This is a genomic window from Mesobacterium hydrothermale, assembly GCF_035818635.1.
In the GTDB taxonomy this organism is placed as follows: domain Bacteria; phylum Pseudomonadota; class Alphaproteobacteria; order Rhodobacterales; family Rhodobacteraceae; genus Mesobacterium_A; species Mesobacterium_A hydrothermale.
In genome coordinates this window covers 113,181-167,748 of record NZ_JAYLLH010000003.1, presented here as the reverse complement: position 1 = coordinate 167,748, position 54,568 = coordinate 113,181, and the positions used below count along the sequence as shown (strand labels likewise).

Annotated in this window: 62 protein-coding genes, 1 tRNA gene and 1 riboswitch (2 of these 64 only partly in view); of the genes, 48 read left to right on the top strand and 15 right to left on the bottom strand. The window is 63.7% G+C overall.

Translation table 11 applies throughout. The annotated features are described in order from the left end of the window. The 6 genes from VK792_RS03680 to VK792_RS03655 all read left to right on the top strand — a co-directional run. Positions 1-173, top strand: partial view of an MATE family efflux transporter gene (locus VK792_RS03680; protein WP_326295995.1) — the 3' end only. The gene continues 1,201 nt to the left of window position 1, outside the view; 173 of the gene's 1,374 nt are visible here — the last part of the coding sequence; its start codon lies off the left edge, out of view; the stop codon is at positions 171-173. A gap of 67 nt (positions 174-240) precedes the next feature. Beyond that, positions 241-807, top strand: coding sequence for a choline-binding transcriptional repressor BetI (gene betI, locus VK792_RS03675; RefSeq protein ID WP_326295994.1), 567 nt, complete (start codon positions 241-243; stop codon positions 805-807). A gap of 3 nt (positions 808-810) precedes the next feature. After that, positions 811-2,319, top strand: coding sequence for a choline-sulfatase (gene betC / locus VK792_RS03670; RefSeq protein WP_326295993.1), 1,509 nt, complete (start codon positions 811-813; stop codon positions 2,317-2,319). A gap of 140 nt (positions 2,320-2,459) precedes the next feature. After that, positions 2,460-4,091: a choline dehydrogenase gene (gene betA, locus VK792_RS03665; protein WP_326295992.1), complete on the top strand. Its 1,632-nt coding sequence runs from the start codon at positions 2,460-2,462 to the stop codon at positions 4,089-4,091. A 104-nt stretch (positions 4,092-4,195) separates the two neighbouring features. Continuing rightward, the gene (locus VK792_RS03660) at positions 4,196-4,831 is read left to right on the top strand and encodes a thermonuclease family protein (RefSeq protein WP_326295991.1); all 636 of its coding nucleotides are present in this window, start codon (positions 4,196-4,198) and stop codon (positions 4,829-4,831) included. 100 nt (positions 4,832-4,931) lie between these two features. Beyond that, on the top strand, positions 4,932-5,168 hold the full coding sequence (locus VK792_RS03655; RefSeq protein WP_326295990.1) for an HP1242/YdcH family protein: 237 nt from the start codon (positions 4,932-4,934) through the stop codon (positions 5,166-5,168). Between the two features lie 60 nt (positions 5,169-5,228). Here the strand turns inward: VK792_RS03655 and VK792_RS03650 are convergent, their stop codons facing one another. From VK792_RS03650 to VK792_RS03640, 3 genes are read right to left on the bottom strand one after another with little or no spacing between them, the layout of a single operon-like run. Then, complete coding sequence (locus VK792_RS03650) at positions 5,229-6,626, bottom strand: helix-turn-helix domain-containing protein (RefSeq protein ID WP_326295989.1); 1,398 nt, start codon at positions 6,624-6,626, stop codon at positions 5,229-5,231. A gap of 49 nt (positions 6,627-6,675) precedes the next feature. Further along, complete coding sequence (locus VK792_RS03645) at positions 6,676-7,896, bottom strand: multidrug effflux MFS transporter (RefSeq protein ID WP_326295988.1); 1,221 nt, start codon at positions 7,894-7,896, stop codon at positions 6,676-6,678. Between the two features lie 10 nt (positions 7,897-7,906). Then, on the bottom strand, positions 7,907-8,074 hold the full coding sequence (locus VK792_RS03640; RefSeq protein WP_326295987.1) for a hypothetical protein: 168 nt from the start codon (positions 8,072-8,074) through the stop codon (positions 7,907-7,909). Between VK792_RS03640 and VK792_RS03635 the strand changes: the two genes are divergently transcribed. The 7 genes from VK792_RS03635 to VK792_RS03605 all read left to right on the top strand — a co-directional run bounded on the left by VK792_RS03635 (position 8,073) and on the right by VK792_RS03605 (position 13,958). Then, the gene (locus VK792_RS03635; protein ID WP_326295986.1) at positions 8,073-9,605 is read left to right on the top strand and encodes an acyl-CoA carboxylase subunit beta; all 1,533 of its coding nucleotides are present in this window, start codon (positions 8,073-8,075) and stop codon (positions 9,603-9,605) included. The genes VK792_RS03640 and VK792_RS03635 overlap by 2 nt on opposite strands. A 9-nt stretch (positions 9,606-9,614) precedes the next feature. Then, positions 9,615-10,031, top strand: a complete 417-nt coding sequence (locus VK792_RS03630; protein ID WP_326295985.1) for a hypothetical protein — start codon at positions 9,615-9,617, stop codon at positions 10,029-10,031. Then, positions 10,007-10,423: a DUF6497 family protein gene (locus VK792_RS03625; protein WP_326295984.1), complete on the top strand. Its 417-nt coding sequence runs from the start codon at positions 10,007-10,009 to the stop codon at positions 10,421-10,423. The genes VK792_RS03630 and VK792_RS03625 overlap by 25 nt, the downstream gene beginning before the upstream one ends. Positions 10,424-10,637: 214 nt before the next feature. Next, positions 10,638-10,784 (top strand): hypothetical protein, encoded by a 147-nt coding sequence (locus tag VK792_RS03620; RefSeq protein WP_326295983.1) that lies wholly within the window; start codon positions 10,638-10,640, stop codon positions 10,782-10,784. 75 nt (positions 10,785-10,859) lie between these two features. Next, entirely contained in the window at positions 10,860-11,222 is a 363-nt protein-coding gene (locus VK792_RS03615) for a hypothetical protein (protein WP_326295982.1), read from the top strand. A 355-nt stretch (positions 11,223-11,577) separates the two neighbouring features. Then, the gene (locus VK792_RS03610; protein ID WP_326295981.1) at positions 11,578-11,781 is read left to right on the top strand and encodes a hypothetical protein; all 204 of its coding nucleotides are present in this window, start codon (positions 11,578-11,580) and stop codon (positions 11,779-11,781) included. Between the two features lie 131 nt (positions 11,782-11,912). After that, positions 11,913-13,958, top strand: coding sequence for an acetyl/propionyl/methylcrotonyl-CoA carboxylase subunit alpha (locus VK792_RS03605; RefSeq protein ID WP_326295980.1), 2,046 nt, complete (start codon positions 11,913-11,915; stop codon positions 13,956-13,958). A gap of 81 nt (positions 13,959-14,039) precedes the next feature. Here the strand turns inward: VK792_RS03605 and VK792_RS03600 are convergent, their stop codons facing one another. After that, positions 14,040-14,495: a DUF4174 domain-containing protein gene (locus VK792_RS03600; RefSeq protein ID WP_326295979.1), complete on the bottom strand. Its 456-nt coding sequence runs from the start codon at positions 14,493-14,495 to the stop codon at positions 14,040-14,042. A gap of 122 nt (positions 14,496-14,617) precedes the next feature. Here VK792_RS03600 and scpA point away from each other — a divergent pair, with 122 nt between their 5' ends. Beyond that, entirely contained in the window at positions 14,618-16,747 is a 2,130-nt protein-coding gene (scpA, locus tag VK792_RS03595; RefSeq protein WP_326295978.1) for a methylmalonyl-CoA mutase, read from the top strand. Positions 16,748-16,945: 198 nt separating this feature from the next. Here the strand turns inward: scpA and hisA are convergent, their stop codons facing one another. Next, a complete protein-coding gene (gene hisA, locus VK792_RS03590) occupies positions 16,946-17,671 on the bottom strand; it encodes a 1-(5-phosphoribosyl)-5-[(5-phosphoribosylamino)methylideneamino]imidazole-4-carboxamide isomerase (protein ID WP_326295977.1) in 726 nt (241 codons plus the stop codon). Between the two features lie 136 nt (positions 17,672-17,807). Here hisA and VK792_RS03585 point away from each other — a divergent pair, with 136 nt between their 5' ends. Continuing rightward, on the top strand, positions 17,808-18,194 hold the full coding sequence (locus tag VK792_RS03585) for a DUF2147 domain-containing protein (protein ID WP_326295976.1): 387 nt from the start codon (positions 17,808-17,810) through the stop codon (positions 18,192-18,194). A gap of 147 nt (positions 18,195-18,341) precedes the next feature. Beyond that, the gene (locus tag VK792_RS03580) at positions 18,342-18,710 is read left to right on the top strand and encodes a DUF2147 domain-containing protein (RefSeq protein ID WP_326295975.1); all 369 of its coding nucleotides are present in this window, start codon (positions 18,342-18,344) and stop codon (positions 18,708-18,710) included. A 78-nt stretch (positions 18,711-18,788) separates the two neighbouring features. Here VK792_RS03580 and VK792_RS03575 read toward each other — a convergent pair whose 3' ends face one another. The 3 genes from VK792_RS03575 to VK792_RS03565 are packed head-to-tail and all read right to left on the bottom strand — an operon-like array spanning position 18,789 to position 20,749. Beyond that, complete coding sequence (locus tag VK792_RS03575; RefSeq protein WP_326295974.1) at positions 18,789-19,460, bottom strand: Dph6-related ATP pyrophosphatase; 672 nt, start codon at positions 19,458-19,460, stop codon at positions 18,789-18,791. Continuing rightward, positions 19,460-20,098: an imidazole glycerol phosphate synthase subunit HisH gene (gene hisH, locus VK792_RS03570; protein ID WP_326295973.1), complete on the bottom strand. Its 639-nt coding sequence runs from the start codon at positions 20,096-20,098 to the stop codon at positions 19,460-19,462. Before hisH ends, VK792_RS03575 begins: the two co-directional genes overlap by 1 nt. Before the next feature lie 57 nt (positions 20,099-20,155). Further along, positions 20,156-20,749 (bottom strand): TetR/AcrR family transcriptional regulator, encoded by a 594-nt coding sequence (locus tag VK792_RS03565; RefSeq protein WP_326295972.1) that lies wholly within the window; start codon positions 20,747-20,749, stop codon positions 20,156-20,158. 111 nt (positions 20,750-20,860) lie between these two features. On the opposite strand from VK792_RS03565, the gene VK792_RS03560 reads away from it, so the two are divergent. Next, entirely contained in the window at positions 20,861-21,448 is a 588-nt protein-coding gene (locus VK792_RS03560; protein ID WP_326295971.1) for a DUF2306 domain-containing protein, read from the top strand. 45 nt (positions 21,449-21,493) lie between these two features. Here VK792_RS03560 and hisB read toward each other — a convergent pair whose 3' ends face one another. Beyond that, positions 21,494-22,081 carry an imidazoleglycerol-phosphate dehydratase HisB gene (hisB, locus tag VK792_RS03555; RefSeq protein WP_326295970.1) on the bottom strand — a complete coding sequence of 196 codons (588 nt, stop codon included), beginning with the start codon at positions 22,079-22,081 and terminating at the stop codon, positions 21,494-21,496. 128 nt (positions 22,082-22,209) lie between these two features. Here hisB and VK792_RS03550 point away from each other — a divergent pair, with 128 nt between their 5' ends. Then, positions 22,210-22,449 (top strand): Lrp/AsnC family transcriptional regulator, encoded by a 240-nt coding sequence (locus tag VK792_RS03550; protein ID WP_326295969.1) that lies wholly within the window; start codon positions 22,210-22,212, stop codon positions 22,447-22,449. A gap of 1 nt (position 22,450) precedes the next feature. After that, positions 22,451-22,792, top strand: coding sequence for a hypothetical protein (locus tag VK792_RS03545; protein WP_326295968.1), 342 nt, complete (start codon positions 22,451-22,453; stop codon positions 22,790-22,792). Between the two features lie 52 nt (positions 22,793-22,844). Here the strand turns inward: VK792_RS03545 and recJ are convergent, their stop codons facing one another. After that, positions 22,845-24,596: a single-stranded-DNA-specific exonuclease RecJ gene (recJ, locus tag VK792_RS03540; RefSeq protein ID WP_326295967.1), complete on the bottom strand. Its 1,752-nt coding sequence runs from the start codon at positions 24,594-24,596 to the stop codon at positions 22,845-22,847. A 185-nt stretch (positions 24,597-24,781) separates the two neighbouring features. On the opposite strand from recJ, the gene VK792_RS03535 reads away from it, so the two are divergent. Continuing rightward, on the top strand, positions 24,782-25,102 hold the full coding sequence (locus tag VK792_RS03535) for a hypothetical protein (RefSeq protein WP_326295966.1): 321 nt from the start codon (positions 24,782-24,784) through the stop codon (positions 25,100-25,102). A 72-nt stretch (positions 25,103-25,174) separates the two neighbouring features. Next, positions 25,175-25,966: an inositol monophosphatase family protein gene (locus tag VK792_RS03530; protein ID WP_326295965.1), complete on the top strand. Its 792-nt coding sequence runs from the start codon at positions 25,175-25,177 to the stop codon at positions 25,964-25,966. Positions 25,967-26,020: 54 nt separating this feature from the next. Here the strand turns inward: VK792_RS03530 and VK792_RS03525 are convergent, their stop codons facing one another. The 3 genes from VK792_RS03525 to putA are packed head-to-tail and all read right to left on the bottom strand — an operon-like array spanning position 26,021 to position 30,588. Beyond that, positions 26,021-26,392 carry a GFA family protein gene (locus VK792_RS03525; RefSeq protein WP_326295964.1) on the bottom strand — a complete coding sequence of 124 codons (372 nt, stop codon included), beginning with the start codon at positions 26,390-26,392 and terminating at the stop codon, positions 26,021-26,023. Beyond that, on the bottom strand, positions 26,389-27,132 hold the full coding sequence (locus VK792_RS03520) for a rhomboid family intramembrane serine protease (RefSeq protein WP_326295963.1): 744 nt from the start codon (positions 27,130-27,132) through the stop codon (positions 26,389-26,391). Before VK792_RS03520 ends, VK792_RS03525 begins: the two co-directional genes overlap by 4 nt. 30 nt (positions 27,133-27,162) lie before the next feature. After that, positions 27,163-30,588, bottom strand: coding sequence for a bifunctional proline dehydrogenase/L-glutamate gamma-semialdehyde dehydrogenase PutA (gene putA, locus VK792_RS03515; protein ID WP_326295962.1), 3,426 nt, complete (start codon positions 30,586-30,588; stop codon positions 27,163-27,165). Positions 30,589-30,693: 105 nt separating this feature from the next. Between putA and VK792_RS03510 the strand changes: the two genes are divergently transcribed. The 3 genes from VK792_RS03510 (at position 30,694) to VK792_RS03500 (ending at position 31,876) form a co-directional block, all read left to right on the top strand. Continuing rightward, the gene (locus tag VK792_RS03510) at positions 30,694-31,170 is read left to right on the top strand and encodes an Lrp/AsnC family transcriptional regulator (protein ID WP_326295961.1); all 477 of its coding nucleotides are present in this window, start codon (positions 30,694-30,696) and stop codon (positions 31,168-31,170) included. A gap of 31 nt (positions 31,171-31,201) precedes the next feature. After that, the gene (locus tag VK792_RS03505) at positions 31,202-31,738 is read left to right on the top strand and encodes a tetratricopeptide repeat protein (protein WP_326295960.1); all 537 of its coding nucleotides are present in this window, start codon (positions 31,202-31,204) and stop codon (positions 31,736-31,738) included. Between the two features lie 52 nt (positions 31,739-31,790). Beyond that, positions 31,791-31,876: transfer RNA gene (locus VK792_RS03500), tRNA-Leu, on the top strand. 36 nt (positions 31,877-31,912) lie between these two features. Here VK792_RS03500 and irrA read toward each other — a convergent pair. After that, on the bottom strand, positions 31,913-32,329 hold the full coding sequence (gene irrA, locus VK792_RS03495) for an iron response transcriptional regulator IrrA (RefSeq protein WP_326296063.1): 417 nt from the start codon (positions 32,327-32,329) through the stop codon (positions 31,913-31,915). 196 nt (positions 32,330-32,525) lie between these two features. Here irrA and fabA point away from each other — a divergent pair, with 196 nt between their 5' ends. The 5 genes from fabA (at position 32,526) to VK792_RS03470 (ending at position 36,216) form a co-directional block, all read left to right on the top strand. After that, the gene (fabA, locus tag VK792_RS03490) at positions 32,526-33,035 is read left to right on the top strand and encodes a bifunctional 3-hydroxydecanoyl-ACP dehydratase/trans-2-decenoyl-ACP isomerase (RefSeq protein ID WP_326295959.1); all 510 of its coding nucleotides are present in this window, start codon (positions 32,526-32,528) and stop codon (positions 33,033-33,035) included. 206 nt (positions 33,036-33,241) lie between these two features. Beyond that, positions 33,242-34,471, top strand: coding sequence for a beta-ketoacyl-ACP synthase I (gene fabB, locus VK792_RS03485; RefSeq protein ID WP_326295958.1), 1,230 nt, complete (start codon positions 33,242-33,244; stop codon positions 34,469-34,471). A gap of 133 nt (positions 34,472-34,604) precedes the next feature. After that, positions 34,605-35,393, top strand: a complete 789-nt coding sequence (locus VK792_RS03480; protein WP_326295957.1) for an enoyl-ACP reductase FabI — start codon at positions 34,605-34,607, stop codon at positions 35,391-35,393. Between the two features lie 59 nt (positions 35,394-35,452). Beyond that, on the top strand, positions 35,453-35,893 hold the full coding sequence (locus tag VK792_RS03475) for a hypothetical protein (RefSeq protein ID WP_326295956.1): 441 nt from the start codon (positions 35,453-35,455) through the stop codon (positions 35,891-35,893). Continuing rightward, positions 35,890-36,216, top strand: coding sequence for a hypothetical protein (locus VK792_RS03470; RefSeq protein WP_326295955.1), 327 nt, complete (start codon positions 35,890-35,892; stop codon positions 36,214-36,216). Before VK792_RS03475 ends, VK792_RS03470 begins: the two co-directional genes overlap by 4 nt. 6 nt (positions 36,217-36,222) lie before the next feature. Here the strand turns inward: VK792_RS03470 and VK792_RS03465 are convergent, their stop codons facing one another. Beyond that, positions 36,223-37,080 (bottom strand): glycosyltransferase family protein, encoded by an 858-nt coding sequence (locus tag VK792_RS03465; RefSeq protein ID WP_326295954.1) that lies wholly within the window; start codon positions 37,078-37,080, stop codon positions 36,223-36,225. Positions 37,081-37,197: 117 nt separating this feature from the next. Between VK792_RS03465 and miaB the strand changes: the two genes are divergently transcribed. The 19 genes from miaB to VK792_RS03370 form a co-directional block, all read left to right on the top strand. Further along, the gene (gene miaB / locus VK792_RS03460; RefSeq protein WP_326295953.1) at positions 37,198-38,517 is read left to right on the top strand and encodes a tRNA (N6-isopentenyl adenosine(37)-C2)-methylthiotransferase MiaB; all 1,320 of its coding nucleotides are present in this window, start codon (positions 37,198-37,200) and stop codon (positions 38,515-38,517) included. Positions 38,518-38,757: 240 nt separating this feature from the next. Further along, entirely contained in the window at positions 38,758-39,375 is a 618-nt protein-coding gene (locus VK792_RS03455) for an OmpA family protein (protein ID WP_326295952.1), read from the top strand. 10 nt (positions 39,376-39,385) lie between these two features. After that, entirely contained in the window at positions 39,386-39,691 is a 306-nt protein-coding gene (locus VK792_RS03450; RefSeq protein ID WP_326295951.1) for a hypothetical protein, read from the top strand. A gap of 113 nt (positions 39,692-39,804) precedes the next feature. Continuing rightward, entirely contained in the window at positions 39,805-40,785 is a 981-nt protein-coding gene (locus VK792_RS03445) for a PhoH family protein (protein WP_326295950.1), read from the top strand. A gap of 60 nt (positions 40,786-40,845) precedes the next feature. Next, positions 40,846-41,361 (top strand): rRNA maturation RNase YbeY, encoded by a 516-nt coding sequence (gene ybeY, locus VK792_RS03440; RefSeq protein ID WP_326295949.1) that lies wholly within the window; start codon positions 40,846-40,848, stop codon positions 41,359-41,361. A gap of 26 nt (positions 41,362-41,387) precedes the next feature. Beyond that, a complete protein-coding gene (locus tag VK792_RS03435; protein ID WP_326295948.1) occupies positions 41,388-42,317 on the top strand; it encodes a hemolysin family protein in 930 nt (309 codons plus the stop codon). Further along, positions 42,310-43,776 carry an apolipoprotein N-acyltransferase gene (lnt, locus tag VK792_RS03430; protein ID WP_326295947.1) on the top strand — a complete coding sequence of 489 codons (1,467 nt, stop codon included), beginning with the start codon at positions 42,310-42,312 and terminating at the stop codon, positions 43,774-43,776. Before VK792_RS03435 ends, lnt begins: the two co-directional genes overlap by 8 nt. Before the next feature lie 38 nt (positions 43,777-43,814). Beyond that, positions 43,815-43,862, top strand: a riboswitch (SAM-SAH riboswitch). A 4-nt stretch (positions 43,863-43,866) separates the two neighbouring features. Continuing rightward, positions 43,867-45,048 carry a methionine adenosyltransferase gene (gene metK / locus VK792_RS03425; RefSeq protein ID WP_326295946.1) on the top strand — a complete coding sequence of 394 codons (1,182 nt, stop codon included), beginning with the start codon at positions 43,867-43,869 and terminating at the stop codon, positions 45,046-45,048. Positions 45,049-45,392: 344 nt separating this feature from the next. Next, on the top strand, positions 45,393-46,106 hold the full coding sequence (gene trmB / locus VK792_RS03420; RefSeq protein ID WP_326295945.1) for a tRNA (guanine(46)-N(7))-methyltransferase TrmB: 714 nt from the start codon (positions 45,393-45,395) through the stop codon (positions 46,104-46,106). 81 nt (positions 46,107-46,187) lie between these two features. Then, positions 46,188-47,540 carry a 3-phosphoshikimate 1-carboxyvinyltransferase gene (gene aroA / locus VK792_RS03415; protein WP_326295944.1) on the top strand — a complete coding sequence of 451 codons (1,353 nt, stop codon included), beginning with the start codon at positions 46,188-46,190 and terminating at the stop codon, positions 47,538-47,540. After that, positions 47,537-48,091 (top strand): hypothetical protein, encoded by a 555-nt coding sequence (locus VK792_RS03410; RefSeq protein WP_326295943.1) that lies wholly within the window; start codon positions 47,537-47,539, stop codon positions 48,089-48,091. The genes aroA and VK792_RS03410 overlap by 4 nt, the downstream gene beginning before the upstream one ends. Then, entirely contained in the window at positions 48,088-48,702 is a 615-nt protein-coding gene (gene cmk, locus VK792_RS03405) for a (d)CMP kinase (RefSeq protein ID WP_326295942.1), read from the top strand. The genes VK792_RS03410 and cmk overlap by 4 nt, the downstream gene beginning before the upstream one ends. A 36-nt stretch (positions 48,703-48,738) precedes the next feature. Beyond that, positions 48,739-49,731, top strand: coding sequence for an aldo/keto reductase (locus VK792_RS03400; RefSeq protein WP_326295941.1), 993 nt, complete (start codon positions 48,739-48,741; stop codon positions 49,729-49,731). After that, positions 49,679-50,827, top strand: a complete 1,149-nt coding sequence (locus tag VK792_RS03395; protein WP_326295940.1) for a hypothetical protein — start codon at positions 49,679-49,681, stop codon at positions 50,825-50,827. The genes VK792_RS03400 and VK792_RS03395 overlap by 53 nt, the downstream gene beginning before the upstream one ends. Positions 50,828-51,199: 372 nt before the next feature. Then, the gene (rpsA, locus tag VK792_RS03390) at positions 51,200-52,876 is read left to right on the top strand and encodes a 30S ribosomal protein S1 (RefSeq protein ID WP_326295939.1); all 1,677 of its coding nucleotides are present in this window, start codon (positions 51,200-51,202) and stop codon (positions 52,874-52,876) included. 287 nt (positions 52,877-53,163) lie between these two features. Next, complete coding sequence (gene ihfB / locus VK792_RS03385; protein ID WP_326295938.1) at positions 53,164-53,448, top strand: integration host factor subunit beta; 285 nt, start codon at positions 53,164-53,166, stop codon at positions 53,446-53,448. Further along, positions 53,448-53,807: a LapA family protein gene (locus tag VK792_RS03380; RefSeq protein ID WP_326295937.1), complete on the top strand. Its 360-nt coding sequence runs from the start codon at positions 53,448-53,450 to the stop codon at positions 53,805-53,807. Before ihfB ends, VK792_RS03380 begins: the two co-directional genes overlap by 1 nt. A 70-nt stretch (positions 53,808-53,877) precedes the next feature. Beyond that, positions 53,878-54,525: a phosphoribosylanthranilate isomerase gene (locus VK792_RS03375; protein ID WP_326295936.1), complete on the top strand. Its 648-nt coding sequence runs from the start codon at positions 53,878-53,880 to the stop codon at positions 54,523-54,525. A gap of 5 nt (positions 54,526-54,530) precedes the next feature. Beyond that, positions 54,531-54,568, top strand: the 5' end (the start) of a protein-coding gene (locus VK792_RS03370) for a CE1 family esterase (protein ID WP_326295935.1). 853 nt of this gene lie beyond the right edge of the window; only the first 38 of its 891 coding nucleotides appear in the window; its start codon is at positions 54,531-54,533; its stop codon lies off the right edge, out of view.

Here is a 54,568-nt window from a genome sequence, read left to right as displayed (position 1 = left end):
ATTGGGGGGTCGGGCTGACCTCAAGCTATGTCTGCGGTTTTGTCTTGGGCTGGGGGGCGGTCGGGATCTGGACCGGGCTTGTTCTGGGCCTGGGGGTCGCCGCGGTGCTTCTGAACCTGCGATTCTGGATGCAGGCGCTTCCGGCGCTGCGAACGCGGACCGATGCGGGATGATCCCGAAGATTTTATTGATTGACGAGTCAATAAAAAACCGGAACCCTTGGCGCAAAGGGGATCCGCAATGCCAAAGCTTGGAATGGAGCCGGTCCGGCGCGCCGCGCTGGTACAGGCCACGGTGGCCGAAATCGGGGCCGCCGGGTCGCTGGACGTGACCGTCAGCCAGATTGCCCGGCGCGCCGGCATGTCTAGCGCGCTGGCGCATCACTATTTCGGCGGCAAGGACCAGATCTTCCTGGCGGCGATGCGCCATATCCTGCGGGAATATTCGGCCGAGGTCCGCAGCGCGCTGACCGCCTGCGCGCGGCCGCAGGACCGGTTGGCGGCCGTCATCCGCGCCAATTTCGCGCCGTCCTGTTTCGAACCGGCGACGGTTTCCGCCTGGCTGAATTTCTACGTTCAGGCCCAATCGGTGCCAGAGGCGGCGCGGCTGCTGAGGATTTACCAGAAACGCTTGCAGTCTAACCTGTGCCATGCCCTGCGCTGGCACGTCACCGATCCTCTGCCGGCGGCGCAGACACTGGGGGCGCTGATCGACGGCGTCTATCTGCGCGCGGTGCTGGGGGACTGCGACATGGAAACCGGGGCGGAACAGGTGCTGACCTGCGCCCGTGCGCTTGCGGGAGAGTGAGCAGTGACCAAACCCAACATCCTGATCATCATGGTCGACCAGTTGAACGGCACGTTGTTCCCCGACGGTCCCGCCGACTGGCTGCATGTGCCGCACCTGCGCGCGCTGGCAGAACGATCCACCCGGTTCGCCAATGCCTATACCGCCTCGCCGCTGTGCGCGCCGGGGCGGGCGGCGTTCATGTCGGGGCAGTTGCCCTCGGCCACCGGGGTCTATGACAACGCCGCCGAATTCGCCTCGTCGATCCCGACCTATGCCCACCACCTGCGGCGAGCGGGCTATTACACCTGCCTGTCCGGGAAAATGCATTTCGTCGGCCCCGACCAGTTGCATGGGTTCGAGGACCGGCTGACCACCGACATCTACCCGCCGGATTTCGGCTGGACCCCGGATTACCGCAAACCGGGCGAGCGGATCGACTGGTGGTATCACAACATGGGGTCGGTGACCGGCGCGGGCGTGGCCGAGATCACCAACCAGATGGAATACGATGACGAGGTCGGCTTTCTTGCCTGCCAGAAACTTTACGATCTGGCGCGTGGCAAGGATGAGCGTCCGTGGTGCCTGACCGTCAGCTTTACCCACCCGCACGATCCTTACGTCGCGCGCCGAAAATACTGGGACCTGTACGAGGATTGCGCCCACCTGATGCCGCAGGTCGGCCCGATCCCTTATGACGAACAGGATGCCCATTCCCGGCGGATCTTCGATGCCAATGACTGGCGGTCCTACAACCTGACCGACGAAATGGTACAGCGCGCCCGCCGCGCCTATTTCGCCAATATCAGCTATCTCGACGACAAGATCGGGGAACTGATGGACGTGCTTGAACGCACCCGGCAAGAGGCGATCATTGTATTTGTCAGCGACCACGGCGACATGCTGGGAGAGCGCGGCCTGTGGTACAAGATGACCTTCTTCGAGGGCTCTGCCCGCGTGCGGCTGATGATCTCGGCCCCGCAGATGGAACCGGGGCTGGTGACCGATCCGGTGTCGACCATCGACGTCTGTCCGACGCTGTGTTCGCTGGCCTCGGTCGATTGGCACGAGGTCGGGCCCTGGACAACGGGCGAGGACATCTCGGGGCTGAGTTTCGGACAGGCCCGTGAAACCCCGGTGGCGATGGAATACGCGGCAGAGGCCAGCTATGCCCCGCTGGTGGCGCTGGTGCAGGGCCGGTGGAAATACACCCGTTGCGTATTGGACCCCGAACAGTTCTTTGACCTGCGGGCAGACCCTTTGGAGTTGAACAACCTGGTCGATGATCCGGCGTCGCAAGACTTGCTGGCGGAGTTCCGCAAGATGGCCGATGCCCGCTGGGACCTGGACCGGTTCGATGCCGATGTCCGCCAAAGCCAGGCCCGCCGGTGGGTGGTGTACGAGGCGCTGAGGAACGGCGACTATTTCCCCTGGGACTACCAGCCGCTGCAAAAGGCGTCGGAACGCTACATGCGCAACCATATGGACCTGAACGTGCTGGAGGAAAACCAGCGCTTTCCACGGGGCGAATGAGCGATGCGGGCCGATAAGGAAACACGCACCCGCAGAACGGGCCCCGGCGCGCAGGCGCATCGGTTTGGATGGCCAAGCTTTCGCCGCGGCGATGCCAGGATGGGCAACCCGCGTGCCCGCAGACAAGGAGCGGCGCTCTGATGCAAGCAGATTACGTCATCGTCGGCGCCGGCTCTGCCGGTTGCGCCATGGCTTACCGGCTGTCCGAGGCGGGCAAATCCGTGATCGTCATCGAATATGGCGGCACCGATGCGGGCCCGTTCATCCAGATGCCGGGGGCGCTGTCCTATCCGATGAACATGGCCCGCTATGACTGGGGGTACTGGTCAGAACCCGAGCCGCACATGGGCGGGCGCCGCATGGCCTGTCCGCGCGGCAAGGTGATCGGCGGGTCGTCCAGCATCAACGGCATGGTCTATGTCCGGGGCCACGCCCGCGATTTCGACCATTGGCGCGATCAGGGCTCGGATGGCTGGGGCTATGCGGATGTGCTGCCCTATTTCCGGCGGATGGAAACCTGGGACGGGCAGACCGCGTCGGACTGGCGCGGAACCGACGGCCCGCTGCATGTGCGGCAGGCGCGGGCGGAAAACCCGCTGGTGCAGGCGTTCATCAAGGCGGGTGAACAGGCCGGGTACGGTGTGACCGAGGATTACAACGGCCAGCGGCAGGAAGGCTTTGGCCGGTTCGACATGACGGTGCACAAGGGGCGGCGCTGGTCGGCGGCCAATGCCTACTTGCGGCCGGCGCTGCGCAATGGCGTGCAACTGGTGCGGGGCCTGGCGCAGCACGTGGTGTTCGAAGACGGCCGCGCCGTGGGCGTTGAACTGGCCGACCAGGTGGTGCGCGCGACGCAAGAGGTGATCATCGCCGCTTCGTCCATCAATTCTCCCAAGCTGCTGATGCTGTCGGGGATCGGCCCCGCCGCGCATCTGCGCGACCATGGGATCGAGGTGCGGGCAGACCGGCCCGGCGTGGGGGCGAACCTTCAGGACCACCTGGAACTGTATGTGCAGATGCAGGCGACACAACCGGTCTCGCTTTACACCTACTGGAACCTTCTGGGCAAAGCCTATGTCGGCGCGCGCTGGATGCTGACCCGGACCGGGCCGGGGGCCTCGAACCAATTCGAAAGCTGCGGGTTCATCCGGTCTGCGCCGGGGGTGGATTACCCCGATATCCAGTTCCATTTCCTGCCCATCGCCGTGCGCTATGACGGCAAGGCGGTGGCCGAGGGCCACGGGTTCCAGGCCCATGTCGGCCCGATGCGCAGCCCGTCGCGCGGCGCGGTCACCCTTCGGTCGGCGGCTCCGTCCGATGCACCGGTGATCCGGTTCAACTACATGTCCGAGGAACAGGACTGGATCGACTTCCGCCGCTGTATCCGCCTGACCCGAGAGATTTTTGCGCAGCCGGCGTTCGATGAGTTCCGAGGCAAGGAAATCCAGCCCGGTGCGCACTACCAATCGGACGACGAACTGGATGACGTGATCCGCGAACACGCCGAAAGCGCCTATCACCCCTGCGGCACCTGCCGGATGGGGCGGGCAGATGACCCGATGGCGGTGGTCGATCCGCAGGGCCGTGTGATCGGGGTGGACGGGCTGCGCGTGGCCGACAGCTCGGTCTTTCCGCGCATCACCAACGGCAACCTGAATGCGCCGTCGATCATGGTGGGGGAAAAGGTGTCGGACCACATCCTTGGCCGCAGCCTGCCGCCATCGAATGCCGAACCTTGGGTGCACCCCGACTGGCAGACCCGGCAGCGCTGACCGTTTCGATCCGTCGTTAACCTGTGTGAACGATCCGGGTTGCGAATCCCGGAGCACATCCGTTTATTAACCGGGTGTTAAGAATTTGTTCTCTACTTGTTCTAATGTCGGCGCCGGTCTGGGCCGATGTGTCGGGGCCCATTCGTGTGATCGACGGCGATACGTTGGACGTGGGCGGAACCCGCGTGCGCCTGCACGGGATTGACGCGCCGGAACGCGATCAGATGTGCGGCGGCAACGGTGTCCCGGGCTGGCGCTGTGGCGCCTGGGTGGTTGGTGAGGTCCGCGCGCGGTATCAGGGGCAGTGGGCCGCCTGTGTTCAAACGGACTATGATCAGCGATACGAACGCATTGTCGCCAAGTGTTTCGTGGATGGGCAAGACATCGGGCAACGACTGGTAAGGGATGGGCTGGCCTTTGCCTATCGCAAATATTCGAAGGACTACGACCTGGACGAAAAGGGTGCAGCGGTGAACGATCGCGGGCTGCACGGACAAGGGGTACAAGCCCCGTCTGCGTACCGCACAAACAAACAGCACGCGCGGAGTACAGTGAATTTGCAGACTGCACCCGAGGGCTGCGTGATCAAGGGGAACATCAACTCTGACGATGTGCGTATCTACCACGTTCCGGGCCAGCGGGACTATGAACGTACAACGATCAAAACGGAACAAGGCGAACGCTGGTTCTGTACCGAGGACGAGGCCCTGTCGGCTGGCTGGCGGCGCGCGAAACGCTAGTCGAAAAAAGGCATGTGACGCACCGCTTTTGACACCGATCAAGGTTTTTGGCTGCCACCGGGCATAGACTCGGGCGTAACAAGAAGACAGGAAGGATCGCATGTCCCATACCCCTCATGAACTGCACGAAGAGTTCCCGGAACTCGCGGCAAAGATCACCGAACTCAAGCAGGCCGACAGCCATTTCGCTCGTCTGGCCGATCAGTATCATGACCTTAACCGCCAGGTTCACCGCGCCGAAACCAATGTCGAGCCGATGGACACGTTGGCAGAAACCGATCTGCGCAAGCAGCGCGCCGCGTTGAAAGACGAGATCTACAAGCTTCTTTCCGCCTGACCTTTTCGGTTGCGTCAGGTCTGACTGGGGCGCGGTCCATTGGGCCGCGCCTTTTTTCCATCAACCGACCTCGTAGGGCAGAACGCCACGGTGGTCAGGGTGGATCGACAGCCGCCGCTCCAGCGGCGGGACAGAGCGCTGATGGCATTGTGTGCGCTCGCAGATACGGCAGGAAATGCCGATGGGCTCGAACGCCCCGTCGCGGCCAACGTCCATTCCGTCGGCATACACCAGCGCGGGCGCGTGGCGCACTTCGCATCCCAGCGAAATCGCATAGCGACGCACTGGCGCGCCGTAGTGTCCGCCGCCTTTCGACACGTCCCGCGCCAGCGAGATATAGCGCACCCCGTCCGGCGTTTCCGCCAGTTGCCGCAGGAAGCGGCCGGGCGATTCAAACGCGCGGTGCACGTTCCACAGCGGGCAGGCGCCGCCGAAGCGGGCGAATTGCAGCCGGGTGGCCGAATGCCGCTTGGTGATCGTGCCGGCCTGATCGACCCGGACAAAGAAGAACGGGATTCCCTTGGCGCCGGGCCGTTGCAAGGTCGACAACCGGTGCGCCACCTGTTCGACCGACGCGCCGAAACGGCTGGCCAGCAGCTCCAGATCGTGCCGTGTATCCTGCGCCGCTTCCAGAAACGCGCCGTAGGGCATCAAGGCGGCCCCGGCGAAATAGTTCGCAAGGCCGATCTTGGCGATGGCGCGGGCGGCTTCGGACTGGAACCGGGCCAGGTCCAGCGTCGCCTCGAGCAGCTTGTCCTGCCGCAAGAGCGCAATCTGCAACAGCACCTGGAAGGCACGGGTTTCCGGAGGGGCAAAGGACGACAGCGTCAGGGTGCGGGTTTCGGGATCGAAATGGCGCAGCGTATCGGTCGCGCTGTGATGAACCGTCACGCCATGGGCGCGCAGATCGGCAAGCGCGGCGGCGCGGGGATCGGGGCCGGGCAGCTTTTCGGCAAAGCGTTCGGCGGCGCGGTCCACGGCGTCGATGTAGTTGTCGCAATAGTGGAAGAAATCGCGCACTTCCTCCCACGGGCTGGGCTGAAGCTGTGCGCCTTCGCGGCCCAGGGCCTCGTCCAGACTGGCCAGCCGTTCGTGGGTCTGGCGATAGGCGCGGTGCAGTTCCAGGAAAGCGCGTGCCAGCGCCGGGGCGTTCGACGCGGTCAGACGCAAGTCTGCAAGCGGCGGGGTGTCATCGGAAAACACCGGGTCGGCCAGCGCCTCTCGCATGTCCGTCACAAGCCGCTCGGCGTCGGAATGGCCCAGTTCGGTCACATCCAGCCCGAATTCGCGCGCCAGCGCCAGCACCACGGTGGTGCTGACCGGGCGATTGTTGTTTTCCATCTGGTTGAGATAGGGCAGCGACACGCCCAGCTTGGCGGCAAATTCCTTTTGCGTCAGTCCCAACCGCCCGCGAATGTCACGCAGCTTGGCCCCGGCATAGAGTTTCTGAACCGGCATCTTTGCACCTTTGCATCACCTTGGGACAGGTTTTGCAAATTGGACCGGGTCAGTCCAGCCCCGTCAGCCGCTTGTTGCGGCGCATGACCAGCATGATCGCGATCACCGACCCCGCCGATACGGCCACCATCAGCCACAAAAGCGGCCAGGCGCCGGTGCCCGGTGTCAACAGCGACCCTGCCAGCGCCGACAGGCCGGCGCCGCCGCCGATCATGATCGCTCCGCCAAGGCCCGCCGCGGTGCCTGCCAGTTTCGGGCGCACCGACAGGGTGCCGGTGGTGCCGTTCGGAATCGTCAGGCCGTTGCCAAGGCCTACCAGCGTCATGAAGCCGAAGAAACTGAGGGCAGACCCATAGCCGGCCAGGAACACCAGCATCGACACGCTGAGCCCGACGACGTTCACGATGCCGCCTGCAAGGATCATCCGGTCGATGCCGACACGGGCGGAAAACCGGCCGGACAGGAAATTACCGAAGAAATAGCCGATCGCCGGGGCACCGAAATAAAAGCCCATCTCGGCCGGTTGCAGGCCAAAGACCTCGGTCGCCACGAAGGGGGCACCGCCAAGATAGGCAAAAAACGCCCCCGATGACAGCGCTGCCGCCATGGCATAGCCCCAGAAACGCGGCGATTTCAGCAGCTCTGGATACTCGCGGAACTGCTGCGCCAGGGTCAGCCCGCTTTTCGCGGCGGTTTCGCCCAGGTCGGTCCATGTCAGCCAGAACAGGGCAGCCCCCAGAATGAACAGCAGGACAAAGTTGGCGTGCCAGCCGAACGCCTCGTCCAACAGGCCGCCGATCAGCGGGCCGATCATCGGCACCACGGACATGCCCATGGTGACATACCCGATCATCGATGCCGCCTGGTCGGCGGGGACCATGTCGCGGACCACCGCGCGGGACAGAACCATGGCGGCAACGATCATTGCCTGAAGCATCCGGAACAACAGGAAAACATAGACATTCGTGGCCAGCAGGCAGCCGATCGTGGCCAGGCAGAACCCACCGATCCCGGCAAGGATCACGGGGCGACGGCCGAGCTTGTCCGAAATCGGGCCAATCAGGATTTGCAGCACCGCGTTGACGGCAAGATAGATCGCCACCGACAGCTGCATCAGGTGGTATTCGGTGTCGAAATAGGCCGCCATGTTCGGCAGGGACGGCAGGAAAATGTTCATCGCCAGCGCGGAAATGCCGGCCAGCAGGATGAGCGTCGAAATGTGAGGCGGTGTCGTACGGTCGAGAAAGACGACTCGGGGCGTGTTGTCCATGTCAACATCGCTACGCCTGTTTGCGGGCTTTGTCCAAAGGTGTTTTTGCGCTGGTGGTTTGTTTGCGAATTTGCGATTTGCGGATAAATAGTTTTCCAAGATTTGCAAATTTGCCGGAAAAGTCTTGAGAGGCGGCCGTTCCCTTGTATGTTCGCGCCAAACGGAGGGGACCGCCCATGAAAGATATCCTGCACGAACTCGAATCCCGCCGCGCCGATGCCCGCCTGGGTGGCGGCCAGCGCCGTATCGACGCCCAGCACGCCAAGGGCAAGCTGACCGCCCGCGAGCGGGTTGAGCTGTTGCTCGATGAAGGCAGCTTTGAAGAATACGACATGTTCGTCGCGCACCGCTGCACCGATTTCGGCATGCAGGGCAACAAGCCCGCAGGCGATGGGGTGATCACCGGCTGGGGCACGATCAATGGCCGTATGGTCTATGTGTTCAGCCAGGACTTTACCGTTCTGGGCGGGTCAGTGTCGGCCACCCACGCGCAGAAGATTTGCAAGATCATGGATATGGCCGTTCAGAACGGCGCGCCGGTGATCGGCCTGAACGATTCCGGCGGTGCCCGGATCCAGGAAGGGGTGGACGCGCTGGCGGGCTATGCCGAGATTTTCCAGCGCAACATCATGGCGTCCGGCGTGGTGCCACAGATTTCCGTCATCATGGGCCCCTGCGCGGGCGGCGCGGTCTATTCGCCTGCGATGACCGACTTCATCTTCATGGTGAAGGATTCGTCCTACATGTTCGTGACCGGCCCCGACGTGGTGAAGACCGTCACGAACGAGGTGGTGACGGCCGAGGAACTGGGCGGGGCATCGACCCACACCCGAAAATCCTCGGTCGCCGACGGGGCGTTCGAAAATGACGTAGAGGCGCTGGCAGAGGTGCGTCGCCTTGTCGATTTCCTGCCGCTGAACAACCGCGAAAAGCCCCCCGTGCGTCCGTTCTTTGACGATGTCGCACGGATCGAGGATAGCCTGGATACGCTGATCCCTGAAAACGCCAACACCCCCTATGACATGAAGGAACTGATCCTGAAGGTCGCGGACGAAGGCGATTTCTACGAGATTCAGGAAAACTTCGCCAAGAACATCATCACCGGGTTCATCCGACTGGAAGGTCAGACCGTGGGCATCGTTGCGAACCAGCCGATGGTTCTGGCGGGCTGCCTGGATATCGACAGCAGTCGCAAGGCCGCGCGTTTCGTGCGGTTCTGCGATGCGTTCGAAATCCCGCTCCTGACCTTTGTCGACGTGCCGGGGTTCCTGCCGGGGACCGGCCAGGAATACGGTGGCGTCATCAAGCACGGTGCCAAGCTGCTGTTTGCCTTCGGCGAAGCAACGGTGCCCAAGGTCACGGTCATCACGCGCAAAGCCTATGGCGGAGCCTATGACGTGATGTCGTCCAAGCACCTGCGAGGCGATGTGAACTATGCCTGGCCAACCGCGGAAATCGCGGTGATGGGTGCCAAGGGGGCGACCGAGATCATCCACCGCGCCGATCTGGGAGATGCCGAGAAAATCGCTGCCCACACCAAGGAGTATGAAGACCGGTTTGCCAACCCGTTCGTGGCGGCAGAGCGCGGTTTCATCGACGAGGTGATCCAGCCGCGCTCGACCCGTCGCCGGGTCAGCCGGGCCTTTGCCATGCTGCGCGGCAAGAAATTGACCAACCCGTGGAAGAAGCACGACAACATTCCGCTGTGAGGTCTGTCAATGGCGCTGCCCGGTTCCTGCGTTGATGGCCCCGACGGGTCTGATGCACGGCTCAAGGCCCCCACCGCGCGGTTGCGTGGCGGGTGGTTCGAGTATCGTGACGCGGACTGTTATGTTCTGGCGCGGCGCTGGCCGCCACGGCTTGACATCTGTGCCGAGGCCCGGTTTCCCCGGGTCGCGCGCGGGCGCCTGGCCCGGCAGGTGAGGCAAGATCTTTGGCGCGCGCTGCAAGACCTGCGGGGCTTTGCGCCGGTGATCGATATCCGCACCTGCGGTGGTGGCTTGCGCCTGCTGGCAGGCGGTCAGCTTGCCTGCGGCCGGGGCGGCGCGGGTGCGGGGGACCGCGTCGCGATGGTGCTGAATGACGCGAACAACCGGCGGCGCTGGCTGGCGTGGTCCGGGCGGGGGGCGGCGTGATGCAGCGGGCGGGGCTTGCGATGGCCGTGCTGGTCGCGGGCGGTGTGTCCGCCGCGATCGATGACCCGATCAAGGTGCCCTCTGGCCAGCCGGTGACCTTCCAGGAAATGATCTGGGATGAACCCGGGCAGGGGCTGACCTATCGGTTTCGCTTCGTCGCGCCCGAGATCGGGCAGGCCGGTCGCGGGTTCGAGGACGTGATGGGCGACATGGAATACCTGTGCAACACCTATGCCGTGCCCCGGTTGGCAGCAACCGGCCCGGTGCCGAACCAGATCGTCATATCGCTGTCGAATGCGCCCAGTGAATTCGGGGTCGCAGACCCCGATATCACCATGTTCTTCGAAGCCTACACCTTGCAAGACGGTACCTGTATCTGGGAGATGTTTTGATGACTCCACAACATGTTGCGGATCAAAGCTCATGTAATGACCGGTTTGAGGCTTTGGAGTCACAGGCCGCTTCCATCTGGCGCTGTGGATATCTTTTAAGCCGCTCCTTGGGTATGGTGAGGCACGGTTGCACCCAAGCGACCTGTACCTCGTGGCGCGCGCTGCCGGGGCTTTCGGGCACCGGGGGACGCGCCGAACCTGACAGGAGTAAAAGATGTCCAAGAGCATCATGTTGCTTGCCATGGCTGGTCTCGTTGCAGCGGTCTCCGCTTGCTCGCGTCCGGCTCCGCAGCAAGAGTTCGTCGTTGTCGACCCCGAGCCGATTTCGATCGAACCTGTTTACACCGGTAAATACAAGTAACCGGCACTCGGGACGGGCGCTGTCGCCCGTCCCGCTTTTGCCCCCCGCGGGCGCCCTTCGTCAGGAGGGCCGGGCATGCTGAAGCACCGTGGATTCCCCAGCCGGATGCCCGGCACCGATTTCCAGTTCACAATCCGACGCGCCAACCCCAAGGGCGTCACGCCGCTGATCCGGCGCGAACGATACCGCGACCGAAAATCCGTGGATCGCAAGGCTGATTTGCTGTTCATGACGGCGCTGTGGTGGCAGTTTGGCACCGAACCTTTCGAACGTGGCAACCTTGATGCCGGGCGGCTGTCGTGGCTGTTCGGGCGCGAGGTGCTGCCCTATGACGATCCGTTCGACCCCGAAGACTATGAGGCGATGCTGATCATCGACGAAGAGGCAGCGCGCAAGTCCTTTCCCGAGGCCTTCGAAGAACAGGAGGACTGGGAATGAGCAGACCACCTCGGCGAGAATCCGCGCGCCTTTTGGCCGATTTCCGCGTGTTGAAAAAATTGGGTTTTGCGAAACGTGTTGCCGATGGCACCATTGTCGACGTGCGAGTGGGCGCCGTCGGTTGCATGGCGCCGGACATTCACCGTTACCCTTCCCCTGGCGGGTCCCGTTGCGCATCCTTTGGCAATGGGCCCGCTTTTTTTAGTTTTGAAACAGGTGCGAAGGCCGCGCCTTACCGGCAAAGCCTTGCCGATGGCGATGGCCGCGCGGTTTCCCGCTGGACGCCGGTGCCGTTCCCTTGTTTTGCTGACAGCACCGGGGATCACCCCCGGAGAGGCACACAGGAGTCACCCGTATGGGCAAGTCTAAAACCATCCTGGCCATGCTGGCCTTCGCAAGCCTTTCGGCCTGCGGCGACACGCTGGCCGAACAGGCAATCATCGGGGCAGGCGTCGGCGCCGTTGGCGCAACGGCGGCCGATGGCGATGCGATCACCGGCGCTGCGGTCGGTGCCGCGGCCAACGTCGCCTATTGCCGGAAATACCCGCACCGCTGCTGATCGCAGCGTGATCCCGGTCGTCGGACCGGGTGTTTTTGCAGGGACCATCGGGGCCGCCGCCCCGGTGGTCCTTTTGTTTGCCGACTTCCCGCGGCGGGCGCTGCGGACGACAACACTGAAAGGGACGAGAAATGTTCGATAAGATCCTGATCGCCAACCGTGGCGAGATTGCCTGCCGGGTCATCAAGACCGCCCGCAAGATGGGAATCAAGACGGTCGCCGTTTATTCCGATGCCGACAAAAATGCCCTGCATGTGCAGATGGCGGACGAAGCCATCCACATCGGCCCGCCGCCGGCCAACCAGTCCTATATCGTGATCGACAAGATCATGCAGGCGATCAAGGATACCGGTGCGCAGGCGGTTCATCCGGGCTATGGTTTCCTGTCGGAAAACCCGAAGTTCGCTCAGGCGCTGGAAGCCGCCGGCGTCGAGTTCGTCGGCCCGCCGGTGAAATCCATCGAGGCGATGGGCGACAAGATCACCAGCAAGAAAATCGCGCAAGAGGCCGGCGTGAACACCGTGCCCGGCTACATGGGCCTGATCGAGGACGCTGAAGAGGCGGTGAAGATCAGCCAGGAAATCGGTTATCCGGTGATGATCAAGGCGTCCGCCGGCGGCGGCGGCAAGGGCATGCGGATCGCGTGGACCGACGAGGAGGCGCGCGAAGGCTTTCAGTCCTCCAAGAACGAGGCCGCCAACAGCTTTGGCGACGACCGGATTTTCATCGAGAAATTCGTGACCCAGCCGCGTCACATCGAAATTCAGGTGCTGTGCGACAAGCACGGCAACGGTGTCTACCTGCACGAGCGCGAATGCTCGATCCAGCGTCGCAACCAGAAAGTTGTCGAAGAAGCGCCGTCGCCGTTCCTTGACGAAGACACGCGCAAGGCGATGGGCGAACAGTCGGTCGCGCTGGCCAAGGCCGTGGGCTATGCCAGCGCCGGGACGGTCGAATTTATCGTCGATGGTGATCGCAATTTCTATTTCCTGGAAATGAACACCCGTCTTCAAGTGGAACACCCGGTGACCGAGCTGATCTCGGGTGTGGACCTTGTGGAACAGATGATCCGCGTCGCGGCAGGCGAGCCGCTGCCGTTCAAGCAGGAGGATCTGAAGATTCACGGCTGGGCGATCGAAAACCGCCTGTACGCCGAAGACCCCTATCGCGGGTTCCTGCCGTCGATCGGTCGCCTGACCCGCTATCGCCCGCCGGTTGAGGTGGCGGCGGGTCCGATGGCCGAAATGGGCACCTGGCATGGTGATGCAGACACTGGCGTGACGGCCGTGCGGAACGATACCGGCGTCTATGAAGGCGGCGAAATCAGCATGTATTACGACCCGATGATCGCCAAGCTCTGCACTTGGGGCGCCACCCGGGCCGACGCGATCGAGGCGATGCGCAATGCCTTGGACCGGTTCGAGGTCGAAGGCATCGGCCACAACCTGCCCTTCGTCGCCGCGGTGATGGATCACCCGAAATTCATCTCGGGTGACATGACCACCGCCTTTATCGCCGAGGAATATCCCGAAGGCTTCGATGGCGTGACGCTGGACGCAAAGGCGCTGCGCCACATAGCGGCGGCCTGCGCCGCGATGCACCGGGTCGCCGAAATTCGCCGCGCGCGGATCTCGGGCCGTCTGGACAACCATGAACGCCATGTCGGCGAGGACTGGAACATTGCACTTCAGGGCATGAATTTCGACGTCAGCATCAGCGCCGATCACGCAGGCTCCACCGTCAGCTTCTCTGACGGCCATACACTGCGCGTCGAAGGCGACTGGACCCCCGGCGACCAGCTGGCCGACATGAGGGTCGATGGCGCGCCGCTGGTGATGAAGGTGGGCAAGATCACTCAGGGATTCCGCATTCGCAACCGCGGCGCGGACCTGAAGGTGCATGTGCGCACCCCGCGCCAGGCCGAACTGGCGCAGCTGATGCCGGAAAAACTGCCGCCCGATACCTCGAAACTGCTGCTGTGTCCGATGCCGGGCCTGATCGTGAAGGTCAATGTCGCGGTCGGCGACGAAGTGCAGGAAGGCCAGGCGCTGTGCACGGTCGAAGCCATGAAGATGGAAAACATCCTGCGCGCCGAGCGCAAGGGCGTGGTGTCCAAGGTCAACGCGGCGCCGGGCGACAGCCTGGCCGTCGATGACGTCATCATGGAGTTCGAGTGATCCGATGATCTGTTTGCGGCGGCAGGGGAACGGTTCGGGTGCAGCGATGCGCCCCGCCATCCCGTGCCGGCGCGAAACGGATTACCTGCGTTCCTCGCGCAGTTCGTCGATGCGCAGGGGCATGCGGTCTATGGCTTGCGACAGTTCACGCGCATCCCAGGGCACCGGTTTGCGCAGGGCGACCTGTCCGTCCTTTCCGATCAGCACCCACATGAAGCCGCGCGGGCGCAGTTTTTCGCGGACTGCGCTGCGGGCCGCCGGGTCGGTGTCAGTGATGATGACGACGTCACGGTCCAGCAGGCTGTCAAGGTTGTCCATGATCCCTTCCATCTGCTCGACGTACCGGGGATCGAAAGGGCTGTCGGCAAAGACAACCAAAGGCCGTTTCTGCCACACGAAATCCTGCAAGGTGATCGCGTCCGCCGTCACGATCACCACCGTGTCCGGGGCGGTGGCGTCGGTGGCGCGGGCGGGCGAACCGGTCGTGGTGGACAGGGCAAGGCACAGCCCCAGGAGGGCGGGAAAAATCCGTTTCATGCCATTCGATATAGGTCACGACCTGCCGCTTGCGAAGCTTTCTTCGCGGCAGGCGCATGAAATTTTGGTCACTGGCTGCCCCGGGACGGGCGCCGCGACCCCAGACAGAAAAGGAGCGTCGCATGACATCTAAGACGGAACAGTGGAAGGCGCTGGCGGAAAAGGAACTGCGCGGGCGCCCGGTCGAGGACCTGACCTGGAACACGCTGGAAGGTATCCCGGTCAAGCCCCTGTACACAGAGGAAGATCTGGACGGCCTGCCGCACCTTGGCAACGTGCCGGGGATGGAACCGTTCACCCGTGGCGTGAAGGCGACGATGTATGCCGGACGGCCCTGGACCATCCGGCAATACGCCGGGTTTTCCACCGCCGAGGAATCGAACGCGTTTTATCGAAAAGCGCTGGACGCGGGCCAGCAGGGCGTTTCGGTGGCTTTCGACCTGGCCACGCACCGTGGCTATGACAGCGATCACCCGCGGGTGGTGGGCGACGTCGGCAAGGCCGGCGTGGCCATCGACAGCGTCGAGGACATGAAGATCCTGTTCGACGGTATCCCGCTGGACAAGGTCAGCGTGTCGATGACGATGAACGGCGCGGTGATCCCGATCCTGGCCAATTTCATCGTCGTGGGCGAGGAACAGGGCCACGACCGGTCGATCCTGTCGGGCACCATTCAGAATGACATTCTGAAAGAGTTCATGGTGCGCAACACTTATATCTATCCGCCCGAACCGTCGATGCGGATCATTTCGGACATCATCGAATATACCTCGAACGAGATGCCGAAGTTCAACTCGATCTCGATTTCCGGCTATCACATGCAAGAGGCCGGGGCGTCGCTGGTGCAGGAACTGGCCTATACGCTGGCGGACGGCAAGGAATACGTCAAGACCGCCCAGGCGGCGGGGATGGACGTGGACAAGTTCGCCGGTCGCCTGTCGTTCTTCTTTGCCATTGGCAAGAATTTCTTCATGGAAGTGGCCAAACTGCGTGCCGCGCGCCTGCTGTGGGCACGGATCATGACAGACCTTGGGGCAAAGAACCCGCGGTCCAAGATGCTGCGCACCCATTGCCAGACCTCGGGCGTGTCGCTGACCGAGCAGGACCCCTACAACAACGTCATCCGCACCGCCTATGAGGCGATGAGCGCGGTTCTGGGCGGCACCCAGTCGCTGCACACCAACGCGCTTGACGAGGCGATTGCCCTGCCGACCGAATTCTCGGCCCGCATCGCCCGGAACACCCAGCTGATCCTGCAGGAAGAAACCGGCGTGACCAAGGTCGTCGATCCGCTGGCAGGGTCCTATTACGTCGAGAAGCTGACCCACGACCTGGCCGAGGCCGCGTGGAAGTTGATCGAGGAAGTCGACGAAATGGGCGGGATGACCAAGGCCGTGGCCAGCGGCATGCCCAAGCTGCGGATCGAGGAGACCGCGGCCCGGCGCCAGGCCGATATCGACCGCGGCGACGATGTGATCGTCGGGGTCAACAAGTATCGGCTGGCCAAGGAAGCCGAGATCGACATCCTCGATATCGACAACGCCAAGGTGCGCGAGGCGCAGGTGGCCCGGCTGGAGAAGATCCGCGCCACCCGTGACGAAGCCGCCTGCACCGCTGCGCTGACCGAACTGGAACGGCGCGCGGGCGAGGGAGGCAACCTTCTGGAAGCCGCGGTGGAGGCCGCGCGCGCCCGGGCATCGGTCGGAGAGATCAGCATGGCAATGGAAAAGGTATTCGGCCGTCACCGCGCCGAGGTAAAGACGTTGGCCGGCGTTTACGGCGCGGCCTATGAGGGCGACGAAGGCTTTGCCGCGATCCAGAAATCGGTCGAGGATTTCGCCGAAGCCGAAGGCCGCCGCCCGCGGATGCTGGTGGTCAAGATGGGCCAGGACGGCCATGACCGCGGCGCCAAGGTGATCGCCACCGCCTTTGCCGATATCGGGTTCGATGTCGATGTCGGCCCGCTGTTCCAGACCCCGCAAGAGGCGGCGCAGGATGCAGTGGACAACGACGTGCACGTGATCGGGATTTCGTCCCAGGCGGCGGGGCACAAGACGCTGGCGCCGCAACTGGTGCAGGCGCTGAAGGACAAGGGCGCGGGCGATATCCTGGTGATCTGTGGCGGGGTCATTCCGCACCAGGACTACCAGTATCTGTACGATGCGGGTGTGAAGGCGATCTTTGGCCCCGGCACCAACATTCCCGAGGCGGCGCAGGACATCCTGCGGCTGATCCGGGACGCGCGGGGATAAACGGGGTCGGACCGGGCTTGCGCCCGGTCCGACCGGTGCGGCTGCGCCGCGCGAAGCGCGCGCCGCGCGCTTTGGGAGCGCTGCTCCCAAACCCTCGAGGTATTTGGAAAACCAAAGACGTAAGGGGGGGGGGAGCGCGCCCTGCCGCTAGTGACGAAAAGGCCCCTGAGCGGGGCCTTTCTTGTCTGGTTTTGGCGATCAGGTCCTGAGCGCGGCGAGCGCCTGTTTCAGATCGATAGCACCGTCGTAGAGGGCGCGGCCCGAGATCGCGCCGTTCAGGGCGGCACCGCAGTCGCGCAGGGCGATCAGATCGTCCAGCGAGGAGACGCCACCCGAGGCGATCACCGGGATCGACACTGCGTTAGCCAGCGCGGCGGTGGCGGGGATGTTCGGACCCTGCATCGCCCCGTCGCGGTCGATGTCGGTGTAGATGATCGCGGCAACACCGGCATCTTCGAAGGATTTTGCGAGTTCCGTCACCTGGACGTCGGTTTCCTCGGCCCAGCCCTTGGTGGCGACACGACCGTTGCGGGCGTCGATGCCCACGGCGACATGGCCGGGAAAGGTACGAGCCGCTTCGCGCACGAGCGCGGGGTTTTCCACCGCGACGGTGCCCAGGATCACGCGGGCAAGGCCCTTGTCGAGCCAGGTCTCGATCGTGGCCATGTCGCGGATGCCGCCGCCCAGCTGCGCGGGCGTGCCAGGGCAGGCGGCGAGGATCGCCTCGACCGCCGCGGCGTTCACCGGCTCACCCGCGAAGGCGCCGTTCAGATCAACCAGGTGCAACCAGTCGCAGCCCGCGGCCACGAAGTCGGCGGCCTGGGCGGCGGGGTCGTCGTTGAAGACGGTGGATTTGTCCATGTCGCCGCGCAGCAGGCGCACGGCCTGGCCGTCCTTGAGGTCGATGGCGGGGTAAAGGATCATCTGGCGGCGCTCCGGTCTGTTGTGGCCTGCGCTTTGGCATGGAGTTGCGCGGGAATCAACCGGACCCTGCGTCAGGCTTGATCGATCGAGTGATTCCACGTCAGGATCAATCCGACCACATGGGAGGAGACCTGTGATGAAAGCGATGATGGCAATGGTGGCCGGGCTGGTGATGTGTGCCGGAGCGGCGCTGGCGGATCCGGTGGACGGCACCTGGAAGACCCAGGTCGACGATGGGCACTATGCCTATATCAAGATCGGATCCTGCGGACCCAAGATTTGCGGCACGATTGCGAAGGCGTTCGATGCCAACGGGCCGATCCAGTCGGAAAACATCGGCAAGAAACTTGTCTGGGACATGGTGCCGGATGGAAAGGGCAACTACGGCTCTGGCCAGATCTGGCAGCCGTCGACCGGCAAGGTCTACAAGTCCAAGATGTCGTTGTCGGGCGGCAATACGCTGAAAGTGTCCGGCTGCGTGGCGATGTTCTGCAAGAAGCAGACCTGGACGCGCGTCAACTGATCCTGCGACCGGCGCAAGCCTGCGTTGCATTCAACGCAGGTGTTTCGCGCAAAGATCCATGGTATTCCTTTTCATCTGCGCGACGGTGGGCAGCGGGCCTGCCGCGCGTACTTGGGGGATACCGCCGTAAAATTTTTTGCCGCCGTCTTGTCCATTGGGGCGCTGTGCGCCGGGCCGCTTCTGGCCGAGCCGGCGATTGGCCTGTGGCAGACCCAACCTGACCGCAAGAACCTGATCAGCCACATCCAGGTGACCCGCTGTGGCGACAAGCTGTGCGGGATCGTGCTGCGGGCCTTCGACGGCAGCGGCAAGGACGTGGTCACCCGCAATGTCGGCAAGACCCTTTTCTGGGACCTCGAGTCCCTGGGCGGGGGCAAATATGGCAACGGGACGGTCTATGTGCCGTTGCTGGATGTGACGGCCAAGGCCAGCATGGAACTGCGTGGAGACCAGCTGCGCGTGACGGGCTGCAAGGGCAAGATCTGCGACGGCCAGACCTGGACGCGTGTGCGTTGATGGCCAGTGCCGGAAGCGAGGGGTTTCACACCCCTCGCGCTCCCCGTGGGATATTTGCAGCAAGATGATGGGGCAGGGTCAGCCGGCGTCGGGGATGACGTCGGCATAGGCGAAGCCGTCGCGGAGCACGCGCTCGCCAAGGCGATGCGGGATCGGTGCCGCGAATTCCGGGCTGTTGGTGACGGCGGTGTGGAATTCGCCGTTTTCACCACATGGGTCGATGCCGTCGGGCAGATCGGTCAGAAACATTGCGTCGAAGCGGCGCCCGGCAAAGTCTGCGGGCAGTTTCGTGGGGTCGCAGGTGACGATCCGGGCCTCGAGCCCGGTCTCGATCATGTCGTGCGCCAGTTGTGCCGTGTCAGATCCGAACAGCGGGAACAGCGGCGTCAGGCCGGTGCCGTGCAGCTTTTCTTCGCGATAGGCGCGGATGTCTTCGAGGAACAGATCGCCGAACACGATATGGCCGATGCCTTGCGCGACGATGTCGGCGCAGGCGGTCGCCATGCGGGCTTCGTACTGGGCGTTCGAACAGGGCCAGGGCAGCGCGACCTCGATCAGTGGCAGGCCGATGGCGCGGGCCTGCGCCTGCAACAAGGTGCGGCGGGTGCCATGCATGGCAACGCGGTCGACGGCTTCGTTCACTGTGGTCAGCAGCGCCCGGATATCGACGACCGCGTCGCGGCGGCAGACATGCAGGGCGTGGGCGCAATCCTTGCCCGAGGACCACGACAGGACGGCGGGCGGGGCCATCACGGTGCCCAGGTGAGAAAGTTGGCGATCATCCGCAGCCCGGCGCTCGAAGATTTCTCCGGGTGGAACTGGAACCCGATGATCGTATCGCGCGCCACGATGGCAGTGACGTCCCCGCCGTAATCCGCATGTGCAAGGCGCTGATCGGGTTGGTTCATGCGCATCTGGTAGGAATGCACGAAATAGGCGTGGTCCCCGGTCTGGATGCCCGCGAGCACAGGGTGCGGGTGGTCGATCACCAGGTCGTTCCAGCCCATGTGCGGGACTTTCATGGCCGGGTCCGAGGGGCGGATGTGTTCGACTTCGCCGTTGATCCAGCCCAGCCCCCTGGTTTCGCGGTATTCGTGGCCGATCCGCGCCATCAACTGCATGCCGACGCAAATCCCCAGAAACGGGCGGCCTTTCATCACCACGGCCTCAACCATGGCATCGTGAATGCCGCCAGCCCCTTTCAGCGCGTCCATGCAGGCCGGAAAAGCGCCGTCGCCGGGCAGGACCAGCCGGTCGGCTCGGGCGACGACATCGGCATCGGCGGTCACGACGACGTCGCCCGCGTCCACCTCTTTGGCCATTTTCTGAAACGCCTTTTCGGCGGAGTGCAGGTTGCCGGATTCGTAGTCGATGATCGCGGTCAGCATGGCGGGGTCCGTTGTCGTGGCGTGCTGCAAGGGGGGTGACGCGGTTTTGGGCCAGCGTCAAGGGGTGGGATCGGTTCCGACGCGGTCGAGCAAGGCAAGAATGCCATCGTCTGGCGCGCCGGTTTCGTGGAACCGCCCGCTGAACAGCAGCAGGACATAGCCGTGCATCAGCGCCCAGACCTGGGTCTCGATCACCACGGGATCGGTTCCGGGCGGCACGAACGGGGCGCAGGTGTCGCGCAGTACCTGATAGGCCGGGGCGGAGGCAAGTTCCAGCGCGTCGTTCAGCCCCAGCTTTCCACGAAAGCTGAAAATCAGGTCATAGAGCGCCGGTTCGGCACGGGCGAATGCCAGATAGCCGCGCGCGATGGCCTTCAGCTGCGCGCGCGGGGTGGCGGGTGACTGGGCCGCGGCATCGAGCATGGCGGCGCGGAACCGGTCGAAGCCTTCGCAGGCAATGGCGATCCGCAGCCCGTCGACACCGTCGAAATGGTGGGCCGGGGCAGCATGCGACACGCCGGCGCGCGCGGCGCATTTGCGCAGCGTCAGGCCGGGCAGCCCTTCTGAGCCGAGGATGTCGATTCCCGCCTGCACCAATGCCGCCCGCAGGTTGCCGTGGTGGTGCGATTTCCGGGGGGTGTTCGTGGTCATGTCCACCCGACTAAGGTGGGGAGTTGACGCTGTCAAGATTTTGGCTTGACAATGTCAAGTCAAGCGTTGATCTTTACGGTGTAAACTTTTCACTGTCAAGATGAGGGTGCCATGCCGTTCCTTGTGACTTCGCGGGCCGTTCTGTTCTGGGGGCTGTCGATTGCCGTGGCGCTGGTGTCGTGGCGGTTTGTTGTGCTGGGGGTGCCCATGGGCATGCCGTTCATGGCCTATCGCCTGGATGGTCAAGCGCTGACGCTTTATGCCCACATCGGGTTGGCGCCGGTGGCACTGATCGTGTTGCCGGTCCAGTTCAGCCCGCGTCTTCGCAAGGCGCGCCCGGGGCTGCATCGCTGGATGGGGCGGGTCTATGGCGCTGCGGTTGTGGTGTCTGGCTTGGCCGGTCTGGCGCTGGCGATGACGACGCGGGCCGGGCCGGTCGCGGCTTGGGGCTTTGGCGCTCTGGCGGTGCTGTGGCTGGGGGCGACGGTCTGGGCGGTGTGGCTGGCAATGGCAGGGCGGATCGCGGAGCACCGGCGCTGGATGCTGCGGTCCGCCGCGTTGACCTTTGCCGCGGTGACCTTGCGGCTATACCTGCCGATTCTGGCGGCGGTCTTGGGGTTCGACACCGCTTATGCGATGGTGGCGTGGCTGGCCTGGGTGCCGAACATGTTGATCGCAGAAGCGTGGTTGCGCCGCTGACAACCCGTCAGGCCGGGCGGCGCTTTCCCGTGCCGTCACGGAGCGTCAGAGCGCGCCCTTGGTCGACGGAATGGCGTCGGACTTGCGCGGGTCGACTTCGACCGCTTCGCGCAGGGCGCGGGCAACGGATTTAAACGCGGCCTCGGCGATGTGGTGGCTGTTGATCCCGTGTACCTGGTCGATATGCAGGGTGATCCCGCCGTGGGTCGACAGCGCCTGAAAGAATTCGCGCACCAGTTCGGTGTCGAACGTGCCGATCTTTTGCGTCGGCATATCGACGTTCCAGACCAGGAAGGGCCGCGCCGACAGGTCCAGCGCGCAGCGTACCAGCGCATCGTCCATCGGCAGCAGGCAGGACCCGTATCGGCGGATACCCTTCTTGTTGCCAAGCGCCTGTACCAGCGCCTGACCAAGGGAAATGCCGGTGTCTTCGACCGTGTGGTGGTCGTCGATGTGATAGTCGCCCTTGGCCCGGATCGACATGTCGATCAGCGAATGGCGCGCCAGCTGGTCCAGCATGTGGTCGAAGAACCCGACGCCGGTCTGGTTGTCATAAGCGCCGGTGCCGTCGAGGTTCACGGTCACGGTGATCTCGGTCTCGGCTGTGGTGCGGGTGATCGTGGCGCTGCGCATCGGCGTCTCCTGCTGTGGATCGGCTGCCTTATAGGCGGCAGCGGGGCGGGGGCCAAGTCCCTGCGTTTTCGACGTTGCCCCCGCGTGGCAGCTGTGCCAGCCTGCGCCCGAACAGATAAGAGGCTTGCATGACCACCTGTGTCTTCGTCCAGATCCGCTGCAAACCCGGCACCACCTATCGCGTGGCCGAGGAAATCGCGCTGCGCGAAATCCATTCAGAGCTGTATTCGACGTCTGGGGAGTACGATCTGCTGATGAAGCTGTATATTCCGTCCGGCGAGGACGTGGGCAAGTATATCAATGGCCATTTCGTCGATATCGACGGGGTCGAACGCACCCTGACCACCATGACGTTCAAGGCGTTCTGACATGATCCGCGTCGTATTGATCGCGGCGTTGATCGCTGCAAGCGGCGCGGCAACCGCCGGGGAACGCAAAGTCTATGCAGGCGACGAAGCCAAGGCGCTGAAATGCGCTTTCGTGATTTCCGCAACGGCGAACACGTTGGAAACGGCGGGCTTTCTGGGGCGCAACTATGCCCGTGGCGCCAATGTCATCAGCTATGCGATCCTGCAAAAATACGTCAGCGGGACAGAGCGGCAGAAACTGGCTGCGCTCAAGGCCGTGGGGGCGCGACGCGACGTGAATCAGACCTTGACAGAATTCCAGGCCGAGGCGAAAGCCTGTCTGCGGAAATTTCCGATCGATTGAACTCGGTGAGGCGGGCCGGTCTGGTCTTGCCGGTCTGGCCTTCCCGGTCTGCCTATGCCGGTGCGGCGTCTTCCAGCCGCAGTTGGACAGATTGCCGCCCGCCCCATTCGTTGATCTCCAGCCGTCCGGCCAGGTGGAACCGTGCGCCGCCGTGTCCATCCAGCGCCGGGCCAAGCGGGCCGTCGAAGGCCCCGAAACAGATCGCATCCAGCCGCGCGCCCAACCCGTCGCCGAACCCGATTTTCAGGTGGCTGTCGCCGACGCGGCGGGAAAAGGTGATCTGGCAATCGGGAAACACGAAGCGCGGGGCAGGGGCACCGGCGCCGAAAGGGCCCGCCTGTTCCATCTGTTCGATCAGATCGACCTGCGCGGCCCCGGGCATCAGCAGCCCGTCAAGGCGCAAATCCGCTGCCCCACCTTGCCCCGCGCCCTGTTTGGCCAGCAACTCTGACAACCGGGCCATCGCCGGTTCGATCCGGTCGCGCGCAACGGTCAGTCCCGCGGCCATCTTGTGTCCACCGCCCTTGATCAGCAACCCTTCGGATGCCAGCCGCTGGATCGACGCGCCAAGATCGACACCGCTGACCGACCGGCCCGATCCCTTGCCTTCGTCGCCGTCCAGCCCGATCACGATCGCCGGGCGGTTGGTCATCTCTTTCAACCGCGAGGCGACGATGCCGACCACGCCGGGATGCCACCCTTCGCCCGCCGCCCAGACCAGCGGTGCCTCAAGGCCGCGGGCCTCGGCCTGTTCCAGGGCCGCGGCGCGGACCGCCGCCTCGATGTCGCGACGTTCGGTGTTCAACTGGTCCAGCCGTTCGGCCATGGCGCGGGCTTCGTGCGGATTTTCGCAGGCCAGAAGGCGCGCGCCCAGGTCGGCCTGGCCGATCCGACCGCCGGCGTTCACGCGCGGGCCCAGCACGAACCCCAGATGATAGGAACTTGGGGCGCGGTCCAGCCGGGCCACATCCGACAGCGCGACCAGACCGGGACGGCCGCGTTGCGCCATGATTTTCAGTCCTTGTCGCACCAGCGCGCGGTTGACACCCTGCAGCGGCGCAACATCGGCAACGGTGGCCAGCGCCACGAGATCCAGAAAGCCCATCAGGTCCGGGCCCGTGGCGCCGTCTTCGCGGATCTGGCGCCCCGCCTCGACCAGTACCAGGAACACGACGGCAGCGGCGCACAGATGCGCCAGCGCACCATCTTCGTCCTGCCGGTTGGGGTTTACCACCGCCAGAGCGGGGGGCAGGGTTTCGCCACCAAGGTGATGGTCCAGCACCACAACATCCGCGCCGGTCGCCGCAGCGATGGGTTCGTGCGAGAGCGTTCCGCAATCGACGCAGACGATCAGGTCATGGTCGCGTGCAAGCGCCTGCATCGCGGGCACATTGGGGCCATAGCCTTCGTCGATCCTGTCAGGAACATACAACGTGGCGGTCATCCCGAAGTGCCGAAACCAGTCGATCAACAGTGCGGCGGAACTGCCGCCGTCGACGTCGTAATCCGCGAAAATCGCGATGCGCTGGCGATGTTTTACCGCCGCAAGCAGGCGCGCGGCGGCTGTGTCGCAGTCTCGCATCCGGCGCGGATCGGGCAGCAGATCGCGCAGCGTGGGCAGAAGATAGGCTTCGGCCTCGGCCACCGGCACGCCCAGCCGGGCCAGGGTCAGGCACAGGGGCTGGGGCAGCGGGGTCTGCTGGGCCATCGCTTCTGCCAGACGGGTGGTTTCCGCTGTCGGTCCGACCCAGCGCCGCCCGGTCAGCGAATGCTCTACGCCCAGAAATGCCGCTTGTTCCGTCATCTGCCCACCCTGCCAAGACCCGCCGAGATGTGGCAGCGCCTGACGGAAAATGCAAACCCCTGTGTCCTGCGGTGACACCGGGTGCGGAAAAACGGTTTCCGGGGCGCTAAGAAATTGACTTGCCGGACAATGGTGGTAGCGTGAAGCCCAAGGTAAACAAGCATTTGCGCAGCAAGGGGGACACCATGCCATTCCTGAAAGCCATCACCGGCGCGACCGTCGCCGTGGTCCTGAGCGCCGGCGGCGCCCTTGCCTGGGGCGACATGTATATGGGTGACGGCACCAACAATCCGAATTCGGACATGCTGATCTATGCATACCCGGCGGAAAACAATTGCCCGGCCGGTCTTCAGCCGATCACCGTGGGCGGAGTCATCTGCTGCGGCAACCCGAACACCACGGGCACCTATTACAATCGTGCCTCGGCCCCGAAGAAACGGACCTATCAGTCCTATGCCCCGCGCGCCTATGCGCCGGTCGGCGAAAAGGGCGTGCTTTACAAGTAATCCATCACGCCTTGGCAAACTGTCTCGGGCCGCGTATAGCGCGGCCTGATCCATTTTCAGGAGCCGATCGCCATGCAGGGCAGCGCCAATCTTAACATCATGATCAAGGCCGCCCGCAAGGCCGGCCGTTCGCTGGTCAAGGACTTCCGCGAGGTCGAGAACCTGCAAGTGTCGATGAAGGGCGCAGGCGATTTCGTCAGCCGTGCCGATCTGGCAGCCGAAAACATCCTTAAGGAAGAACTGATGGGTGCGCGGCCGACCTATGGCTGGCTGGGCGAGGAAGGCGGCGGAGAAGACGGCAAGGACCCGACCCGTCGCTGGATCGTCGACCCGCTGGACGGTACAACCAACTTCCTGCATGGCTTGCCGCACTGGGCAATTTCCATCGCACTGGAACACAAGGGCCAGATCGTCGCCGGGGTCGTTTTCGACGCTGCCAAGGACGAAATGTTTTATGCCGAGAAGGGCGCTGGCGCCTGGCTGAACGACAGCAAGCGTCTGCGTGTATCGGGCCGGACCCGGATGATCGAGGCGGTGTTCGCCACCGGCGTGCCCTTTGCCGCCAAGCGCACGCTGCCCGCGACGTTGAAGGACCTGGCCCGCCTGATGCCGGAATGCGCCGGTGTGCGCCGCTTCGGCTCTGCCGCGCTGGACCTGGCGTATGTCGCTGCGGGTCGGTACGATGGCTACTGGGAACGCGAATTGAACATCTGGGACATCGCTGCGGGTTACTTGATCGTGCAAGAGGCCGGCGGTCTGGTCGAGGGCGTGCGCAAGGATCAGGATCCGCTGGAAACCGGTTCGATCCTGTGTGCCAACAACGAGATCTTCAGCCACTTTGCCAAGACCATCCGCGACGCCTGATCCGGTCGCGGGCCGCCATCGCCCCCCCGGTCAAGGGGTGGTCTTTCCGGTGCCCTACGTGCGGTCTGACGGGTGGTTGACGCCGTCGCTCCATTTGATCGGTTCGTAATCGGCGGGGTTCACCCCTTCGATTGCGCCCATGTTGACGCCATATTCGTTCGGGTTCGACCGGCGCTGGTGATGGGTGTAGTTGCCGCAGACCGAGCAGAAGTAATGCTTCGCGGTCATCGTGCCCCATTGGTATAGAGTCAGCTTGTCGGCCCCCTTGACCACCTCAACCCCGTCGAGCGGCGCGGACACCGCCGCGGCGCCCCGGCGGCGGCAGAACGAACAGGTGCAGCGCCGCGCGGTGTTCAGGCCGTCGGTCAGCCGGACACGCAGTTCCACCGCGCCGCAATGGCAGGTGACTTTGACGGGATCGGTCATTTGCGTCTCACTTTCGGTATGCGGGATTGGGACAGTTCATAGCGGGCCTCGGGGTGCGGCGGCTTGCCGTGGGTCCGGTCCCAGAAGGCCGTGCCGCCTCGGCGCAGCCAGACCGGGATCGCCAGCAGCAGGCCGGCCACGAAACCGCCTGCGTGCGCCCAATAGGCCACGCCGCCCTGATCGCCAGCAGAGCCCAGCCCACCAAAAACCTGGATTGCGAACCAAAGCGCCAGCATCACCCAGGCCGGGATCGGAAAGACCCGGAAGAACACGATAAGGATCACAAGGATATCGACCCGCGCCTTGGGGAACAGCAACAGATATCCGCCCATCACGCCGGCGATGGCCCCAGATGCGCCAACCGTGGGAACCGGGGAATAGGGCGCGGTGATATACTGCGCCAGCCCGGCGACGACCCCTGTTGACAGGTAGAACACGGTAAACCCGACATGCCCCATCTCATCTTCCAGGTTGTCGCCGAAGATGAACAGGAACAGCATGTTTCCCAGCAGGTGCATCACGCTGCCATGCAGAAACATCGAGGTGACCAGCGACGCGGGATTTTCCCCCATGCTGATCCGCGCGGGGATCATCGCCCAATTGTAAAACAACAGGTTGATCGCCCGCATGTCGCTCATCATTGACCAATAGCTTAGGAAGATCCCGCAGTTCAGCAGGATCAGCGCGTAGGTCACATAGGGCGTACGGCCCGACGGGTTATGGTCACGGATCGGAAACATGCCGCCAGATTGGCGGGTTTTGTGGGGCCGTCAAGCGGCCCCGCCCAGAAGCGCTGCATTTCCGCCCGCTGCGGTGGTGTCGACACAGACGTGCCGCTCGCTCAGCGCGTGGCCCGCGTCCGGTGCGCCGGTGACCAGGGTCAGGATCGGGCCGGGACGCGCGGCAAGCGCCTGGCGATAGGCGCGGGCGGTGTCGACATCGCCCCACCACAGGACCGCGCCGATCCCCTGCACCTGCGCCAGCCAGTTCGCGGGCACATCGCCATCGGCCACCACCGCCACGCCGCCGAAGGCGCGGATCGCGTGGGCCTGCCTCTCAGCTGTCTCAGCCCCCGGACCTAGGCAAAGGACAGGTGCGCGGCTGAAACAGGTCAACACGTTGGATTCGCCGGTCGGCCCCGGCAGTTCGTGGCGCGACACAGGTGTTTCGCTCTGCGCGGCGGCGATGGCCTTGGACAACGCGGTCAGGTCGGCCTTGCCGGTCCAACTGCCGCCCGTGTCGTTGGCCGGTTGGCTGCGGAACCGGGGCAGGTAATGCGGCCCGCCCGCCTTGGGGCCGGTGCCGGACAGGCCTTCGCCACCAAAGGGCTGCGAGCCGACAATGGCGCCGATCTGGTTGCGGTTGACATAAACGTTGCCGGCCTTGATCCGTTCCGACACGTGCTGCACCCGGTCGTCGATCCGGGTCTGCAAGCCGAAGGTCAGGCCATAGCCGGTGGCGTTGATTGCGTCGATCACCGCGTCGATCTGCGATGCCTTGAAGGACGCGACATGCAGGACGGGGCCAAAGACTTCGCGTTCCAGATCGGCGATGCCCGTCACCCGGATCAGCGTCGGCGCGATGAAATGGCCGTTGTCCGGGGTCGAGTAGGTCTTCAGCACCCGGCCTTCGGCCTGCGCCTTGGCGATATGGGCAGCGATGTCTGCACGGGCCTCTGCGTCGATGACCGGGCCGACGTCGGTCGACACATCCCACGGTTCGCCGATCACCAGCGCGTCCATCGCGCCTTGCAGCATGGTCAGCAGGTCGTCGGCGATGTCTTCCTGAACATACAGGCAGCGCAGGGCGGAACAGCGCTGACCCGCCGACTGGAAGGCGGATTCGACAATCGCCGTGACCGCCTGTTCGGGAAGCGCGGTGCTGTCGACGATCATCGCGTTCAGCCCGCCGGTTTCCGCAATCAGCGGCGCGCCGGGGGCCAGGTGTTCGGCCATTGTCTGGTGGATGATCTGCGCGGTCTCGGTCGAGCCGGTGAAGGCCACGCCATCGACATTGGGGTTCGAGGTCAGCGCCGTGCCGACATCGCCTGCGCCGGGCAGCAGTTGCAACGCGCTGACAGGCACCCCGGCCTGATGCAACAGGCTGACCGCGCGATGGGCGATCAGCGGGGTTTGTTCGGCAGGCTTGGCCAGCACGGCGTTGCCGGCGGCCAGCGCCGCGGCGATCTGGCCGGTGAAGATGGCCAGCGGAAAGTTCCACGGGCTGATACAGGCAAAGGTTCCGATGGCCGCGCTGTCATCGGCATGGGCGCCGTAGTAGCGCAGGAAATCCACTGCCTCGCGCAGTTCCGCCACGGCATCGGCCTGGGTCTTGCCGGCCTCGCGCGCCAGCAGGGCGAAGATTTCGCCAAAGTGGTCTTCGTAAAGATCCGCGGCCCGGTTCAGCACGGCGCGGCGTTCGCTGGCCGGTGCCTGCCAGCGGCGGGCGCTCTCGGCCGCGCGGGCCACGGTTTCGGGTGTCGCCCAGGTCACCTGACCCACGGTGTCGGACAGAACCGCCGGGTTGATGACCGCTGCGGTTTCGCCGCCGGGGGCGGCGGTCGCGGTCATCGGGCTGGCCTGCCACAGGTGTCGGGCAAAGGGCGTGCGGGCGGCCTCGACCGCGTCCAGCGTCGGCCGGTGCCGCAAATCGAACCCCCGGGAATTGATCCGCTCGGGCAGGAACAGCTCTGGCCCGGTGGTCAGGGATTGGGCGGGCGCGGCATCGAACGGATCGGCGGCAACCACCTCTGGCGGGACGTCTTCGTCGACGATCTGGTTGACGAAGGAACTGTTGGCACCGTTTTCCAGCAGGCGCCGCACGAGATAGGCCAGAAGGTCGCGATGCGCGCCGACGGGGGCGTAGATCCGGCACCGGGTGCCTTCGCGCCCGTGCAGCAGGTCGTGCAACGATTCCCCCATGCCGTGCAGGCGCTGGAATTCGAAGGCGTCCTTGTCGTCCGCCATTTCAAGAATGGCGGCGGCGGTGTGGGCGTTATGGGTGGCGAATTGCGGGTAAATCCGGTCTGTCATGCCCAAAAGCTTGCGGGCATTGGCGATATAGCTGATGTCGGTCGCGGATTTCGAGGTGAAAACCGGGAACCGTCCCAGCCCTGCCACCTGCGCGCGCTTGATTTCGGTATCCCAGTAGGCGCCCTTGACTAGCCGCACCATGATGCGCCGGTTCAGCCGGGTCGACAGGTCGTAAAGCCAGTCCAGCACCGGGCCCGCGCGCAGCCCGTAGGCCTGCACCACGACGCCGAATCCGTCCCAGCCCTTCAACGAGGGTTCGGACAACACCGCCTCGATCACGTCCAGCGACAGCGACAGGCGGTCGGCCTCTTCCGCGTCGATGTTCAGACCGATCCGGGCGCTGGCGGCCAGTTGCGCCAGCGTGCGCAGCCGCGGCACAAGCTGTTCCATCACCTGCTTTTTCTGGGCGTCCTCGTAGCGCGGAAACAGCGCCGACAGCTTGACCGAGATGCCGGGGTTCCTGCGGATGTCACTGTCCTTCGCCGCCTCGGCGATCGCGCCGATGGCTCGGGAATAGGCCAGGTGATATCGCCGCGCGTCGCCTTCGGTTTTCGCCGCCTCGCCCAGCATGTCGTAGGAATAGGTATAGCCCCTGGCCTCCATCCCCGAGGCGCGCTTCATCGCGGCGGCGATGGTTTCGCCCAGCACGAATTGCGCGCCCATTTCCTTCATCGCGCGGCCCACGGCGGTGCGGATCACCGGCTCGCCCAGCCGCCGGATCGCGCCGCGCAGGTGGCCGACGGGGCCGGGGGCGGCATCGTCCAGCACCTTGCCCGTCAGCATCAGCGCCCAGGTCGACGCATTCACCAAAGGAGATGTCGATTGCCCAAGGTGACGGCCCCAGTCGCTGGGGGCGATCTTGTCCTCGATCAGCGCGTCGATGGTTGTGGCGTCGGGCACGCGCAGCAGCGCTTCGGCCAGACACATCAGCGCGATGCCTTCGTCGGTGGACAGGCCATATTCGGCCAGGAACACTTCCATCAGCCCGGGCCGGGTGGCGCCCCGGATGTCGCGCACCAGTTGCGCCGCCCGGGCGCCAATGGCCTTGCGCGCGGCGTCGGACAGGTTGGCTTCGCCGCGCAGGCGCGCGACGATGGCGGCCTCATCGGCATAGGTTTCGGTGTCAATCAGGGCGCGCAGGTCGGTCATGGTGTCCTTGGGCATGGCTATCTCCGGGTCGATGCCATAGGATATCCGGGAATGTACGGGAAGAATGTCTGTTCATGGGCACTTTGCTGTGCGTTTTGACTTCATTTCGCCGGATCAAAGATGCAAAACGACCAGATCGACCTTGACCCGTTCGACCGCAAGATCATCGCCGCGCTGGGGGGCGATGGCCGTTTGTCGATCACCGACCTTGCGCGCCAGATCGGCCTGTCGAAATCGCCGACGCAGGCGCGGCTGCGACGGCTGGAATCGGCGGGCGTGATCCGGGGCTATCGCGCGATCCTTGACCCGATCCAGCTGGGTCTGGATCACGTCGCCTTTGTCGAGGTGCGGATGACCAGCACCAGTGAACGCGCGTTGGCAGACTTCAACGCCGCCATCACCCGCATTCCTGAGATCGAACAAGCGCACCTGATCGCGGGGAATTTCGACTATCTGCTGAAGGTCCGAACCAGCGATATGCGGGCCTATCGCATGGTTCTGGCCGAGAAGATTTCGACCCTGCCGCATGTGTCGTCGACCTCGACCTATGTGGCGATGCAGGCAGTGAAAGAGGGCGATCTCGGCGACGTGACTTGACGCGCGGCATTTGCGGCGCACCATTACCGCCATGAAACGCGCGTTGATCCCCCTTTTGTTCCTTGCAGGCCGCGCCTTTGCCGAATGCCCTGCGGCGCCCGATCACAAGGCCGAACTGTTTGACCTGATGACACAGGTGCAGGCGGCCAAGAATGATATGGAGGCGCGCAAGATCACCAACCAGATGTGGGAACTGTGGGCCGACGCGCCGGACGAACCGGCGCAAAGCCTGCTGGACGACGGCATGACTGCGCGCTCAAGCTATGATTTCCTGCGGGCGCTGGATCATTTCAACCGGCTGGTCGACTATTGTCCGGACTATGCCGAGGGGTACAACCAGCGCGCGTTCATACATTTCCTGCGCGAGGATTATGCCGCAGCGTTGCCCGATCTTGAGCGTGCGCTGGCACTGAACCCCCATCACATCGCCGCACTGGCGGGCAAGGGGCTGACCCTGCTGGGCCTTGGCCGCAAAGACGAAGGTCACGCGGCGCTTAGGATGGCTCTGGCACTGAACCCATGGTTGCCGGAACGTTTTCTGCTGCCCCCGCCGGGCGAGGAACTTTGACCGCCATTCCGCACTGGTCAAGGCAGGAAATTTGCGGCAAACACCCCCTGTCGCCCGCGTGGTGGAATGGTAGACACAGGGGACTTAAAATCCCTAGGCCTATGTGCCGTGCCGGTTCGAGTCCGGCCGCGGGTACCATCCAAACCTTTGATGTGATAACTGCCTGCGCGCAGATCAGGTGCGGCGCAGGCGGATGACCACGTCAACGCTGGCAATCTCGGCGCCCTCGGGCGCAGAGGGCAAGCGCACGATTTGCAGTTCTTCTGCCGGTGCGTCGGTCAATGTTCCGTCGTCTTCCCAGAAGAAATGCGGGTGATCGTGGGTGTTGGTGTCGAAATAGCTGCGCGAGCCGTCAACTGTCACTTCCTGCATCAGGCCCGCCTCGCAAAACGCGCGCAGCGTGTTGTAAACCGTGGCCAGTGACACCGTATCGCCGGTTTTCTGCGCCGCGTCGTAAAGGCTTTCGGCGGTGACGTGACGGTCTTGACCGTCGCCAATCAGCAAAGCTGCCAGAGCCACGCGCTGCCGCGTCGGGCGCAACCCGGCAGTTGACAGCCATTGGGTGCCGCGTTCCGTTGCCTGAGCGTTCATGGTTGTCATGGTCAGCCTGTCTTGCTTTTGTTACTTGGTATTTAAGGCCACACGCCCCCGTTTTCAAATGAATTCCCCATCTGGGCCTTGGCTGCGGCCGATGTGCGAGGCTTGCAAGCCTTGCGGGCGCGGTGATAGGGGGGGCCAAGAAACAACCGACGTATTGCGCGCCCAAAGACCAAGGAGATGCACAGGCATGGCCGATTTCCCGACCACGTTCGACAAGGAAGACCTGCTGAAATGCGCTCGGGGCGAGCTGTTCGGCCCCGGCAACGCCCAACTTCCTGCGCCGCCGATGCTGATGATGGACCGCATCACCGACATTTCCGGCGACCGCGGCCTGCATGGCAAGGGCCACGTCGTGGCGGAATTCGACATCACCCCGGACCTGTGGTTCTTTGACTGCCATTTCCCCGGCAACCCGATCATGCCGGGCTGCCTGGGTCTGGACGGGCTGTGGCAACTGACCGGCTTCAACCTGGGCTGGCGCGGCTGGCTGGGGCGCGGCTATGCGCTGGGCGTGGGCGAGGTCAAGCTGACCGGCATGGTCCGCCCGGACCGAAAAATGCTGACCTACAAGGTGGATTTCACCAAGGCGATCCAGACCCGCCGCCTGACCATGGGCGTCGCCGACGGCATCGTCGAGGCCGACGGCGAGGTGATCTATGTGGTCAAGGACATGAAGGTGGCGCTGAGCGAGAGCTGATACGCAGCAAGACCGGCACCCTTTGCAAGACCCGTGCGGACCCGGTCTGCGCGGGTCTTTTGCATTGAGCCTTTGGCCCCTGTTGCCCGGGCGACAGGGCACAGGCGTTGAAGCACCCGGTTTCGCGAGGCAACTCTTGACGCCGCACCTTGCACCCAAGGCCCGCCATGGCCTAGTAAGCCAGAAGCAACATGTAAGGAGGCCACATGCGCCGCGTCGTCGTCACGGGTTTGGGGATCGTTTCCAGTATCGGCAACAACACCGAAGAGGTCCTGGCCTCGCTCAAGGCCGGGAAATCCGGGATCACGGCCAACGAGGCGATGAAGGAACATGGGTTCCGCAGCCAGATTGCCGGTGAAATCAAGCTGGACGTCACCCAGCACGTCGACAAACGCACCTTGCGTTTCATGGGGCCGGGGGCGGCCTATGCCTATATCGCGATGGGTCAGGCGATTGCCGATGCGGGGCTGAGCGATGACCAGGTGTCGAACCCGCGCACCGGGCTTGTGGCCGGGTCGGGCGGGCCGTCGACCAGCGCGATGCTGACCGCGCATCAGACCGTACTGAACAGCGGAGCGACCAAACGGATCGGGCCGTTCGCGGTGCCGAAATGCATGTGCTCGACCATCAGCGCCAACCTGTCGACCGCCTACAAGATCAAGGGCATCAACTATTCCATCACCTCGGCCTGCTCGACCAGCCTGCATTGTATCGGCAACGCGGCAGAACAGATCATGCTGGGCAAGCAGGATGTGATGTTTGCCGGTGGTGGCGAAGAACTGGACTGGACGCTGTCGTGCCTGTTCGATGCGATGGGCGCGATGTCTTCGAAGTTCAATGATACGCCGGAAAAGGCGTCGCGCGCGTTCGACAAGGATCGCGACGGCTTCGTGATTTCGGGCGGCGGGGGCATCGTGGTGCTGGAAGACCTTGATCACGCGCTGGCGCGTGGTGCGAAGATCTATGCCGAAGTCACCGGCTACGGCGCGACCTCGGATGGGGCCGACATGGTGGCCCCGTCCGGCGAAGGCGGCGAGCGGGCGATGCGCGTGGCGCTGTCCACCCTGTCCGAAGATCGCAAGGTCAGCTACATCAACGCGCACGGCACGTCGACCCCGGTGGGCGACGTGGGCGAGATCGAGGCGGTGCGCCGCGTCTTTGGCGAGGGCAGCACCCCGCCGGTCAGTTCCACCAAGTCGATGACCGGTCACAGCCAGGGCGCGACGGGTGCGCAAGAGGCGATTTATTGCCTGCTGATGCTGGAACATGACTTTATCGCACCGTCGATCAACGTTGAAACGCTGGATCCGGCGCTGAACCCTGATGAAATCGCCACTGAACTGGTGGAAAACGCCGGGCTGGATACGGTGATGACCAACAGCTTCGGCTTTGGCGGAACCAACGGCTCGATGCTGCTCAGCAAGTATCGCAGCTAAGGCAATCGCAGAACACGGCATCGCGCCCCGGGGGTCCCCCGGGGCCTTTGTTTTCCCTGTGCACCGTGCCGAACCGCTTGCCTCGCGCGGCGCTGTCGCCTAGGGATCAACTCAGGAAAAACGGGGGGCGCTCATGCTGTCTTTGTCGGGAAAACGCGGCCTTGTCATGGGCGTCGCCAATGAACGGTCCATCGCCTGGGGCATCGCCAAGGCCTGTGCCGAGGCCGGGGCCGAGCTGGCCTTCACCTATCAGGGCGAAGCCTTTGGCAAGCGTCTGGCACCGCTCGCTGAAAGCGTCGGCAGCGACTTCATGGTCGACGTGGATGTGACCGACGATGCCAGCCTTGATGCCGCATTCGACGCGTTGTCGCAGCGCTGGGACCGGCTTGATTTTCTGGTGCATGCCATTGCCTATTCCGACAAGAACGAACTGACCGGCCGGTTCCTGAACACCAGCCGGGCCAACTTCAAGAATTCGATGGACATCTCGGTTTATTCCTTCGTCGACGTGGCGCGCCGCGCCTATCCGTTGATGAAGGACAACGGCGGGACGCTGTTGACCATGACCTACATGGGCTCGAACCGGGTGACGCCGAACTACAACGTCATGGGCGTCGCGAAGGCGGCACTGGAATCGGCAACGCGCTATCTGGCCAACGACCTTGGCCCGGACCGCATCCGCGTCAACGCGATTAGCCCGGGCCCGATGAAAACCCTCGCCGGGGCTGCGATCGGCGGGGCGCGCAAGACCTACAAGCACACCGACGAAAACGCGCCGCTCGGCTCGAACGCGACGCTCGAGGCAGTGGGCGGTACCGCGGTCTGGCTGATTTCCGACGCCGGCGCCTGCACCACGGGTGAAATCGTGCGTGTGGACGGTGGGTTCCATATCCTCGGGATGCCACAGGCCGAACACCTGTAACCGCAGATCACCGCGACTTCGTCCCATTTCCGCCAAATCACCGGACTAGTCATCCGGTCATGGCGCATTTCATCCAAGGGTTGCTGGTCAAGCTGGCCGGCTTGCTGATCGTATTGGGATACCTCTGGTGGCAGGGGGTTTCCTTCAGCGTTGCCTCGGTGGAGAGTGCAGAGCCGACCCAACCGGAACTGGTCGATATCGACGCTCATGCCGCAGACGCGGCCAACCGGATAGAAACGCAGTTGGGCCGTCTTGAAGCGCTGGGGAACCGGCCGCCGCCCGATCTTGACCTGACACCGCTGCCGGGCGAGCCCGGCTTTATCGCGCCACCCGGCGCGCCCGAGATCATTGCCCTGCCGGGCGAGGCCGGCTTTGTCCCGTTGCCCGGCGAGGCTGGCTATCGCGGTGACGAGGAACAGACCGACCATGGTGTCACGGTCCGCCGCGGGCTTGGCCGGTCCGAAACCGGCGGACCGCGGCGCGTGCGGGTGCCACGATGAAGCTGCGCCCGAAAAAGCCCCTTTGGGTCCGACTGGCCAGCAAAGCGCTGTCCATGGCTTTGGTGCTGGCGATGTCACAGGCCTTGATCCGCGACCCGCAGGTGATGGCCGCGCTGCAAAACGCCGCGATCCGGGTCGGCGAATTCGTGGCCACGGAAATTGCGTATCGCGAGGCGCAGAAGCAGGGACAGGTGCCGCGCTCGCCGCAGGCAGCCGCGCCACAGCCGCGCGCTGTGGCTGTGGATGTGCCGCCATCCGGAGTTCGGGTGAACCGCCCCGGCACCGGCGAAGGCGGGTTCAAGCGGGTGATCGTCGGTCAGTAGCGTCTCTCAGAACCATTGCCCGGGTTCCATCAGGCCCAGGTCCATCAACTGGCGTGACGACCAGTCGAACCGTACCGATCCGGGCCAGATGAAACTGTCGATCGCCTTGCGTGACATCGGGTTGCACTTCAACGCTTTGGCGGTGCGGAAACTGGCCACGGCGGCGGTCAGGTTGTTGTGCCAGGGGCAGGCATAGGTGTTGCGTTCTTCGTCAGACAGCGTGAAATCGGGCCGCAATTGAAGGCCCTTTTCGGCACGAAATAGGGCGACGCGGTCGATCCGGCGGCGGTTTTCCGGGACGTGCTCTTCGAATCGCCAGCGCAGCCCGCCAAAGAAATCAAGCTGGCGCTCTTTCGGGTGCTTGTTGTCGCCCAACCGCTCCAGCGCGTAATAGCTCGCCTTGTCGAGCCATGCCTCTTGCGGGTTCACCGCGTCGGGGTGGCTGGACAGGTCGGGCGCATAAAGGTCGATCACGAAGCAGACCATGGCATCACGACGTTCCTCGGCGTGGAAAGCCAGCATCTCCGACACCCGACGCGTTTCGCTGAACGGGTAGAACAGGTATTCGGCGTTGAACCCGAAATAGACCCAGTGCCCGGCTGCGGCGTCGTTCACCTGCGTGACGGCTTGCGCCACGGCGTCAGGCCCGGTGGGGGCAAGATCGACCCGCGCGACGCCCGGCATCTCGGGGCAGGGCAGGTCTTTGGGGGCAAAGACGATCACCTGCCCGAACCCCTGTTTCAGGTGGTGGCGCAGCGTGCCGTCCAGTTCGACCTCGTCCTCGGCAAAGATCAGCGCCAACGGACCGCGTTGCAGCAGGCCCGCGCCGTTCTTCACCAAATCCGCCGTGTCGCCAAAGCGCATCGTCCACATTCCGCCCGTTTGCCCGACGCCCAAGGTCGGCTATCTTCCCGGGCATTGCAAGACGGGGGCGTTTCGCGGTATCCGCAGCCCTTGAACGCGCGCGACGGAGTCTGCCCCATGTCCCAGCCCAAGAAACTGTTCATCAAGACTTACGGTTGTCAGATGAACGTCTATGACAGCGAACGCATGGCCGAAGCGCTGGGCGGGCAGGGCTATGTCGAAACCAAGTCGCCCGACGATGCGGACATGATCCTGCTGAATACCTGCCATATCCGTGAAAAGGCGGCGGAAAAGGTCTATTCCGAACTGGGTCGCTACAAAGGGCTGAAGGCAGCCAAGCCAGACCTGAAAATCGGCGTTGCCGGCTGTGTCGCGCAAGCCGAAGGCGAGGAAATCATGCGCCGTCAGCCGATGGTCGATCTTGTCGTCGGTCCGCAAAGCTATCACCGCCTGCCCGAGATGGAGGCAAAGGCGGGGCAGGGGGCAAAGGTGCTGGACACCGATTTCCCCGAGGAAGACAAGTTTGAACACCTGAAATCGCGCCCCAAGGCGAAACGCGGCCCGTCCGCGTTTCTGACCGTGCAGGAAGGCTGCGACAAGTTCTGTGCTTTCTGCGTGGTGCCCTACACCCGCGGCGCCGAAGTCAGCCGCCCCGCCGCCCGTATTCTGGACGAAGCGCGCGATCTGGTGGCGCGTGGCGTGCGCGAAATCACCCTTCTGGGCCAGAATGTGAACGCCTATCACGGGGCCGGCCCCGATGGCGACTGGTCTCTGGCGCGCTTGATCTGGGCGCTGAACGATGTCGATGGGCTGGAACGCATCCGGTTTACCACCAGCCACCCCAACGACATGAGCGATGACCTGATCGACGCCCACGCCGATTGCCCGAAGCTGATGCCTTATCTGCATCTGCCGGTGCAGGCCGGGTCAGACAAGATCCTGAAGCGGATGAATCGTCAGCACACGGCCGAACAATACCTGCGCCTGATCGAACGGTTGCGCGCGGCGCGGCCCGATCTGCACCTGTCGGGCGATTTCATCGTCGGCTTTCCCGAAGAAACCGAGACGGATTTTCAGGATACGCTGTCCCTGATCGAGGCGGTACAATATGGTAGCGCCTTCAGCTTCAAGTATTCCGAACGCCCCGGCACCCCGGCGGCGGAACGCGCCCAGGTGCCCGAGGATGAAAAAGATGACCGCCTGCAACGGCTTCAGGCACTGCTGACTCGGCAACAGCGGGCCTTGCAGGATGCCATGGTCGGTCGCGAGGTCGGTGTCCTGTTCGAACGCCCCGGGCGGCTGGAAGGCCAGATGGTGGGCAAGTCCGACTATCTGCATGCTGTGCATGTCACAGCCGAGGGGATTGCCCCGGGCGACCTGCGCCGCGTCAGGATTGTGGACAGCGGCCCCAATTCGCTGACTGGTCAGCTTTTGTAATCTTTCTGCACCGGTTTAACTGGTGGCCCTAAACGGTTGTGATTCAATCCCTCTTGGGGTTGTCCACAGGCAATGCCCGCCAAGTCTTGCGCTTATGTGCGACAGAAACCGCCATATGTGGTGGTTTTCGCTTCACAGCGTCGTTTTGTTTGCTAAGGTGTTGTTTATAGAAGATTTGGGCCGGGCGGGGCGATTCCCTTCCGGACCTGGGGGAAACAGAACAACAAAGGGACAGAGGCTGTGGCATATTTTTCCAAAGCCGTCCGCGCGGGCATCGGTGCCGCGCTGATCGCCCTGACGGCGGCGCTGCCAGTCGCCGCGCAGGATTTGTCGGGACCCGGCTCTTCTGGTTCAAGCCAGAAGTTCAGTCGAAATACACCTTCTCAGCAGGGTAGAGATCGCGGTCAGTATATCCCGGGAATCGCGCTTACGCCCGATGGCTGTGAGGTTTGGGTTATGGACGATGGGGCTGAAGGTTATGGTGACAATCGGCTTACCAGACAAGGGATGCCGATATGCCACGACGTAGAGCCATGCGGTTTGTTGAATACTGATCAATTTTTCGCTACTGATAGCTATCGGATCAAATCACAGCACCAATCTCGCATCGCGCAGTTTTTCCGCTCCTCGACCGCGTTCGCCTTTGTGGTTGTCGGACATACTGACAGCCGAGCTAGTGACGACTATAACATGCGGCTGAGCTATAACCGAGCTTTGGCGGTTGCAAAGATTGGAAAGTCTGTTGGGGCGAGAATAACTGACGTTCGCGGAATGGGAGAACGATTTCCTGTGGCGACTAATGCAACCAAAGAGGGAATGGCGCGGAACCGCCGGGTCGAGATACTCTGCTTTGAGTGAGGTTTATAAGATGAAAAACTACATTGCGATTGTATCTCTAGTATTGGCGTCGGCATGTACTGATGAAGGTTTGCGTGGTTATCCAGCCGACAAAACCATTGACCGCGGAATTGACTCGCACCCACTGACCGATCTTCAGTGGGGAATCCATATTGACCCCGATGGCTGTGACCACTGGATGGCAGATGACGGCTTCGATGGGTATTATGTCGCGCGTTTGGACAAGTATGGGAAGCCGGTTTGTTCTGGGGTTGCGCCTCCTACCTATACCGCTGGTGACTTTAAGGGAGGAAGCCCAATTCCAGACCCCAACTAAGGAGAATGGCAAAGGAAAATTGGGATTTCGAGCCTTTTTAGCTATTGCGGTGGCAACTTCGGCAGGAATACTTCATTGTATATTGTCAAACTGTTACTTGGCAGGAGACATGCGTGACCACAGGCACCATCACCGAAGCTGTGCTCGAATTTCCCGACAATCGTCTGCTGATCGACCTGTGCGGCGAATATGACCGCAACCTCACGGACATCGAATCCCGGCTTGGGGTGCAGATCTTGCGACGTGGCAACCACCTCGCCATCTTCGGCGAACCCGCCGCCCAGGCCGAAGCGTCCGAGGTGTTGCAGGCGCTCTACGAACGACTGGAAACCGGCAAGGCGGTGGAAACCGGCGATATCGACCGTGAATTCCGCATGGCCAATGCCGAAGAGACACCGCAATCGCAGCTCGAGATGTTCGGCGGCGGCAAGGTCGAGATCAAGACCCGCAAGAAACTGGTCGAACCGCGGACAGAGGCGCAAAAGGCCTATGTCGCCGCGCTGTTCTCGAACGAACTGGCTTTTGGCATCGGCCCGGCAGGGACCGGCAAGACCTATCTTGCCGTTGCGGTCGGGGTGAACATGTTCATCAACGGGCTGGTTGACCGGATCATCCTCAGCCGACCCGCGGTCGAGGCCGGCGAAAAGCTGGGCTATCTGCCCGGCGACATGAAGGACAAGGTCGATCCCTATATGCAGCCGCTCTACGATGCGCTGGGCGATTTCCTGCCCGCAAAGCAGCTGCAGAAGATGATCGAGGAAAAGGTGATCGAAATCGCCCCGCTGGCCTTCATGCGCGGTCGGACCCTGTCAAACGCCTTCGTGGTGCTGGACGAGGCGCAGAACGCCACGTCGATGCAGATGAAAATGTTCCTCACGCGCCTGGGCGAAGGCTCGCGCATGGTCATTACCGGCGACCGCACCCAGATCGACCTGCCGCGCGGCGTGCCCTCGGGCCTGGCCGATGCGGAGCGGCTGCTCAACAGAATCCCCAGGATCAGCTTCAATTATTTCACCGCCAAGGATGTCGTCCGTCATCCGCTTGTTGCCGCCATCATCGAGGCTTATGACAAGGACGCGATCAAACCGACCTGATCTTCTTCTGGCCTGAAAATATCCCGGGGGTCCGGGGGCAGAGCCCCCGGCGCACGCCACATGCTGACCGAAACGATCCTTGAAGACGACCGCTGGCACGGGGTGGGGTTTGCCGGCCTGGCCGAAACCGCCGCCACGGCAGTGCTCAACCACCTCGAGCTGCCGCCCGAGGGCTATGAAATCGCCGTTCTGGCCTGCGATGACGCCCGTATTGCCACCCTCAACGCCGATTTCCGCGGCAAACCGCAGCCCACCAACGTGCTCAGCTGGCCCGCCTGGGACCTGTCGGCCGAAAACGACGGCGGCGATCCCGACCTGCCACCCGAGGCGGAACCGGACGACCCGGAACCGCTGGGTGACATCGCCATTGCGCTGGAAACCTGCCAGCGCGAAGCCACCGAACAAGGCAAGACCGTGACCGACCACGTCACCCATCTGATCGTTCACGCAACCCTGCACCTGTTGGGCTACGACCACATCCGTGACGGCGATGCCACGCTGATGGAATCACTTGAGACAGTGATACTTGGCAAACTGGGGATCGCTGACCCATATATGGACAATTACGGGGCCTGAGCGCCCTTTCTGGACAAAAGCGAGACATGGGCGAGAACGACGGCTCTTCTAACGCGGCGCAAGGCGCGCAACAGGAAGAACAACATCAACCGGGCGGCGGGTTTCTGCGCCGTTTCATCGGGTCCCTGACCGGGGGCGAACCCTCTGCGGGCACCGTCAACGGCACCACCGCGACATCGGGCACGACCCCCACCCACGGCATGATAAACCTGCGCCGCATGCGGGTCGAGGACGTGGCGATCCCCCGGGTCGAAATCGTGGCGGTCCCGATCACCATCACCAAGGATGAACTGGTCAAGGTGTTCCGCGACAGTGGCATGACCCGCCTTCCGGTGTTCGACGGCACACTCGATACGCCTCTCGGGATGGTGCACCTCAAGGATTTTGCCCTTTTGCACGGGTTCAATGGCTCGGGGTCGGGCCGGTTCAACCTGAAAAAGATGCTGCGCCCATTGCTGTTTGTACCGCCTTCGATGCCGATTGGCGTGCTGCTGACCAAGATGCAGACCGAACGCCGGCACATGGGTCTTGTGATCGACGAATATGGCGGCGTTGACGGGCTGGTCACGATCGAAGACCTGATCGAACAGGTGATCGGGGAAATCGAGGACGAGCACGACATCGACGAGGGCAAGTTCTGGACCCGAGAGCCGTCTGGCTGTTACCTGGTTCAGGCCAAGACCCCGCTGAAAGACTTCGAGACCGAGATCGGCCTGACCCTGACCGAGCACGACGAGATCGACGAGGAAGAGATCGACACGCTGGGCGGGCTGGTCTTCATGCTGGCCGGTCACGTGCCCGCGCGCGGAGAGGTGCTGCCGCACCCGGAAGGCGTTGAATTCGAAGTGGTCGATGCCGACCCGCGACGGATCAAGCGGCTTCGGGTGCGTTTGCCGGGACAAAAACACACGGTGCCCGCCGCCGCCGCCCCGGATGCCAGCGCCAGCCATGGCTGAAACCGTCCTGCCGCGCCGGAAACGGCTGCTTCTGGCGCTGGCAGCCGGGCTGTGTCTGGCGGCTGGACAACCCCCGCTCGACCTTTGGCCGCTTGCGCTTCTGGCGCTGGCGGTGCCGTTCTGGTTGCTGTCGCGCTGCGACACACCGGGGCAGGCGGGTTGGACCGGCTGGGTCTTTGGCGTCGGCTATTTTGCGGCATCGCTGTCATGGATCGTCGAGCCGTTCCTTGTCGACATCGCCGTGACCGGATGGATGGCACCCTTTGCGCTGATTGGCATGGGGGCAGGGCTGGCACTGTTCTGGGCGCTGCCGTTCTGGCTGTCGCAGCGGCTGCGCACGGCGCTGGCGCTGGTGCCGCTCTGGGCGCTGACGGAACTGGCCCGCGCCTATGTGCTGACCGGGTTTCCCTGGGGGCTTCTCGGCTACGTCTTTGCGCCCACGCCGGTGGCGCAATGGGGGGCGGTTCTTGGCCCGCACGGCCTGACGCTGATCGCGCTGGCCGTGGCGGCCCTGCTGGCCCGCACCACGGTCAAGACGGCGGTGACTGCCCTTGGCCTTCTGGCCGTGCTGTGGGGGGGCGGCCTTTGGCTGCGGCCGCCGGTGCAGGCCTCGGACGACCGGCCCATCGTGCGGCTCATCCAGCCAAACGCGCCGCAACACCTGAAATGGGACAGGGCCTATATCCCGATCTTCTTTCGCCGACAGGTCGACTTTACCGAAGCGCCGGGAAATCCCGCGCTGATCGTCTGGCCGGAATCCGCCTTGCCGATGCTGCTGAACGATGCCGAACCAGCGTTCGATATCCTGACCGACGCCGCCCGTGGCGCGCAGGTCATCGTCGGCATCCAGCGCTTCGATGAAACCGGGTTTTACAATTCCCTCGTCGCGCTTGACCCAAACGGCCAGATCAGTGCGCTTTACGACAAGCATCATCTTGTGCCGTTCGGCGAATACATCCCCCTGGCGCATCTGTTCACCTGGATCACCATCGGCGGCATCGCCGCCCGGGCCGAAGGCGGCTACAGCGCCGGCCCCGGTCCGCAGGTCATCGACACAACGCCGGGTCGCGCCCTGCCGCTGATCTGTTACGAGGCGGTGTTTCCGCAAGACGTGACCGGGACGACGGAGCGCCCGGACTATCTGTTGCAACTGACCAACGATGCATGGTTCGGCGCGGTCTCCGGCCCGTATCAACACCTGATGCAGGCGCGGATGCGGGCGATTGAAAACCGCCTGCCTCTGATCCGCGCCGCCAATACCGGCGTGTCCGCGGTGATCGACCCGGCGGGCCGGGTGACGGCCAGCCTGCCGCTGAACGAGGCAGGGTTTCTGGACGCGCCCTTGCCGCGCGCCGCTGCGGCCTCGCCCTATTCCCGCACCGGCGATTTGCCGCTTTTGATCGGCTTTTTGCTGCTGGTGGGCGTGGCGCTTGTCCTGAATCAACGAAATCGCAATTGACCTCGGACCAGAAGGCGCATAGCGAGGCACGATTATTTTTACCGCCACAACGGCTTCCTGGCGTGGCGGCGAACCCTAGTGGAGCACCCGATGTCCCGTCAGAACTATATCTTCACCTCTGAATCCGTTTCCGAGGGCCACCCCGACAAGGTCTGCGACCGGATTTCCGATGCGGTGCTGGACGCCTTCCTGGCCGAAGAGCCCGAAGCGCGCGTCGCCTGTGAAACCTTCGCCACCACCAACCGCGTCGTGATCGGTGGAGAGGTCGGCCTGTCGGACCCGGACAAGCTGGCCGAATACATGCAGCGCGTGCCCGATATCGCGCGCAGCTGTATCAAGGGCATTGGCTACGAGCAGGACAAGTTCCACCACGCCACCTGCGAAATCACCAACCTGCTGCACGAACAGTCCGCCCACATTGCCCAAGGCGTCGATGCGCGTGACAACAAGGACGAAGGTGCCGGGGACCAAGGCATCATGTTCGGCTATGCCACGAACGAGACCGAGGCGCTGATGCCCGCGCCAATCCAATATGCGCACGCGATCCTGCGCCGGTTGGCCGAAGTGCGCAAATCGGGCGCCGAGCCGCTGCTGCGCCCCGATGCGAAATCGCAGCTTTCCGTGCGCTACGAAGGCGGCAAGCCGGTGGGGGTGACCTCGATCGTGCTGTCCACCCAGCACGCGGATGAAAGCCAGACCAGCGCCGATATCCGCGCCATCGTCGAACCCTACATCCGCGAAGTGCTGCCCGAAGGCTGGATCACCGAGGCCACCGAATGGTGGGTGAACCCCACCGGCACTTTCGTGATCGGCGGCCCCGATGGGGATGCCGGCCTCACCGGGCGTAAGATCATCGTCGACACCTACGGCGGTGCGGCCCCGCACGGCGGCGGCGCGTTTTCAGGAAAGGACCCGACCAAGGTCGACCGCTCGGCGGCCTACGCTGCGCGCTACCTGGCGAAGAACGTGGTTGCTTCGGGTATGGCTGAACGCTGCACGATCCAGCTGAGCTATGCCATCGGCGTCAGCCATCCGCTGTCGATCTATGCCGACACCCACGGCACCGGCGAAGTCGACGCGGCCGCGATCGAAACCGCCATTCCGCGCGTCATGGACCTGACACCGCGTGGAATTCGTACGCATCTTGGCCTGAACCGTCCGATCTTTCAGCGCACCGCAGCTTACGGCCATTTCGGCCGCGCCCCCGAGGCCGATGGCGGTTTCAGCTGGGAACGCACCGATCTGGCTGACGCATTGAAATCCGCGGTCTGAGGTTCCGGGCTTGACGCCCGGACGGGGGCTCTGCCCCCGCGCCGCCTTCGGCGGCTTCCCCCGAGGTATTTTTCAAACCAAAGACGGATAAAGGTTTTCTTTACCTTCATGGGTCTTGATGGACTTTGCGGTACAGGCGGAGGCGCCGATGACCGCAAACCGAAGACGTGGCCCCCTGTCTGAAAAGGCAGGGGGTTCTTTCTTGCCTTCGCATCTTTGGTTTTCCAAATACCTCAGGGGTGAATTTGCCCGGAACGGGCAAAGAGGGGGCAGCGCCCCCTGTTCGGCCCAATTGGGCCGGACCCCGGATTGGCAAAGCCGGGATTCGCGGTTAAATCGCCCCCATGACCACATCGAACAAGCATCCCGGCGCCCCCTGGCGCAATTTCTATGGCCGCATCAAAGGCAAGACCCTGCGTCCCAACCAGGAGACCTTTCTGGACGAAGATCTGGCGGCCTTGTCGCCAGGGGCGGTGGATTGGGAAGAAAACCCGGAACGGCAGCCGCTCGATCTGTCGGTGCGCTTCGATGGCAGGCCGGTCTGGCTGGAAGTCGGCTTTGGTGGTGGCGAACACCTTGTGCACCAGGCGGTGACGCATCCGGATGTGGCCATCATCGGCTGCGAGCCGTTCATCAACGGTGTCGCCATGTTGCTGGGCAAGATCCGCGACGCCGGGGTGAGCAATCTGGCGGTCTATCCCGGCGACGTGCGCAACCTGTTCGACGTCTTGCCGGACGGCTCTATCGACAAGGCGTTCCTGCTTTATCCCGACCCGTGGCCGAAGAAACGCCATCATCGCCGCCGGTTCGTGACACAGGAACATCTTGAACCGCTGCACGCGGCGATGAAACCGGGGGCCGAATTCCGGGTGGCCACCGACATTCCCGACTACGTGCGTCAGACCCTGATCGAAGTGCCGAAGGCCGGGTTCGACTGGCTGGCCGAGGGCCCCGGGGACTGGCGCCGACCCTGGGCGGACTGGCTTTCCACCCGCTATGAACAAAAGGCGCTGCGTGAAGGCCGTGTGCCGCATTACATGACCTTCCGCCGACGTTGAGCCGCAGGCGGATGGACAGGCTCACACGGCTCGTCTATCACCGGCTGCGAGCGTTACCATTTCCGAACCAAAGGCCCCGACATGTCCGCACATGGCACCCCGATCCCGATGACCGCGCACCCTTCCGGCCCGCTGACCGGGCGGGCCGATGTGCCGGGTGACAAGTCGATTTCCCATCGCTCGCTGATCCTTGGCGCGCTTTCGGTGGGCGAGACGAAAATCACCGGCCTTCTGGAGGGTGAGGATGTGCTGGACACCGCCAGGGCGATGCGCGCTTTTGGCGCCGAGGTGACCCAGCACGGGGCTGGGGCATGGTCTGTTTTTGGCGTTGGTGTCGGCGGTTTTTCCGAGCCCGAGCAAGTGATCGACTGCGGCAACTCGGGCACGGGCGTGCGGCTGATCATGGGCTGCATGGCGACCAGCCCGATCACCGCGACCTTCACCGGTGATGCCAGCCTGAATTCCCGGCCGATGGCACGGGTGACCGACCCTCTGGCGCTGTTCGGGGCGCAGTCTTATGGCCGCAAGGGTGGGCGTTTGCCGATAACCATCGTGGGTGCGGCGGACCCTGTCCCTGTGCGCTATGCCACGCCGGTGCCTTCAGCGCAGGTGAAATCCGCGGTGCTGCTGGCCGGGCTGAATGCGCCCGGTGAAACCGTGGTGATCGAGCGCGAGGCGACCCGTGACCATTCCGAACGGATGCTGGCGGGTTTTGGCGCGACGATCACCACCGAACAGACCGCCGAAGGCCGGGTCATCACCCTGCAGGGGCGGCCCGAGCTGAAGCCGCAGACCATCGTGGTGCCACGCGACCCCAGCTCTGCGGCTTTCCCGGTCTGTGCTGCGCTGATCACCGAAGGGTCCGACGTGCTGGTGCCGAACATCGGGTTGAACCCGACGCGGGCGGGGCTGTTCACCACGCTGCGCGAGATGGGCGCGGACCTGGACTATGAAAACCTGCGCGAGGAAGGGGGCGAGCCCGTCGCCGACCTGCGGGCGAAATTCTCTCCCAACCTGACCGGGATCGAGGTTCCGGCAGAGCGCGCGGCCAGCATGATCGACGAATACCCCGTGCTGTCCGTGGTCGCGGCTTTCGCGACGGGCAAGACCCACATGCCCGGCGTCAAGGAACTGCGGGTCAAGGAATCCGACCGGATCGACGCGATGGCAACGGGCCTGCGCCTGAATGGCGTGACGGTCGACGAAGGCGAAGACTGGTGGACAGTGCATGGCCTGGGGCACGGCAACGTGCCGGGGGGCGCCACCGTGGGCACGCGGCTGGATCACCGCATCGCCATGTCCTTTGCCGTGATGGGCTTTGGTGCGAACGCGGGTGTTCACCTGGACGACGGCAGCCCGATTGCGACGTCCTTCCCGATTTTCGAGCCGCTGATGACCGGCCTGGGCGCACGGATCGAACGTACACAGGCATGACGGGCGCGGGGCAGCCACAGCCCCGGGCAGGGGCGCCGCGACGGCTGATCGGGCTGGTCGCGCTGCTACTGTTTCTGGGCATGGTGATTCTGCTTCAGTGGCGGATCGCGCCGCTGTCGCCGGGCCGGTTCCTGCCGCAGGCTGCGTTCACCGGCTATTCCACCGCCGATCTGTGGGCCTTTGCGCAGGGTGTGGGGCAGGACCCGAACGCGGTATCTCTTTACACAAGCTTGCTGGGCTGGGTTGATCCGGCCTTTATCGTGCTGTTCAGCCTGTGGGTCGCGCTGACCCTGCGCCCGCGGATGTTGGGGATTGTCGCAGCGGTGGTCTTTGCGCTGCTGGACATGTCGGAAAACATTGGCCTGCTCTACACGTTGATGAGCTTCCGCTGGGACTATATCTTCCTGGAGTTCAAGGATATGCCCGTGCCGGTCGTCAGCGGGGACATGACGTTCCTGTCACTGCTGACCTCGGCCAAGTTGACGCTGGCAACCCTGTTGGTTGCCGTCATTGCGGTGCAGGCCATCGCAGGAAGAAAGGCCAAGACATGAGTTTCACGATCGCCATCGACGGCCCCGCGGCGGCGGGCAAGGGCACGATTTCGCGTGCGGTGGCCGACCGGTTCGGGTTTGCCCACCTGGATACCGGATTGCTGTACCGGGTGGTCGGGCTGCGGATGTTGCAGGGGGTCGAGCCGGTCGAGGCGGCCGAATACCTGCTGCCCAGCGATCTGGAGGCAGAGGGGCTGCGCACCGCCGAGGTGGCGCAAGCCGCAAGCAAGGTTGCCGCACTGCCCGGGGTCCGCAAGGCATTGGTCGATTTCCAGCGCGCCTTCGCGCTGCGCGACGGGGGCGCGGTGCTGGACGGGCGCGACATCGGCACGGTGATCTGCCCGGATGCAGCGGTCAAGCTGTTCGTGACCGCCAGCCCCGAAGTCCGTGCAAGGCGGCGTCTGGATGAACTGACCGAACGGGGCGTGGACACCGATTTCGTTACTGTTCTGGCCGATGTGCAGGCCCGCGACGAACGCGACATGACCCGCGCGGATGCGCCGTTGAAACCGGCAGACGATGCCGTCACGCTGGACACGTCGGGGCTGAGCATCGACGAAGCGGTGGACGAGGCCGTCCGGCTGATCGAGGAAATGCGCGCCAAGGCCTGAGGCGTGTGGGACGACAGGACAAAGGAGCAGACAGCCATGAAGATGCGCAAGATCGGCGGGGTCGAGGTGTCGGCCATGGGCTATGGGGCGATGTCGTTTTCGGATTTCTATGGCCCGACGAACGAAGCCAACTCTCACGCGATCCTGGACGCGGCCATTGCGGCCGGGCTGACCCATATCGACACGTCGAACGTCTATGGCATGGGCCGGTCCGAAACCTTCATCGGCAGCTATCTTGCCGCCAACCCGGGGGCGCGGGACACGTTCCACATCGCCACCAAGGCCGGGATCACCCGCACCCCCGACGGCGTGCGGTACTATGACAACTCGCTGGAGCATCTGGAAAGCGAACTGGACAAGTCCCTGGCGCGCATGGGGATTGACCATGTTGATTTGTTCTATGTCCACCGCCGCGACGCCGACCGCCCGATCGAAGAGGCGGCAGAGGCGCTGGCGGCGCTGGTGAAGAAGGGCAAGACGAAGGCCATCGGATTTTCCGAAATCGCACCGTCCTCGCTGCGTCGGGCCCATGCGGTGCATCCGGTGGCGGCGGTGCAGTCGGAATATTCGCTGTCGACGCGCTTTGCCGAACTGGGGCTGGTGCAGACCTGTGCAGACCTGGGGGTTGCGCTGGTGGCGTTTTCGCCGGTGGGCCGTGGCCTGCTGACCGATGCGCCGATCGCGCGCGAAGACCTTGCGACCCTGCCGTTCATGAAGACCAACCCGCGCTTCATGGAGCCGAACCTGACCGCGAACCTTGAGATCACCGACGGGTTCCGCGTGCTGGCCGCCGACATGGGCGTGCCCGCCGCCGGGCTGGCGATTGCCTGGCTGCTGCACCGGGGCGACCAAGTGATCCCGATCCCCGGCACCCGCTCTGTCGCGCATCTGAAGGACCTGATGCGCGGCACGGAAATTGCGCTAAGTGCCGAGGATTTGGAACAAATCGAACGGGTTCTGCCGGTGGGCTGGGCGCATGGCGACCGCTACAACGCCGATCAGTGGAACGGCCCGGAACGGTTCTGCTGAGGCGCAGGGGGTGAGCGGGTCTTTCCAGTCGCAGCGCTTTCCGGACGGGATGCGGCGCAACTCCATCCTGAGGCCCAGGTACCACCCCGATGGCTATCTGGAGCGGCTGGACCGGGACACCTTTTGGTATGACGCGATCTGGGACGCCGGGCGGCTGACGCTGGTCTGCCCGCCGTTCAACAATTTGCGCCGCAGAGTGCGCCGAGCGCGGTTTCAACTGGATGGCCGCGATGTGGCGCTGGCGAGGTTGCGCCGCTATCGCCGCCATGACCTGCTGGAATTTGTCGCCCCCAAGACCCCTGCGCGGATCCTGGTGCAGATCGGCGACTGGCAGGGCGAAAGCGGCATCAGCATCGCGCAGACCGACCTGTTTGCCGGGCTGAACAGTGCGTTTTACCTGTCCAAGGACAACGACCTTGAGTGGCTGGTGGACCACGCCCGTTACCACAAGGCGATGCACGGGTTGCAGGGGCTGGTGGCGGTGGACAACGGATCGTCCCGCTATGCGCCCGAAGAGATCGAGGCGGCGCTGGCGCCCGTGGGGCTGGAACGGCTGGTGGTGCTGTCGGCCCCGTTCAAGTTCGGGCCGCTGGGGCTAACACCCTATCGTAACACGGAAAAGTATCTGCAAACCGCCGTCGGCAACATGGTCCGGCTGCGGTACCTGTCGCGCGCACGGGCGGTGCTGAGCTGTGACGTGGACGAGCTGGTGTATGGTAAGGACGGCGCGAATGTCTTTGACGCGGCGGTGACGTCGCGGCTGGGGATCGTTCAGGTGCCGGGGCATTGGCGGTTGCCCGATCCCGAGGCGACGCCGCCGTTTCGCCATGCCCACCACACCCGCGTGCAGGTGCCGCCGCGGGATACGCCGTCGAAGTTCTGCATTGTCCCGCAAGGCCCGCTGCGGCGGTTCAGCTGGGATGTGCACAACCCCGAACGTTTGCCGTTCTTTCGGCGAATGACCGATGATCGGTTCGAGATGATCCACTGCCGGGCCCTGACCACGGGCTGGAAAGACCCCGGACGGATCGCGGCGCCGGATGGCACGGTGACCGACCCGCTGGCGGAGCAGGCGTTGGCGGTGTTGCGGGGGTAAGCCGCCGAAGCAGGGGCGAATCGTGGGTTAACACGCTGGTTTTGCACCAAAATCGCCGGGGCACAACCAATGCACACCCGATGCACATTGCATGCGCAAAAGCAGGCATCGGGTTCGGGGTAACGCGGCGCGCGCTGGGCCGGGGGCGGCGCAACGCCCACGCGCGCGGTTTCGGCCCTTCGGACTTGAACAATTCGGCGGTCTGCTCTATGAGCGCCCGTGTCGACAAGGCGAAAACGCCGCAGAGGAAAGAGATCGAGCAGGGTCGGGACAACCGGCCCTCTTTGTTTTGCGCATCGTCCCTGACCAACCCAAGACCGGTGGAGACAACCACCCGGCCAGAAAACAACCTATGAAGGATTGAAACGCCACATGGCTAACGCAACGATGGAGGAATTCGAGGCCCTCCTTAATGAAAGCCTCGAAATGGACACCCCCGAAGAGGGTTCGGTTGTCAAAGGCAAGGTCATCGCGATTGAAGCGGGCCAAGCCATTATCGACGTCGGTTACAAGATGGAAGGCCGCGTCGAACTGAAAGAATTCGCAAACCCCGGCGAAGCGCCCGACATCTCTGTCGGTGACGAGGTCGAGGTTTTCCTGCGCGCCGCAGAAAACGCCCGTGGTGAAGCCGTCATTTCCCGTGAAATGGCCCGCCGCGAAGAAGCCTGGGATCGCCTGGAAAAAGCATACGCCGACGACGCCCGCGTCGAAGGCGCCATCTTTGGCCGCGTCAAGGGTGGCTTCACCGTCGATCTGGGCGGTGCCGTGGCCTTCCTGCCCGGTTCGCAGGTTGACGTGCGCCCCGTGCGCGACGCCGGCCCACTGATGGGGCTGAAGCAGCCGTTCCAGATTCTGAAGATGGACCGCCGCCGTGGCAACATCGTCGTGTCGCGCCGCGCCATCCTGGAAGAAAGCCGTGCCGAGCAGCGTGCCGAAGTCATCTCGAACCTGACCGAAGGTCAGGCCGTGGACGGCGTCGTCAAGAACATCACCGAATACGGCGCCTTCGTCGATCTGGGCGGTGTTGACGGCCTGCTTCACGTCACCGACATGGCATGGCGCCGCGTGAACCACCCGTCCGAGATCCTGACCATCGGCGAGACCGTCAAGGTCCAGGTGATCAAGATCAACAAGGACACCCACCGCATTTCGCTGGGCATGAAGCAGCTGCAGGAAGATCCGTGGGATCTGGTGGCCGTCAAGTTCCCGCTGGGTTCGGTGCACCAGGGTCGCGTCACCAACATCACCGATTACGGTGCGTTTGTTGAGCTGGAGCCCGGTGTCGAAGGCCTGGTCCACGTGTCGGAAATGTCCTGGACCAAGAAGAACGTCCACCCCGGCAAGATCGTTTCGACGAGCCAGGAAGTCGACGTTATGGTTCTGGAAATCGATCCGACCAAGCGCCGCGTGTCCCTGGGCCTCAAGCAGACCCAGCGCAACCCGTGGGAAGTCTTCGCAGAGACCCACCCGGAAGGCACCGAGGTCGAAGGCGAAGTCAAGAACATCACCGAATTCGGTCTGTTCATCGGCCTGCCGGGCGACATCGACGGCATGGTTCACCTGTCCGACCTGTCGTGGGACGAGCGCGGTGAAGACGCCATCCAGAACTATCGCAAGGGCGACATCGTCAAGGCCGTGGTTTCGGAAGTCGACATCGAGAAAGAGCGCATCAGCCTGTCGATCAAGGCACTGGGCGGTGACAAGTTCGCAGAAGCCGTTGGCGGCGTGAAGCGTGGCTCGGTCATCACCGTTGTCGTGACCTCGATCGAGGATGGCGGCATCGAGGTGGAATACGAAGGCATGAAATCCTTCATCCGCCGCTCTGACCTGTCGCGTGACCGTGCCGAACAGCGCCCCGAGCGTTTCTCGGTCGGTGACAAGGTTGACGTCCGCGTCACCAACATCGACAGCAAGACCCGCCGCATGGGTCTGTCGATCAAGGCACGCGAGATCGCCGAAGAGAAGGAAGCCGTGGAACAGTACGGTTCGTCCGACTCGGGTGCATCGCTGGGCGACATCCTTGGCGCAGCCCTGAAGGGCGACAACTGATACAGGATCGGCGCGCCCACCGCGCCGGTTCACAGGGGCCTCGGCAGTGCCGGGGCCCTTTTTATTACGAATCAATGGGGACACCGCGCCGGCTTGGGCCGTTTGCAAAACCTCGCGGCCTGCTGCTGTTGACAGCCCGGGGCAGATTCGACTGGCATTTTCGCTGAAATCGGCCGCAAAGCGGTGGAAATGTCCATCTCAGACGTGTTCCCGAAGCCGGGATTTGCCCCTATAGTGCGACAGTAAATGCGCGCAGACGCAATAAAGCCCAGGGGGATGTGGGAAAGATGATTCGTTCGGAACTTATTCAAAAGATCGCTGATGAAAACCCGCATCTTTATCAGCGTGATGTCGAGCGTATCGTAAACACGATCTTCGACGAGATTACCGCGGCAATGGCGCGGGGCGACCGGGTCGAACTGCGCGGTTTCGGCGCCTTTTCCGTCAAGAAGCGGGATGCGAGAACAGGACGGAACCCGCGCACGGGCGAGTCGGTTGATGTCGAGGAAAAACACGTTCCCTTCTTCAAGACCGGCAAACTGCTGCGCGACCGACTGAACGGGAAATCGTAATGCGCTATATCCGCTATGCCTTCTTGGGCGCGCTGGCCATCGTGCTGATGGTCGTTGCGCTTGCCAACCGTGCCACTGTCACGCTGAACACGCTGCCTGATCGGATTGCCGAAATCCCCGGCATGGGGCCGTTTGCCCTGTCGATCGAATTGCCGCTGTTCCTGGTGATCTTTGCCGGCATCGCGGCAGGGCTGATGATCGGGTTCGTCTGGGAATACCTGCGGGAACACAAGCACCGCGCCGACGCGGCCCGCAAGGGCGGCGAGGTGCGCAAGCTGGAACGCGAATTGCGCCGGGTGAAGGGGCAGCGCGACCAGGGCAAGGATGAAGTACTGGCACTTCTGGACGACGTCCGCTGAACCGCCTATCGTGCGTGAAATCCCTTGGCCGTGAGCATGGCTCGCGGCCTGTTTCGTTCAGGCCATTCAGATGTCAGACATTCGGGTGAAGATATGCGGGCTGACCCAGCCCGAGGACGTTGCCGCTGTGGCCGGCGCCGGCGCGCGCTATGCCGGGTTGGTGTTTTTCGAGAAATCCCCGCGCAACATATCGTTTGAAACCGCGGCCAGCCTTGCGCTGCAAATGCCGGTGGGCGTGGCCAAGGTCGCGCTGACCGTGAACGCCGATGACGCGTTCCTGGACGCGCTGGTGGCCGCGGTTCCGCTGGACATGTTGCAACTGCATGGCAGGGAAACACCGGACCGCGTCGCCGAGGTCAAGGCGCGCTATGGCCTGCCGGTGATGAAGGCCATCGGCGTCGCCGAAGCGGCCGACCTGGCGGCCATCGACGTCTATGCGCAGGTCGTGGACCAGATCCTGATCGACGCCAAGCCGCCAAAAGGGGCGGATCTGCCCGGCGGAAACGGGCTGGCCTTTGACTGGCGGCTGCTGCAATCGCGCAAGTACTGGCAGAAGCCGTGGATGCTGGCCGGAGGGCTGACGCCCGAAAACGTGGCGCTTGCGGTCAGAATGACGGGGGCGCGGCAGGTCGATGTCAGTTCCGGTGTCGAATCTGCGCCGGGGGTGAAAGACCCCGACCGGATCACGCGATTCCTGGCGGCTGTGGCAGAGGTCTGACCTGAATGACCAAATCCAGACGGGTGGCGTTCATTGTCCTGCT

Coding starts and splice junctions, on each gene's coding strand:
- betI (WP_326295994.1), top strand. CDS start 241: ATGCCAAAGCTTGGAATGGAGCCGGTCCGGCGCGCCGCGCTGGTACAG.
- betA (WP_326295992.1), top strand. CDS start 2,460: ATGCAAGCAGATTACGTCATCGTCGGCGCCGGCTCTGCCGGTTGCGCC.
- VK792_RS03660 (WP_326295991.1), top strand. CDS start 4,196: ATGTCGGCGCCGGTCTGGGCCGATGTGTCGGGGCCCATTCGTGTGATC.
- VK792_RS03655 (WP_326295990.1), top strand. CDS start 4,932: ATGTCCCATACCCCTCATGAACTGCACGAAGAGTTCCCGGAACTCGCG.
- VK792_RS03650 (WP_326295989.1), bottom strand. CDS start 6,626: ATGCCGGTTCAGAAACTCTATGCCGGGGCCAAGCTGCGTGACATTCGC.
- VK792_RS03645 (WP_326295988.1), bottom strand. CDS start 7,896: ATGGACAACACGCCCCGAGTCGTCTTTCTCGACCGTACGACACCGCCT.
- VK792_RS03635 (WP_326295986.1), top strand. CDS start 8,073: ATGAAAGATATCCTGCACGAACTCGAATCCCGCCGCGCCGATGCCCGC.
- VK792_RS03640 (WP_326295987.1), bottom strand. CDS start 8,074: ATGGGCGGTCCCCTCCGTTTGGCGCGAACATACAAGGGAACGGCCGCC.
- VK792_RS03630 (WP_326295985.1), top strand. CDS start 9,615: ATGGCGCTGCCCGGTTCCTGCGTTGATGGCCCCGACGGGTCTGATGCA.
- VK792_RS03620 (WP_326295983.1), top strand. CDS start 10,638: ATGTCCAAGAGCATCATGTTGCTTGCCATGGCTGGTCTCGTTGCAGCG.
- VK792_RS03615 (WP_326295982.1), top strand. CDS start 10,860: ATGCTGAAGCACCGTGGATTCCCCAGCCGGATGCCCGGCACCGATTTC.
- VK792_RS03610 (WP_326295981.1), top strand. CDS start 11,578: ATGGGCAAGTCTAAAACCATCCTGGCCATGCTGGCCTTCGCAAGCCTT.
- VK792_RS03605 (WP_326295980.1), top strand. CDS start 11,913: ATGTTCGATAAGATCCTGATCGCCAACCGTGGCGAGATTGCCTGCCGG.
- VK792_RS03600 (WP_326295979.1), bottom strand. CDS start 14,495: ATGAAACGGATTTTTCCCGCCCTCCTGGGGCTGTGCCTTGCCCTGTCC.
- scpA (WP_326295978.1), top strand. CDS start 14,618: ATGACATCTAAGACGGAACAGTGGAAGGCGCTGGCGGAAAAGGAACTG.
- hisA (WP_326295977.1), bottom strand. CDS start 17,671: ATGATCCTTTACCCCGCCATCGACCTCAAGGACGGCCAGGCCGTGCGC.
- VK792_RS03585 (WP_326295976.1), top strand. CDS start 17,808: ATGAAAGCGATGATGGCAATGGTGGCCGGGCTGGTGATGTGTGCCGGA.
- VK792_RS03575 (WP_326295974.1), bottom strand. CDS start 19,460: ATGGCCCCGCCCGCCGTCCTGTCGTGGTCCTCGGGCAAGGATTGCGCC.
- hisH (WP_326295973.1), bottom strand. CDS start 20,098: ATGCTGACCGCGATCATCGACTACGAATCCGGCAACCTGCACTCCGCC.
- VK792_RS03565 (WP_326295972.1), bottom strand. CDS start 20,749: ATGACCACGAACACCCCCCGGAAATCGCACCACCACGGCAACCTGCGG.
- VK792_RS03560 (WP_326295971.1), top strand. CDS start 20,861: ATGCCGTTCCTTGTGACTTCGCGGGCCGTTCTGTTCTGGGGGCTGTCG.
- hisB (WP_326295970.1), bottom strand. CDS start 22,081: ATGCGCAGCGCCACGATCACCCGCACCACAGCCGAGACCGAGATCACC.
- VK792_RS03550 (WP_326295969.1), top strand. CDS start 22,210: ATGACCACCTGTGTCTTCGTCCAGATCCGCTGCAAACCCGGCACCACC.
- VK792_RS03545 (WP_326295968.1), top strand. CDS start 22,451: ATGATCCGCGTCGTATTGATCGCGGCGTTGATCGCTGCAAGCGGCGCG.
- recJ (WP_326295967.1), bottom strand. CDS start 24,596: ATGACGGAACAAGCGGCATTTCTGGGCGTAGAGCATTCGCTGACCGGG.
- VK792_RS03535 (WP_326295966.1), top strand. CDS start 24,782: ATGCCATTCCTGAAAGCCATCACCGGCGCGACCGTCGCCGTGGTCCTG.
- VK792_RS03530 (WP_326295965.1), top strand. CDS start 25,175: ATGCAGGGCAGCGCCAATCTTAACATCATGATCAAGGCCGCCCGCAAG.
- VK792_RS03525 (WP_326295964.1), bottom strand. CDS start 26,392: ATGACCGATCCCGTCAAAGTCACCTGCCATTGCGGCGCGGTGGAACTG.
- VK792_RS03520 (WP_326295963.1), bottom strand. CDS start 27,132: ATGTTTCCGATCCGTGACCATAACCCGTCGGGCCGTACGCCCTATGTG.
- putA (WP_326295962.1), bottom strand. CDS start 30,588: ATGCCCAAGGACACCATGACCGACCTGCGCGCCCTGATTGACACCGAA.
- VK792_RS03510 (WP_326295961.1), top strand. CDS start 30,694: ATGCAAAACGACCAGATCGACCTTGACCCGTTCGACCGCAAGATCATC.
- VK792_RS03505 (WP_326295960.1), top strand. CDS start 31,202: ATGAAACGCGCGTTGATCCCCCTTTTGTTCCTTGCAGGCCGCGCCTTT.
- irrA (WP_326296063.1), bottom strand. CDS start 32,329: ATGAACGCTCAGGCAACGGAACGCGGCACCCAATGGCTGTCAACTGCC.
- fabA (WP_326295959.1), top strand. CDS start 32,526: ATGGCCGATTTCCCGACCACGTTCGACAAGGAAGACCTGCTGAAATGC.
- fabB (WP_326295958.1), top strand. CDS start 33,242: ATGCGCCGCGTCGTCGTCACGGGTTTGGGGATCGTTTCCAGTATCGGC.
- VK792_RS03480 (WP_326295957.1), top strand. CDS start 34,605: ATGCTGTCTTTGTCGGGAAAACGCGGCCTTGTCATGGGCGTCGCCAAT.
- VK792_RS03475 (WP_326295956.1), top strand. CDS start 35,453: ATGGCGCATTTCATCCAAGGGTTGCTGGTCAAGCTGGCCGGCTTGCTG.
- VK792_RS03470 (WP_326295955.1), top strand. CDS start 35,890: ATGAAGCTGCGCCCGAAAAAGCCCCTTTGGGTCCGACTGGCCAGCAAA.
- VK792_RS03465 (WP_326295954.1), bottom strand. CDS start 37,080: ATGCGCTTTGGCGACACGGCGGATTTGGTGAAGAACGGCGCGGGCCTG.
- miaB (WP_326295953.1), top strand. CDS start 37,198: ATGTCCCAGCCCAAGAAACTGTTCATCAAGACTTACGGTTGTCAGATG.
- VK792_RS03450 (WP_326295951.1), top strand. CDS start 39,386: ATGAAAAACTACATTGCGATTGTATCTCTAGTATTGGCGTCGGCATGT.
- ybeY (WP_326295949.1), top strand. CDS start 40,846: ATGCTGACCGAAACGATCCTTGAAGACGACCGCTGGCACGGGGTGGGG.
- VK792_RS03435 (WP_326295948.1), top strand. CDS start 41,388: ATGGGCGAGAACGACGGCTCTTCTAACGCGGCGCAAGGCGCGCAACAG.
- lnt (WP_326295947.1), top strand. CDS start 42,310: ATGGCTGAAACCGTCCTGCCGCGCCGGAAACGGCTGCTTCTGGCGCTG.
- metK (WP_326295946.1), top strand. CDS start 43,867: ATGTCCCGTCAGAACTATATCTTCACCTCTGAATCCGTTTCCGAGGGC.
- trmB (WP_326295945.1), top strand. CDS start 45,393: ATGACCACATCGAACAAGCATCCCGGCGCCCCCTGGCGCAATTTCTAT.
- aroA (WP_326295944.1), top strand. CDS start 46,188: ATGTCCGCACATGGCACCCCGATCCCGATGACCGCGCACCCTTCCGGC.
- VK792_RS03410 (WP_326295943.1), top strand. CDS start 47,537: ATGACGGGCGCGGGGCAGCCACAGCCCCGGGCAGGGGCGCCGCGACGG.
- cmk (WP_326295942.1), top strand. CDS start 48,088: ATGAGTTTCACGATCGCCATCGACGGCCCCGCGGCGGCGGGCAAGGGC.
- VK792_RS03400 (WP_326295941.1), top strand. CDS start 48,739: ATGAAGATGCGCAAGATCGGCGGGGTCGAGGTGTCGGCCATGGGCTAT.
- VK792_RS03395 (WP_326295940.1), top strand. CDS start 49,679: ATGGCGACCGCTACAACGCCGATCAGTGGAACGGCCCGGAACGGTTCT.
- rpsA (WP_326295939.1), top strand. CDS start 51,200: ATGGCTAACGCAACGATGGAGGAATTCGAGGCCCTCCTTAATGAAAGC.
- ihfB (WP_326295938.1), top strand. CDS start 53,164: ATGATTCGTTCGGAACTTATTCAAAAGATCGCTGATGAAAACCCGCAT.
- VK792_RS03380 (WP_326295937.1), top strand. CDS start 53,448: ATGCGCTATATCCGCTATGCCTTCTTGGGCGCGCTGGCCATCGTGCTG.
- VK792_RS03375 (WP_326295936.1), top strand. CDS start 53,878: ATGTCAGACATTCGGGTGAAGATATGCGGGCTGACCCAGCCCGAGGAC.